This window comes from Neisseria sp. HMSC068C04, from assembly GCF_001810105.1.
GTDB lineage: Bacteria > Pseudomonadota > Gammaproteobacteria > Burkholderiales > Neisseriaceae > Neisseria > Neisseria flavescens_B.
The window spans coordinates 1-41646 of sequence record NZ_KV799967.1; the positions used below are offsets into that span (position 1 = coordinate 1).

Consider the following 41646-nt stretch of genomic DNA (forward strand, 5'->3'; position numbering starts at 1 on the left):
AAGGAATTTTGCAAAGGTCTCAGGCCGTCTGAAACTTTTCAGACGGCCTTTGTTTTGGTGCAAACATTGAATTATCAAGCATTTTTTTGTACAATTCCGCATCTTTCAATCCATTGCAGGGCGTGTTGCACACGCCCTTATTTTAGCCTGTTTTCCAACACCCATATCCTTCAGGCCGTCTGAAAAAGCGGCCTGAACCTTTTTGCAAAGAAAACCATGTCCCAAGAAATCCTCGACCAAGTGCGCCGCCGCCGCACGTTTGCCATCATCTCCCACCCTGACGCGGGTAAAACCACGCTGACCGAAAAACTGCTGCTGTTTTCAGGTGCGATTCAAAGCGCGGGTACGGTAAAAGGCAAGAAAACCGGCAAATTCGCCACTTCCGACTGGATGGAAATCGAGAAGCAGCGCGGCATTTCCGTGGCGTCGTCCGTGATGCAGTTCGACTACAAAGACCATACCGTCAACCTCTTGGACACGCCGGGACACCAAGACTTCTCCGAAGATACCTACCGCGTGTTGACCGCCGTCGACAGCGCCTTGATGGTTATCGACGCGGCAAAAGGCGTGGAAGCGCAAACCATCAAACTCTTGAACGTCTGCCGCCTGCGCAATACGCCGATTGTCACGTTCATGAACAAATACGACCGCGAAGTGCGCGATTCTCTGGAATTGCTGGACGAAGTGGAAAACATCCTGCAAATCCGCTGCGCGCCCGTCACCTGGCCAATCGGCATGGGCAAAAACTTCAAAGGCGTGTACCATATCCTGAACGATGAAATCTATCTCTTTGAAGCGGGCGGCGAACGCCTGCCGCACGAGTTCGACATCATCAAAGGCATCGACAATCCTGAATTGGAACAACGCTTTCCGTTGGAAATCCAACAGTTGCGTGACGAAATCGAATTGGTGCAGGCCGCTTCCAACGAGTTTAATCTCGACGAATTCCTCGCCGGCGAACTCACGCCCGTGTTCTTCGGCTCTGCGATTAACAACTTCGGTATTCAGGAAATCCTCAATTCATTGATTGACTGGGCGCCTTCGCCGAAACCGCGCGACGCAACCGTGCGCATGGTCGAGCCTGACGAGCCAAAATTCTCCGGATTTATCTTCAAAATCCAAGCCAATATGGATCCGAAACACCGCGACCGCATCGCCTTCTTACGCGTCTGCTCCGGTAAATTCGAGCGCGGCATGAAGATGAAACACCTGCGCATCAATCGTGAAATCGCCGCCTCCAGCGTGGTGACCTTCATGTCGCACGATCGTGAGCTGGTGGAAGAAGCCTACGCCGGCGACATCATCGGCATCCCGAACCACGGCAACATCCAAATCGGCGACAGCTTCTCCGAAGGCGAACAACTGGCGTTCACCGGCATCCCCTTCTTCGCACCAGAACTGTTCCGCAGCGTACGCATCAAAAACCCGCTGAAAATCAAACAACTGCAAAAAGGTTTGCAACAACTTGGCGAAGAAGGCGCGGTACAGGTTTTCAAACCGATGAGCGGCGCAGATTTGATTTTGGGTGCGGTCGGCGTGTTGCAGTTTGAAGTCGTTACCTCGCGGCTGGCCAACGAATACGGCGTAGAAGCCGTGTTTGACGGCGCATCCATCTGGTCGGCGCGCTGGGTATCGTGCGAAGACAAGAAAAAGCTGGCGGAATTTGAAAAAGCCAATGCAGGCAATCTTGCCATCGACGCAGGCGGCAACCTCGCCTACCTCGCGCCTAACCGCGTCAACTTAAATCTGACGCAAGAACGCTGGCCGGATATCGTGTTCCATGAAACTCGCGAACATTCGGTTAAGCTGTAAAACGCAAAGGCCGTCTGAAACATTCAGACGGCCTTTTTTTTCATTCGATATCAACCCAATAAATCCCAAGCAAACTTTCCAATGGTCAGACACAGCAGCAACATAAACCCGTAACGCAGCAACTTGGTTCCGCCGCGTATCGCCAAGCGCGCACCAACCACGCCGCCGCATAAATTTGCCACCGCCAACGGTATCGCCCATGCCCACACGACATGGCCTTGCGGGATAAAAAACGCCAGCGCGGCAAGATTGGTGGTCGAATTGATAACCTTTGCCGAGGCGTTCGCCGCTAAAAAATCGTAGCCGTAAAAGCGGACGAACACAAAAGCCAGTAGGCTGCCCGTTCCCGGCCCGAACACGCCGTCGTAAAATCCGATTAACGCGCCGAAAAATAAGCCCCATAAGGTTTCGCGGCGTGTCAGCTTTTCAGTGCGCACTGTCTGCCCCAAGTCTTTTTTCAAAAAAGTGTACAGACACATGGCAATCATGATGACCAGCATCGCCGGTTTCATGTATTGCACGGGGAAATACACCACCGTTTTCGCGCCCAAATATGAAGCGGCAAACGCCAAAGCTGCCGCAGGCAGCAGCATTTTCCACGGCACGGGGATTCGGCGCAGGTATTGCCCCGTCGCGGTCAACGTGCCGCAGCAGGAAGCAAATTTATTGACCCCCATCACCGAGGCCACAGGCGTAGCGTTTGGTAATAGGTTGAACAATCCGGGAATCTGCAACAGCCCGCCGCCGCCAACCGCCGCATCCATTAGCCCGGCAGCAAAACCGACCAACAACAGATAATAAAAAAACGAATCTGCAAACATAATATCCTTCTCTAAAAAGCAAAGCGATTTTGCGCGCGTTTGCCTGTCCTGACAACCTACAAGGCCGCCTGAAAACAAGAAACCATATTCTGTTTTCAGACGGCCTTTCTTTTTCAATTCAACCACTCAAATTGCAGCTTGAAAATTTTTCCATTAAAATGCCGCCCCTTATCTTTCCTACACACAACCATTATATGGAACATCCCACCCCGACCAAACGCACAGCCCACGACTGAATGGGCATCTTCGCGCATTTCATTTTTGCCAGCCGCTGGCTGCAACTGCCGATTTATATAGGCTTAATCATTGCCCAAGTCATTTATGCCTGTAAGTTCCTCAAATCCCTGTGGTACTTGATCTCCAACTTCGGCATTATGGATGACAATACCGTTATGATTGCCGTGTTGAATCTGATCGATATCGTGATGATTGCCAACCTGCTGACCATGGTCATTGTCGGCGGCTACGAGACCTTAGTTTCCCGCCTCCATGTTGACGAACATCCCGACCAACCCGAATGGCTCAGCCACGTCAATGCCTCGGTTTTGAAGGTCAAACTGTCCATGTCCATCATCAGCATCTCTTCCATCTATTTGCTGCAAACCTTCCTCAACGCCGACAATCTATTGGAAAAACAAATCATGTGGCAATGTATTACCCACATCTGCTTCCTGATTTCCGCCCTTGCCATGGCTTTAACAGACAAAATCGTGTACAGCACGACGCATAAAGCACATTGATAAAAGGCAATCAAAAGGCCGTCTGAAATGTTTCAGACGGCCTTTTATTATCTGGCAATATTTACAGCTTATTGCTTACGCTTGTCCCACCAAGCAAACAAGTTGCCCAAAACCGTTCCCGATACAGAGTGCCAAACGCAGGCAACGGCGGCGGCAACGGCAGACTCGGCATTACCGGGGAAGAATTTAGCGCTCAAACCGGTGGCAAGTCCGGCGTTTTGTACGCCGACTTCGATGGCAAGGGTGCGTTTTTTGGCGGTATTCATGCCGGTCAGCGCGCCGCTGTAATAGCCAAGAATATAGCCGCCGATGTTGTGAGCGGCAATGGCAAGTACCATAACGAAAGCGGATTCGGCGAAACGGTGGCCGTGAACGGCTGCGACACCGCCGACGATGCAGGCAAACGCGACAACGGCAACGGCAGGCATAATCGCGCGCACGTCTTCAAACCAATGTTTTTTATGCAACAAGATATTGGCGGCAGAGCCGATAACGACAGGCAACAGGGTAACGAGCAACATAAATTTGAACATGCCCCAGCCGTCCATTTCGACGGTTTGTCCGACCAAATAAGTCATCCACAGCGGCGTCATCACAGGAGCGAGGACGGTGGAAACAGTGGTCATGCCGACCGAAAAGGCAACATCGCCTTTAGCCAAAAAACTCATAATATTGGACGAAACACCACCCGGGCAGGTACCGACCAAAACCAGACCCAGCGTCAATCCGGGCGACAGGTCGAAGGCCTTGGCAATACCGATGGCGAGCAGGGGCATGATGGTGTATTGGGCGATGGCGCCGATGAAAATATCGAGCGGACGTTGCGCCAAAATTTGATAATCCTCTTTGCCCAAAGTCATGCCCATACCGAGCATGATGATGCCGAGTACGACAACTTGCGTATCGCCTTTTACCCACGAAAAAGTGGCAGGTTCGATAAAGGCGATGATGGAGGCAAGGACGATAATCAGGGCAGTGAAGCGGGTCATTTGCTGACTGACTGCGGTCAAAAAGTTCATGATTTTACTCCTTTGTATGTTTTTATCATGACAATAATTGCCATAAGTTAACAGATATTAACTTATTCATATAACTCTGACAATGAAAATAGAAAAACTGTCATTTCATCAAATTAAACATAAAATATAACGACAATCGTAGCTTATAAGTATCAAGTAGTCTTTGCCGCCCGAAAAATAGTGATGTCTTATGTTTTAAATGCCTCCAATTTAATTTTGCAAAAGACCAAAGCGATACAGGGAAGTCAAATTACAACAACTTAAAAAGGAAATAAAAAATGAATTTAAAAGAGCAGGTTGAGTTGTTATTATCTCAGCAGAAACATCCTGAAATAATAAAGAAAAATTTAGATGACCAAAAATTTACCCATGATGTTTTATTATCTTTGGGCGTAAGGCCTGACAGTGAATTTTATGAGCTTTATACCAAATATTTTTTAGGATCACTAATTGGTAGCTATAGTGAACTTGTTGATCCATGTTCACCTGACAGCTTTGATGGAGCAATCATGGCTCATGAGTATTGGGATATCCCAAAAAATTATATTCTCTTTACAACCGGGGAAGGAGAAGGGGGTTATTTTTACAATACTGAAGATAATAGCGTTTGGGATTGTGGCTTGGGTGAGCAACACTTGCTAGGTACAGATCAGCTAAGGCATTGGAGTAGCTTTTACAAATTTATGGTTTGGTATTTGACGCCCGATGAATCATAATGGCACTTTGAAAGACTGATTAAGTCCTGTCCAGCTTTTTTCAAATTCAAAGATATTTGTTAAATTTTCCACTCAATCTACACCTGTTTTAATACAGATTTGGGATTTGCAACAAATTTCAAAAGCAAAACAGTAGCATTAAGGCCGTCTGAAACTTTTCAGACGGCCTTATCCTATCCGTTCATCATCGATTTATTCGATATTTTGAACCTGTTCGCGCATTTGTTCGATTAAGACTTTCAGTTCAACAGAAGCTTGCGTACATTCGGCGGCGATGGCTTTGCTACCCAAGGTATTGGCTTCACGATTCAACTCTTGCATTAAGAAGTCCAAACGTTTACCTGCGCTGCCCTTGCCTTCGGTAACAATGCGGCGCACTTCGGCGATATGGGTGCGCAAACGGCTGAATTCTTCATCCACATCGGATTTTTGAATAAACAAAGCAAATTCCTGTTGCAGACGGTCGTTGTCGATGTTGCCGACGGCTTCTGCCAAACGGGCTTTGACTTTGTCCATATGCGCCTGCAGCAGACTTGGGAACAGTTCGTTCAAAGCGTCCACAATCTCTTCCATAGCGGTCAGACGTTGCAATAAATGTTCGCCCAGTTTTTTGCCTTCGCGTTTGCGGGCGGCTGTAAACTCTTTCAACGCGCTGGTCAATAAATCTTTGACACCTTTCGCCAAAGCCTCGGAGTCTTCGCCCTGGCCTGCTAAAACGCCGGGGAAACGCAAAACGTCGGCCACGCTTAGCTTGCCGAAATTGTGTTCCTTGCGCCATTCTTTGTTCAAATGCGCCAGTTGTGCGACCAAATCCTGATTGACTTCCAAAGTCTGCCCGCCAGAAGCCGCATCTTGCAGCTGAACACGGCACTCCAGTTTACCGCGCGCCACAGCAGCGGCAATCTGTTCGCGCAATGCTCCTTCCAAATAGCGCAACTCTTCCGGCATACGGAATTGGACATCCAAATAACGATGGTTGACCGCGCGGATTTCCAAATTAATCCGCTTGCCGCCGCATTCGCCTGCGGCATTGGCAAAGCCAGTCATGCTGTGGATTTGAATAGTTCGTCTTGTAGCCATGGTTTTACTCCGTTTCCAAATACGAGTGAAAGTATGGACACTATAACACACCCGACCGACGATTTTCAGACGGCCTTTGGTGCCAAATTCCTCTATAATTCAAGGCAACCTGTTTTTTATTCTCCCCAAAGGACCATCATGAGCGACTACACCCGCACCGGCCGCGCCGCCGACAGCCTGCGCGACATCAAAATTACGCCCAATTTCCTCCCCCACGCCGACGGCTCCTGCCTTATCGAGTGCGGCAACACCAAAGTGATTTGCACTGCCTCCATCGACGAAAACGTTCCCCCTTTCCTACGCGGTAAAGAACAAGGCTGGGTAACGGCCGAATACGGCATGTTGCCGGCATCCACCGCCTCCCGTATGCGTCGTGAAGCCGCCGCAGGCAAACAGTCCGGCCGCACTCAAGAAATCCAACGCCTAATCGGTCGCTCGCTGCGCGCCGTCGTCAATATGGAGAAACTCGGCGAACGCCAAATCCTGATTGACTGCGATGTTATCCAAGCCGACGGCGGCACACGTACCGCCTCCATTACCGGCGCCTACGTTGCCCTGCAAATCGCCGTAGACAAACTCCTTTCAGACGGCCTTATCAGCGAAAATCCCATCCGAGAAGCCGTTGCCGCCGTTTCCGCCGGCGTGGTGGGCGGTGTACCGCTTTTGGACTTGGACTATCCCGAAGATTCAGGCTGCGACAGCGACGTTAACATCATCATGACCGCATCCGGCAAAATCATCGAAATCCAAGGCACGGCCGAAGGCGCACCGTTCAGCATCGAAGAATTGGGCAAACTCATTGCCCTCGCGCATAAAGGCATTGCCGAATTGCTCCAACACCAGCAGACCGCCCTTTTGGCCCGATAATCAGCAAGGCCGTCTGCAAACTTTCAGACGGCCTTTTTTAACCCAACCCCTTTATGCGCATTTACTCAAAAAAGCGCGTTCCATCCTTGAATTCCATGTAAAAAATAGTAATAATAACCCTTTTTCCAGCAAACCAAGCTGCCCGACAACCCCCCACAAGAAAGCACGAAACATGGCGTTAATCGTACATAAATACGGCGGCACATCAGTAGGCTCGCCCGAACGCATCAAAAACGTAGCCAAACGTGTCGCCAAAGCCCGCGCCGAAGGACACGACATCGTAGTCGTCGTATCCGCCATGAGCGGCGAAACCAACCGACTGGTCGCACTGGCGCACGAAATGCAAGAGCATCCCGATCCGCGCGAACTCGACGTCGTTCTCGCTACCGGCGAACAAGTGACCATCGGCCTGCTGGCCATGGCCCTGAAAGACATCGGCGTTGACGCCAAGAGCTACACCGGCTGGCAAGTCGCCCTCCAAACCGACACTTCCCACACCAAAGCCCGCATCGAAAACATCGACGACGAGAAAATGCGTACCGATTTGGCCGCCAGAAAAGTCGTTATCGTAGCCGGTTTCCAAGGCATCAGCAGCGAAGGCAATATCTCAACCCTCGGCCGTGGCGGTTCGGACACCTCCGCCGTTGCCATCGCCGCAGCCCTCAAAGCCGACGAATGCCAAATTTACACAGACGTGGACGGCGTTTACACCACCGACCCGCGCGTCGTACCTGAAGCGCGCCGCATGGACACGATCACTTTTGAAGAAATGATCGAACTGGCCAGCCTCGGTTCAAAAGTTTTACAAATCCGCTCCGTAGAATTCGCCGGAAAATACAAAGTGCGCCTACGCGTACTCAGCAGCCTGCAAGATGGCGGCAACGGCACCCTGATTACCTTTGAAGAGGACGACAACATGGAAAGAGCAGCCGTAACCGGTATCGCATTCGACAAAAACCAAGCACGCATCAACGTACGCGGCGTACCTGACAAACCCGGCGTTGCCTACCAAATCCTCGGCGCAGTGGCCGATGCCAACATCGAAGTCGACATGATCATCCAAAATGTCGGCAGCGAAGGCACAACCGACTTCTCCTTCACCGTTCCACGCGGCGACTACAAACAAACCATCGAACTGCTGCAACAACGCCAAGACAGCATCGGCGCCGCCTACATCGACGGCGACGACACCGTATGCAAAGTCTCCGCAGTCGGCTTGGGTATGCGTTCACACGTCGGCGTAGCCGCCAAAATCTTCCGTACCCTCGCAGAAGAAGGCATCAACATCCAAATGATTTCAACTTCCGAAATCAAAGTATCCGTCCTGATTGACGAAAAATACATGGAACTGGCCACCCGCGTTCTGCATAAAGCATTTGACTTGGGCAACTAATTCCAGCCAGTCAAAAAGGCCGTCTGAAACTTTATTGTTTCAGACGGCCTTTTTTTATTTCCATTACATCAACCAAAAACATCTTAATGAAAAAATCTACTTTAGCTTAAAACAGCATAGCTTGCCTTATTATTACCCTTGTTAATTTCATTATATGTTCAATATTTTACAACTACCCATCTTGGCCGTTTAATTCCCAAAACATACCACTTAACCTAATTTAAGAAAAATAAACAAATTTGTAATAAAATAGAACAAAAATATAAATAATTATCTACGCTCATCAATAAAAACAAATTTCCCCCAATTTTCCCCTAACTTAAGAAGGAATCCTAATATGAACGTATTAAACAAATTTGGTATGCTAATCTTGACCGCTTCCCTGCTGACAGCTTGCGGAGACTCCGGCAATAAAGGCAGCAGCGACAAACCGGCAGAACAAGTTGCCCAAAGCGAATCTAGCTCGGCCAACAAATACGAAAAAGCCCTAAGCGAATTCCCGGAAGCAGATCCTAAACTGGCCGAACCTATCGTCATTTCCGATAAAAAATCTCCAGACGGTCTTGCCGAATTGCAAAAATTCATTCACTTCACCACTGGTGAAGAAGCTCAAAAAATCACTCAGCTAGGCCTAGAATTGCAAAACTTGGCTAACCAAAATAAAGAAAAAGAAGCTTTGGAGCAGATGAACAAACTGACTGCCGCACTGGAACAATTCCATCAGAGCGCAGCTGCCCTCGACATCAAAGATCCTGAAATCAAAGCAGTTCTGGATCGTGCATTACAAGTCAGCAGTGCTGCCAACAACATGATGATTTATGCAGGCAAACATGCTTCTGAGCTGACTATCAACGGCAAAGATAAAGATTCGCTCAAATTTGCCAAAGATTTCCAAGAAAAATCTCAAAAACTGCAAGAAACCCTGCGTGCAGCCAATCAAGAAATACAAAAAGCTGCCGAAGCTTTAGGCAAAAAATACTCCCAATAAGCCTATCGTTTCCAATAAATAGCAGAAAGGGACATCATCAAAATGTCCCTTTGTTTATATTCAGACGGCCTTGAATATTTTCAACACTCAATCCTTCCCTTCTCTCGAAAAATGCTCAATCTCAAATCCGCTCTGACGATAAGCTCGGAAACGGTCTCGGGCTTCGGCCAAATCTTCCAAGCTGTTGCCCACAATTTCAAGGATACGGTTTGGAATCACCGGGGCTTGGCTCCAAAAATCGGCAGACAGGTTCAAAACCGTGCAATCTTGCGGAATATTCGGCAATGCGTTTCCAAACGCAAGCAATACCGGAGTTTCAGACGGCATGGGATCGGTAGGCAGCCAGACTTCATGCGGAATAAAGCTTTCGGGAATCTGCTGCCATAAATCAACGTCTAGTTGCTGTACTGCCGCAGCAGAATCAGACCACACCAAAATCTGCCCGCCATCGCGTATGGCGCGCGCAATCAGGCGGCATGCAAAGGCTGCCGGCTGGGCGACGTGTGTATAAAAAGTGGCTTTAGGCATGGCGTATTCTTTCATTTGAGCAATGGATTGGCCGTTTTCAGACGGCCTTTTTGGTTTTCAACAATCTCAAGGCATTGCCCAACACCAGCAGCGAACTGAAACTCATGCCGAGTGCGGCGATCCACGGGGTAACGTAACCAAATACGGCCAGCGGAACGGCAACCAGATTGTATGCGCTTGCCCAAGTCAGGTTTTGGCGGATGATTTGATGGGTACGGCGTGCCTGTTCCATCATCACGGGCAAAACGTTCAAATCATCATTGAGCAAAACCACATCGGCACCGTCTCGTGCCACATCGGCACTCGTGGCTACGGCGGCCGATACGTCGGCTTGGGCAAGGACGGGGGCATCGTTGATACCGTCGCCGATCATCATGACTTTACGCCCTTGTTTTTGCAGATTTTCTACATAAGCCAGCTTGTCTTCAGGCGTGGCTTCGGCGCAATAAGCATCCAAGCCCAGCTCTTGCGCGACTTGGGCTACGGCAGCTTGACGGTCGCCACTTAAAAGGTGCAGACGGATGCCGTGCTGTTTCAGGTTTTGCAACATTTCAGCGGCGCTGTCTTTGATTTGGTCTTCCAATAAAAAGGCCATCTGAAAACCGCTTTGATTGCCCAAGAAAATAATGCCGCCTGTGTGGTCGATATGGGCAAATGCTTCGGGCAGATTACCGGCGATTTCCGAAACAAACGCCGCTTTGCCCAAAGCCCAAACTTGGGTTTCGCCATCAAATTCGATTTGCGCACTGATGCCATGCCCAATACGGTTGACCCGTTGCTGTACTTTCACATCAAGCGCGGATACAGGGCCGTCTGAAAGCGTATGGTTCAAAATGGCACGGGCGATGGGGTGTTCGGATTGCTGTTCCAATGCTTGGGCGATAGCAAGGGCTTGGGCTTCGTTCAGACGGCCTGCATGCAACATACGGCTGACGGAAAGCTGCCCTTTGGTCAGCGTACCGGTTTTATCAAACACGACGTCGTCAATTTGGGCAAGCGTTTCCAGGCTTTGTTTGCCGCTGATGAGAATGCCGTCTTTGGCAAGTGCACCGGTAGAAGCAGCCAGTGCGGTCGGCGTGGCAAGCGACAAGGCACATGGGCAGGTAATGACCAGCAGGGCAACGGTAATCCACAAGGCGGTGTGCGCATCTGCATACCACGCCCAGCCGATAAAAACAGGAACCGCAAGCAAGAGTTCGCCAAATACAAAACTGGACGCGTATTTTTCCGCCAACTCGGCGGCACGCGGTTTTTGCGCCAGCGCACGGTCGAGCAGTTTGACGATATGGGACAGGCGCGTATTGCCGCCGGTATGATCGGTGCGGATGATTAAAGGGCTGCTGGTGTTGAGCGTGCCGGCGGTTACTTTTTCAGACGGCCTTTTGACAATCGGCAAACTTTCGCCGGTCAACATGGCTTCGTTAACTTCACTCTCACCGGATAAAACCATACCGTCCACCGGAATGACTTCGCCGGGCTTCACAACAATCGTATCGCCGATATTGAGGCGGACGACCGCGGCTTCCTCGATGTCATCACTTTCCGGATAAGACGGCAAACGGTGGCAGAATGCCGGAACCAGTTTGACCAACCGCTCCGCCGCATCGCCTGCTTTGCGTCGGGCAATCTGTTCCATAAAACGCCCGCCCAACAGGAAAAACAGCAGCATGGCGATGGATTCAAAATACATGCCCTGCCCCGCGTTGGTGGCCAAGCTGTAAATACCGGCGATAAAGGTCATCACAATGGCAATGGCAATCGGCGTATCCATGCCGACACGGCGGTTTTTCCAGTCGCGCCATGCGCCGCGGTAAAACGGCAACGCGCTGTAAAACACAACGGGCAACACCATCAAAAAACCGCCCCAATGCAGGATTTCCAAATAAAGCGGCTCGATGTCGCCGCCGTAAAAATAAGTCGGCAGGGCAAACATCATCGTCTGCATCATACCCAGACCGGCCACGGCCAATCTGACGATAAACTGTTTGCGTTCCTTCTGCGCCTGCACTTCGATTTTTTGCGCATCATAAGGCGCGGCGGTATAACCAGTTTGGCGGATTTTCAGCAAAATGTCCGACAATTCGATGTGGGCGCTGTCCCACACCACGCGGCAACGGTGGGTACTGTAATTCAAATCCACGCGCACTACGCCCTTCATGCGCAACAACTGTTGCTCAATCAGCCACACACACGCGGCGCAGGTAATGCCGCCCAGCATCAACACCGCCTCGCGCTCATCCCCTGTGCCGACCTCGACAAAATCTGCCTGCACTTCAGGCAAATCGTATAGCTTTAATTGCGACAATACTTCCGGCGGCGGCAATTCGGATTTTTCCGCATCTGCGGTACGCTGTTTGTAATAATTGCCCAAACCTGCATCGATGATACTCTGCGCCACCGCTTGGCAACCGGCGCAGCAGGTTTCGTGTTCTTCGTCTTCAAAATGAACCGTCAGATGCAGATGCTCCGGGACTTCAAGTCCGCAATGGAAGCAGTTTTTTTGGGGATGTGTGGAAGATGTCATAATATGTTCGATTTATTTTTCAGACGGCCTGAAACAATCGTTTCAGGGTGTTACATTTTAGCAAAAAGCGTTTTCCGCCTCATTTCATTTACTTTTGAATTAATAGACTGTCGAATTTTATAAAAAATATGTAAAACAAAGTATTGACCGTTTATCAAATGATGAACGGTAACATATAAATACCGTTTATCTTTAAAAACTTCCAATTATTTTAATGTAAAAATGGAACTTTTTTAAAAAATCCAATACATTTTTTATTGACCTTAATCCATTTAAGCAGCATACTTTAAGCATTCCGCGAAGACGGAAATAAAAAAACACACATTTACTTATAAAACTAACTTATTGGGAAACCTCACCATGATTGATCGCCTTATGCCTATCTTTGCCGTTATCGGCATTTTGTCCAGCACCGTATACCTGAGCCTCGCCGCTTGGATGCTTTACGAAAGCGTGTTCAAAAAGAAAAGCCCTCTGTCGGCATAATCCTCGGATTTAAAATTTTACGGTAAGGCCGTCTGAACATTCAGACGGCCTTGTTTCATCCCATACTATCAAGCACTTGGCTGTACGGCCAATTCAATCATCGCTTCGCGTAAACCGTCCAAACCCAAACTTTCGGCAACGGAAACATTCACGCCGACGGCATGCCCGGAGTTGTCGCGCAAAATGCCTGCTTCACGCACACCCGACGGCAGCAAATCGATTTTGTTGTACACCACCAATTGCGGAATTTCATGCGCGTCGATTTCTTCCAAGACTTCGTTGACATCGTCCATCTGCCGTTCAAAATCGGGATTAGACGCATCAACGACGTGCAGTAACACATCCGCCGTCGCCGTCTCTTCCAAGGTAGCGGAAAACGCCGACACCAGCTTGTGCGGCAAATCACGAACGAAACCGACGGTATCGGTCAAAATCACGCTCGCCTCGTGCGACAGGAAAAGCCGTCGTGCAGTGGTATCCAAAGTGGCGAACAACTGGTCTTTCGCCAATACGTCCGCTTTGGTCAAACGGTTGAACAGGCTGGATTTTCCGGCATTGGTATAGCCGACAATGGCAAAGGTTTTCAGACGGCCGCTCATGCGCGATTTGCGGCGTGTGGCGCGTTGTTTGCGGACATCGGCAAGCTGTTTTTTCAATGCCGTGATTTTTTGTCCGATTAAACGGCGGTCGGTTTCCAACTGGGTTTCGCCCGGCCCTTTCAAGCCGATGCCGCCCTTCTGACTTTGCAAATGTCCATAACCGCGTACCAGCCGTCCGCTCAAATGATTCAGCTGGGCCAGCTCCACCTGCAACTTACCTTCCTGCGACTGGGCGCGTTTGGCAAAAATCGCCAAAATCAAACCCACTCTGTCGAGTACGCGGCATTGAAGCTCTTTTTCCAGATTACGCTCTTGTGTCGGCGTGAGTTCGTGGTTGAACACGACCAGCCCGACATCATGCTGCTTGACCACTGCTGCCAATTCTTCCGCCTTGCCCGTACCAACAAACAAAGCCGGATGCGGTTTGTCGCGGCGTGAAGTTTCGATAGAAACCAAATCGCCGCCGGCCGCGCTCACCAATTCTGCCGCTTCGGTCAAAGCCGTCTGAAAGCCGCGTTCGCGCGTTTCGTTTGCGCCGGAATAGTCCGCCGTCAGCATCACGCCGACCAAGAGGACGCGTTCGGGCTTTTCCAAAGATTTATCGACGGAAAACAGATTGCGCTTGCTCAAAAAATTTCCTTTCAGACGGCCTGACGACTGGGTCAAAGTCCCGATTAACGGTTTTTCAAAATATCAGCGAAATATTCGGTCACTTCTGCCAAACGTCCGCCCTGCGCGGCATAAGGCTGCATTACCGCCACCAACTGCTCCAACACTTCGCGCGTTTCGGTTTGCGCGTGTTCACGGTAGAGCCACATATTTTGCATGGTCACCGTGGTCAATGCCTCGCGTACATTAAGCAAGAGCAAGTGTCGGCAAGACTCATAGCCTTGGCGCAAATCACCGGCCGCATAGGCGGTAACCGACAATTCATAGTCGATGTCCAACTGATAAACATTGCTTTGGACAAAAAGAATATCGTCTTTTGGGAATGGGATACGTTTCGCCATCAGGCCGATCGCATGGGAAATGCGGTATTTTCCTTCCTGACGCAGCATGGTTTGCGCAAGGTAGAGACACTCGGCACGGCGCGGGTTGTAATCGTAGCCTGCCAACCAAGTCGCCAAGGCCTCATCGCGTTTGCCCATTAATTTGTAGCACTCGCCCAGCTGTTGGTAAGAAACCGTTACTTCTTCGACCCAACCGCCCAACTCGATGCGTTTTTTAAACCATTCACTCGCACGCTCGGGCATATCGGAGTCCCAATAAGAACGTGCCGCATAAAAGGCGTAACGCGGTTTCAGGTCTTCATCTTCGGGGCTGTAAAACGCTTTTTCCAAAGAAACGGCATCAAGCAGGTATTTGTTCGCCATGTTGCTGCGCGCGCCGAAACGGCCGCTGAGGACCGTATAGTCGCCATGAAGCGTGGCTTCGCTGGTATCTTGTTTGTCGGTTTCGATAAACTCATGCAACACGCCGCGCCAGTAGAATGTTCCGTCATTGCGCAACAACAGCGGACGGTAATAAACCACGCTGCCCATGGCATTTCGCATGCGGAGGCGGTAACGGTCGGCGGTCAGCTCGGGCAATTCCAATTTGCCTTCAAAGCGGTCGTCCGCATCAAAAATCAAAACGTAATCGGTTTTGCCTTTTGCGTGTTTCAACGCCTGATTGCGGTTATATGCAAAATTTTGCCAACCATCATGATGAATCTCGCCCGCGATGCCCTTTGCATCGAAAAAGCGGCGGATCACGCCGACGGTATCATCTGTCGAGCCGGTGTCGCTGATGACATAGTAGTCAAGTTTGATGTGGTCGGTGATGTTGGCCAGTGTTTCTTCGATGATTGCCGCTTCGTTTTTGACAATCATATTCAAGCAGATGGTTTGGGACATTTTCAATAGCCGCATTGGTTTGGAAAGGTATTATTTTACTTTAGCATTTTGTTTTTTGCACACAAAATACTCAGGCCGTCTGAAGATTGCCTTTCAGACGGCCTAAAGTTTATTTTGCCTTATCTTTTTTCCTGACGACGTATCAGATACACCGCCAACAGTGCAAACAAAACCGTCGGCAATGCGCCCGCCAAAAACGGCGGCACGCCGTACAACTGACTGGTAAAGCCGAAGAGCCGTCCGGCAAAGTGGAACAGCAAACCAAGACAAATACCGCCGAAAAGTTTCAAGCCCATATTGCCGTGGCGCGTGGTTTGCGGAGTAAAGGCAAAGGCAACAAGCGCCATCACCCATGCGGCTACGGGATACACCAGCTTGCGCCACCATGCGATGGCATAGACTTGGGTATTTTGGTTGTTTTTTTCCAGATGGTCGATATAAGTAGTCAATTCGCCGACAGACATTTGGTCGGGCTTGACGAGCAATACATCCATCAGGTTGCGTTTGACGGAAATCGGCCAGTTTTCTTCGGCGGCAGTGGAAACCTCGACTTTATCTTCGCCCAATATGCTGCGGCGGATATTTTTCAACTGCCAGCTGCCGTCTGGATTCAAAACGGCGGACTCGGCTTCTGCCGCTTGGGTCAATTCGTTTTTATCGTTGCGCTCCCAAATTTTGATGCCCAAAAGCGTATGGTCGGGCAACATTTCACGCACGTTGATAATGCTGTTTTTTTCTTTCAACCAAAGGCCGGTATTGCCGGTACTGATTTTGCCGTTGATGGCGGCGGCTTTGATGTTTTCGGCTTTTTGGCTCAGCGTGGGGGCAACCCATTCGCCGAGCGCAACGGTGGCAATGGCGAAAATCAAACCGAACTGCGACAAAATCAACAGCAGCTTTTTGGTGCTCATGCCGCTGGCTTTGATAACGGTCAGCTCGCTGCCGGAAGCCAGTTGGCTGAGGGAAATCAGGCCGCCGATCAAAACGGCAAGCGGCATCAGTTCATATGCGCGCGCAGGCATCTGCATTAAAACATACTGCCCCAATTTTGCGCCGTTATAGCTGCCTTTTCCAAGATCACCGACTTCGTTGATGATTTCAAAAAAACTGTACAAAGCGAGGAAGGCTAGGAGGGCGTAAACCGCCATAACCGCCATTTGACGGATGATGTAACGTGAAATCAGGTTCATTTTCCGCCTTTCAATGTCAGACTTTTGGCAACCGCCTGCCAGAAGGGTTGGCTAGGCATACTGCGCACGCGCAGCAGGACGACGGCAATCACAAACATGATGATGTGCATAGGTAGCAGTCCGAGCCAGAAATGGATTTTGCCGTCTTCCACGGCGTTGCGCAGGAAGGTCAGCCCGTTTTGGTAAACCAAAAACAAACCGATGGCAATCAGGATATTGTAGGTATGGCCGCTGCGCGGATTGAAATAGGAAAGCGGCACGGCAAGCAGGCACAACAGCAAAACGCTGACGGTCAAGGAAATACGCCACATCAATTCCGCCTGGTGTTGGGGATTGCTGCTGCCAATCAGTTGGGCGGTCGGAATGGTACGGCGGTGTGATACAGGGTCGATGAGTTTGGGCGTGGTGCTGATAATCAGGCTGAGGTGTTGGAAAGAAACGCGGTTGTAGTCGGCTTTGCCGGGCGTACCGCTGTAACGGTAGCCGTCGCGTAATTCAAGCGTGCGTTTGTTGTCGGTCAGCGAAAAATTGCCCTCTTTGGCAAAAACGATGTTGTCGTTGCCGTTTTTATCCTGCTCGCGCAGGAACAGGTTTTTCATGATGCCGGATTCGGTATCGAAGGTTTCGACAAAATAAACCCTGCCGTTGCGCTTACCCAAGTTATTGAACTCGCCGGCCTCCACCAAAGACAATTCCTGCTTCTGCTTCAAAATTTCGGCATATTCGCGGCTGCGCAATTCTGCCCACGGCATCACCCAAAGCTGCATGACGGCAATCAAAATGGCAAACGGCACGGCAAACTGCATGACCGGGCGTATCCATTGTTTCAATGCCAATCCGCAGGAAAGCCAGACCGACATTTCGCTGTCGCGCCAGTAGCGGGTCAATACGGTCAACGTACTGATAAATGCGGTCAACACCAGCAAAAGCGGGGTCATGCCGATTACCCAGAAGCCGACCAAGGCCAACACGGCATCGATGGCGACACGCCCGTCGGCTGCACGGCCAAGCAGGTTGATGGCCTGCGTGGACACCAATACCGCCAAGAGGACGACAAAGATGCCGACGGCAGTAAAGGAAAGTTCTTTAATAAAGTTTCTTTGGTAAATCATAAGATTGAGCGTGGTATACGGTTTATGGGAAACCTATATTTATTAATAAGGCTTCAGACGGCATGACACAAATGGAGTACAATGATTTTCATCTGTTCGGACGGCTGGTCAACAGGCCGTCTGAACAACCGACAACCGTTCCAATCAGGAGAATAAACGTGAAATTTAGCACAAAAGCCGAAACTTTGCAGGCTCAACAGGCAGGTGCGCAATTATTTGTCTGCGCCGAAGCATCTCAACTGAGCAACCCGACTGCCCTCGCCCTCTTCGCTTCCCTTGAAGAAGGTCAAAATTTCGCCGACACCAAAATCCCAACGGACAACGGTTTGCAAGCCATTGCCGTCGTCCGCCTCGAAAAAACCGACCGCGCCGCATTGAACAAAGCCGCAGCCGAAGCCGCCAAATGGGCACAAAATCAAGAAACGGTCAATGTGGACGTTCACGCCTTTGAAGAAGCGCAAGCAGCAGCCATTGCCGAAGCGTTTGCGATTGCGTTCGGCAATGCCGCCTACCGTTTCGACCGCTACAAAAAAGAAGCCAAACCGGCTAAATTTGCAGAAGCCGTGTTCCACAGCGCACACGAAGCCGCCGTCAAAGAAGCCCTGCGCATTGCCGAAGCGCAAGTTTACGGACAAAGCCTCTGCCGCGACTTGGGCAATGCCGCACCCAACGAATGCACGCCTGAATTCCTCGCGCGTACCGCCAAAACCGAAGCCGAAAAATTGGGCGCACACGCCAAAATCATTGAAAAAGACTACATTAAAGAAAACATGGGTTCATTTTGGTCTGTCGCCAAAGGCAGCGTTGAGGATCCATATTTGGTCGAACTAAGCTATTTCGGTGCGGCCGACAAAGAAGCCGCGCCTGTGGTATTGGTCGGCAAAGGCATTACCTTCGACACCGGCGGCATTTCCCTCAAACCCGGCCTGAACATGGACGAAATGAAGTTCGACATGTGCGGCGCGGCAACCGTCATCAGCACCTTCTGCGCCGCCGTCAAACTGCAACTGCCGATCAACCTGATTGCCATCGTCGCCACTTGTGAAAACATGCCTTCCGGCGCGGCCAACAAACCGGGCGATGTCGTAAAAAGCATGAAAGGCTTGACCATCGAAGTGTTAAACACCGATGCCGAAGGCCGTCTGATTTTGTGTGACGCGCTCACTTACGCCGAACAATTCAAACCCAAAGCCGTTATCGATGTCGCCACCCTGACCGGCGCGTGCATTATCGCCTTGGGTCATGACGTCAGCGGCGTGATGGGCAACAATCAAGATTTGGTCGACAGTCTGCTGGCCGCTTCCCGCAACGTGGACGACAAAGCATGGCAACTGCCGCTCTTTGAGACCTACAAAGACCAACTCAAATCCAACTTTGCCGACATTCCAAACATCGGCACGCCGGGTGCAGGCACGATTACCGCCGCAACATTCCTGTCTTACTTTACCGAAGACTATCCATGGGCACACCTCGACATCGCAGGTACCGCATGGAAATCCGGCAGTGAAAAAGGCGCGACCGGGCGCCCTGTTCCTTTATTGTTGAACTATCTGCGCAATGTGAAATAAATCTTGGGGGGAAGCCTGCGGGGTTAATCGTTTCAACCCCGCAGGCCGTCTGAAAACGGAATCCGCATTATCTGACTCAATCTGACAAAACGGAGAACCACCATGAAACCACTATTTGCCGCATTATCTGTCGCCCTTCTGCTCGGCACATCCATCAGCGTTCAAGCTGCCGAACAAACCACCCCCACCGACCGCAGCATCCAAGTGTACAAAAAAGCCGACTTAGCAGAATGGAACCGCGAAAACGCAGCCGGAGGCCAAGGCCCCTTGCTCGGCAGCTTTGCCTTCACGCGCCATCAAACCGCCGACCAAGACGCATTCAAAGAAATCGGCTGGCTCACCTTGCCGCCGGGCGCTTCCATCGGCCAACACAAACATACCGGCAATGAAGACGTTTACATCATCGTATCCGGCAAAGGCCTGTTTACCGATAGCGAAGGCAAACAAACCGAAGTCGGCGCCGGCGACATTACCATCGCCCGCCCCGGCCAGTCCCATGCGCTCAAAAATATCGGCAAAAAGCCGTTGGTATTCTTAGATTTGATTGCAGAGACCGCTGGCGCCAAAGCCGCCGAAACCAAGTAATGCTTTCAATGAAAGCAAACCATCTGCCATGACTTTCTGCCTTACCCAAACCAGGCTGCAGAGAGATTGTTCCGTTTTCATTTAAACCTACATACAAGCTAAAGGCCGTCTGAAAACCATGCGTCGTTTTCAGACGGCCTTTTTCTCAAAAACCTTATCATATAAATAATGAAATGTTATATAATAACAGCCTTTCAAAATATGATAAGAAACTAAAATGACACAAACCACACTCAAGCCCATTGTTTTATCTATTCTTTTAATCAGCGCCCCTATTCTCTCCCAAGCGCATGAAACCGAGCAGTCTGTTGACTTGGACGAGGTTACCGTCGTTGGTAAAAGCCGTCCGCGCGCTACGTCGGGGCTGCTGCACGCTTCGACCGCCTCCGACAAAATCATCTCCGGCGATACCTTGCGTCAAAAAGCCGTCAACCTAGGCGATGCTTTAGACGGCGTACCGGGCATTCATGCCTCGCAATACGGCGGCGGCGCATCCGCTCCCGTTATTCGCGGTCAAACAGTCAGACGGATTAAAGTGTTGAACCATCACGGCGAAACGGGCGACATGGCGGACTTCTCGCCCGACCATGCCTTGATGGTGGACAGCGCCTTGTCGCAACAGATCGAAATCCTGCGCGGCCCGGTTACACTCTTGTACAGCTCAGGTAATGTGGCCGGCTTGGTCGATGTTGCCGATGGAAAAATCCCCGAAAAAATGCCTGAAAACGGCGTATCGGGCGAAGCCGGATTGCGTTTGAGCAGCGGCAATTTGGAAAAACTGACATCCGCAGGCATCAATATCGGTTTGGGCAACAACTTCGTGCTGCATACCGAAGGCTTGTACCGCAAATCAGGCGATTACGCCGTACCGCGCTATCAAAAAGAAGAAGGCCGTCTGAAACGACTGCCCGACAGCCATGCCGATTCAAAAACCGGCAGCATCGGCCTGTCTTGGGTTGGGGATAAAGGTTTCCTTGGCGTGGCGTACAGCGACCGTCGCGACCGCTACGGCCTGCCTGCCCACAGCCATCTCTACGACGACTGCCACGCCGACATCATCTGGCAAAAGAGCTTGATTAACAAACGCTATTTGCAGCTTTATCCGCACCTGTTGACCGAAGAAGACGTTGATTACGACAATCCGGGCTTGAGCTGCGGCTTCCACGACGACGATAATGCACACGCCCATGCCCACAACGGCAAACCGTGGATAGACCTGCGCAACAAACGCTACGAACTCCGCGCCGAATGGAAGCAGCCATTCCCCGGTTTTGAAGCCCTGCGCGTACACCTAAACCGCAACGACTACCACCACGACGAAAAATCAGGCGATGCAGTAGAAAACTTCTTCAACAACAAAACACACAACGCCCGTATCGAGTTGCGCCACCAACCCATAGGCCGTCTGAAAGGCAGCTGGGGCGTGCAATATTTGGGACAAAAATCCAGCGCGCTTTCCGCCATTCCCGAAACCGTCCAACAACCGATGTTGATTGACAATAATGTGCGCCATTACAGCTTTTTCGGTGTAGAACAGGCAAACTGGGACAACTTCACGCTTGAAGGCGGCGTACGCGTGGAAAAACAAAAAGCCTCCATCCAGTACGACAAAGCATTGATTGATCGGGAAAACTACTACAACCAACCCCTGCCCGACCTCGGCGCGCACCGCCAAACCGCCCGCTCGTTCGCACTTTCGGGCAACTGGTATTTCACGCCACACCACAAACTCAGCCTGACCGCCTCCCATCAGGAACGCCTGCCGTCAACGCAAGAGCTTTACGCACACGGCAAACACGTTGCCACCAACACCTTTGAAGTCGGCAACAAACACCTCAACAAAGAGCGTTCCAACAACATCGAACTCGCGCTGGGCTACGAAGGCGACCGCTGGCAATACAATCTGGCGCTCTACCGCAACCGCTTCGGCAACTACATTTACGCCCAAACCTTAAACGATGGACGCGGCCCCAAATCCATCGAAGACGACAGCGAAATGAAGCTCGTGCGCTACAACCAATCCGGCGCCGACTTCTACGGCGCGGAAGGCGAAATCTACTTCAAACCGACACCGCGCTACCGCATCGGCGTTTCCGGCGACTATGTACGAGGCCGTCTGAAAAACCTGCCATCCCTTCCCGGCAGGGAAGATGCCTACGGCAACCGTCCTTTCATCGCACAGGACGACCAAAACGCGCCTCGCGTTCCGGCTGCGCGCCTCGGCGTCCACCTGAAAGCCTCGCTGACCGACCGCATCGATGCCAACTTGGACTACTACCGCGTGTTCGCCCAAAACAAACTCGCCCGCTACGAAACGCGCACGCCCGGACACCATATGCTCAACCTCGGCGCAAACTACCGCCGCAATACGCGCTATGGCGAGTGGAATTGGTACGTCAAAGCCGACAACCTGCTCAACCAATCCGTTTACGCCCACAGCAGCTTCCTCTCTGATACGCCGCAAATGGGCCGCAGCTTTACTGGCGGTGTAAACGTGAAGTTTTAAAATCAGACAGCAAACAAAAAAGGTTTTCAGACGGCCGTCTGAAAACCTTTTTCTTGTTTTAACCAATCATTTAAAACTGACTATTAATCTTTCAACACATCTTGCACAGCCGCTTGAATTTTAGCCGCCGCTGCTTCGATTTGCTGCTGTTCGGAAGATTGGTTTGCCACTGTCTCAACCGGAGCCGCTTGAGAAGCTGGCGCAGCTTGAGGGGATGGTGTAGCTTTAGGCTCAGATTCAGTTTGCGGCGCAGTCAGCGGCAAACGCGCCAATACAGTGCTGACGCCGGTAACTTTATCGCCAATCGCCACTTGAGCCTGCGCATCGACAGGCAGATACATATCCACGCGCGAGCCAAAGCGGATAAAGCCATAGCGTTCGCCACGAGACAGTTTCGCACCTGCTTGGGTGTAGCACAAAATACGGCGCGCCACCAAACCGGCCACTTGAACAAAAGTAATTTCACGACCGGAAGCCGTAGTCGCCAAAACCGCATTGCGTTCGTTTTCCGTGCTGGCTTTGTCCAAATCCGCATTCACGAATTTGCCTTTGTTATAGACCACTTTCGTTACCGTACAATCGGCAGGCGATTTTTGAGAATGCACGTTGAACACGTTCATAAAAATACTGATTTTCAAAGCATCGACATCACGATACGGATCGCGTGCACGCTCAACCACCACGATACGGCCGTCAACAGGGCTCAACACCGCTTCAGGATTTAGCGGAATCTCACGCGCAGGGTCGCGGAAAAACTGCAGGGCAAATACGGTAAACACCCAAAACGGCAAAGACCACCAGCCGCAGCACATCGACACCAACAGGCTTAAAGCCAAACCGCCGCCGATAATCGGCCAGCCCTCACGGGCGATTATCGGGTGGGGATATAAACGGTTCATCACTTATCCTTCATTTAATAATTTCAAATTTGCCGCCATTATATCTGAAACTCCAAACATTGAGGCCGTCTGAAATGTTCAGACGGCCGGTGTCTTTTGTAAAAAATACTCAACATAGATAAAGTTTCAGTTTCGGCAACACAATGACGCAGCATCCGCAACAAGCGACTCACACGAGCCAACAACTCGCCGCAAATATCATTTTGACCAAACCTCTGCCCTCGATTATCTCGACAAACCCAATATGACAGCCAATACCAGCCAAATCCAATGCCGACGGCGCGATGTAGAAAACAAAGCACGTTGAGACAGCAAACGCGTTTGGCTCAACTGATACGCCACATCAGCCAACATCACCAAACGATTAGTCTGCCGAGCATTACTTTCTTCCGCTTTACGCAGTTTCAAATTTTCCGCTTCAATCCGCAGCCGCACCAGCTTAGCTTCTAAAAGCAGCAGCTCGCGCTCTTCTTCATACTCCTGTTGCTTCATCGTCCGCATCCTTGTCTATCTCACCGCGCAAATACGCAATATCCGATCGAATATCCTGCAAGGTTTCAGCCACGCGACTGCCCTGCTCCCGATAATCTGCCGATACTGTTTAAAATGATACAGTATAATCAACAGCTTCATAAAAAATACCTAAAAATATCCTCAAAGCCACCAGATTTGACAACGTTATCTCAATTATCTCTTTTCAGGGAAACATAAGGATTAAACAAAAGAAGATGTAACTGCCCTTAAAAGTTTGAGAGTCTTTTTCCAATAATAAATAACAACTCGATATCTACTGCTGTCATAATACTCAAAGGAGGAAACCAGAATGAATAATGCTAAATTAGTGATTCCAAATTGTAATGAGTTTATGTCTATTTATGGGTTTGATTGCGAAATAGACGATGCTATTCAGACCGTTAAGTTTGTTAACGGTGATGAGCGAGTTACTTTGAGCTTTGATCTGACAGTAAATTCTGTCAGATTCTTGTTTTACAGAAAAGATTGTATTGTCGTTGATCTTTATCTAGAAGGTCTGTCGGAACTATATTTGGATGAAAATGGTAATTCTCTATCATTTAAATTTTCTAACGGCCTTCATATACTGATAAAACTCTATCCTCAAATTAATATTACTGGAACTACCCTGCTATAGATAACCAGAACAAATCTTTCTTTACTGATTATTCGAGGACAATCCCTTATCATTAGATAGCAAGTGCCTAATCAAGGTTTCAAGAGTATCTTAAAAGCTACGAGAATATTTTTATGTCTATCTATGACGGTATTTGTAATAAAATTGACCTGTTCTAGTATTCTTAGAAAACTCTATGCACCTGTTGCTTCATCATCCGCATCCTTGTCTATCTCACCGCGCAAATACGCAATATCCGACCGAATATCCTGCAAGGTTTCAGCCACACGGCTGCCCTGTTCCCGATAATCTGCCGATACTTTGCGGAACAATACGGCAATAATCAGCAGGCTCGCGAAGAAAATGCCGAAAAACACCCACAAAGCCGCAACATCCGTCAGCACGCGGTTCAAACCGAACAGCAAACCGACCAAGCCCACCATCAACAGCGCGCCAGACAATACCAGCCAAATCACCAACCGGAACACATTCTCCGCCTGACGCGTCAAATCCAAGCTCAATACCTGCAAACGCAGCAACAGCAAATCCGCGCCCTGATTCAACAAAGCCTTGCCATGTTCAAAACGTTGGCGAATTCCCATCTTAACTATCCTTTTTTTCAGGAAAACATAAGGCAGAGGCCGTCTGCACGGCGCAATGAAATCCATGATTTCATGTGCACGCCTGTTCAGACGGCCTTAACATATTCACATTAACGGCGGTTCAACAACACACCGACAACCAAACCGGCCAATGCGGCAAAACCCATCGCATAGTATGGTTTTTCATGCACCACTTCATCAGCATGTTTGGCACCGCGTTTCAAACGCGCACCTGCATCGGCTTCAAATTCGGCAAAACGCTCTTTGCCTTCTTTCAAACGCTCCTGAGCCACTTCTTCAAACTGCTCGTATTTTTCACGCGCACGCTCGGCATGATGGCGCAAACGCTCGCCGGCTTCTTCTTCAAAACGGCTCAAACGCTCTTTGGCCACAGCCAATTTTTCTTCCAATTTGGCTCGGGCTTTGCTGCCCTCTTCCGAACCGGCTTCAACACCATTGCGGTACAATTCTTCCACATCATCCATCACTTCTCGGATGTCTTTCAGCAAAGCCTCGCGACGTGCTTCAAAATCGTGTTTTTTCATGCTTTTCTCCTTGATACAGATTGATATGGTTACAGACTGTTTATCTGTTAATAAATTATAACCGTTTATTCCAAAATAAACGTTAATTTAAATAAAATTAAGTGCTTATTCTGAAAACAACCCAATGGAATTTAAAAAAGGCCGTCTGAAAACTTCAGACGGCCTTTTCAATTCAGCTTAAAGACTTAAGTCTTATGCCAAACCTTTTGCTTTCAACACTTCCAGCATGGTAGTGCCCAACTCGGCAGGACTGCGGGTGTAAGCGATACCGGCTTTTTCGAAAGCGGCGAATTTTTCTTCGGCAGTACCTTTACCACCAGAGATAATCGCACCGGCGTGGCCCATACGTTTGCCTTTAGGAGCGGTAACACCTGCGATGTAACCTACAACAGGTTTGGTTACGTTGGATTGGATGTATTCGGCTGCTTCTTCTTCCGCAGTACCGCCGATTTCACCGATCATGATGATGGCGTCGGTATCTGGGTCTTCTTGGAAGAGTTTCAGTGCGTCGATTTGGTTCATACCAGGAATCGGGTCGCCGCCGATACCGATACAGGTTGATTGACCCAAGCCCAGTTTGGTGGTTTGTGCCACAGCTTCGTAAGTCAATGTACCGGAACGGGAAATAATACCGATGCGGCCCGGAGTGTGGATGTGGCCCGGCATAATACCGATTTTGCACTCACCCGGAGTAATCACGCCCGGGCAGTTAGGGCCGACCAAGCGGGTACCGTTGCCGTTGGTTTCCAAGTAACGTTTGGCTTTGAGCATGTCCAAAGTAGGCACGCCTTCGGTAATCACAACGACCAAGCCTACGCCTGAATCAACAGCTTCAACGATAGAGTCCAAAACAAACGGAGCTGGAACGTAAATTACAGATGCGTCAGCGCCAGTTTCTTTAACGGCTTCTTTCATGGTGTTGAATACAGGCAGGTTCAGGTGGGTTTGACCGCCTTTACCCGGGGTAACGCCGCCGACAACTTTAGTGCCGTAAGCCAGAGCTTGTTCGGAGTGGAAAGTACCGTTTTTACCGGTGAAACCTTGAACCAATACTTTGGTGTCTTTATTAATCAATACGCTCATTCTTTTCTCCTTAGGCGTTTACGGCTGCAACAATTTTTTCGGCTGCGTCATTCAGGCCGTCTGCAGAAGTCAGTTTCAGACCTGATTCGTTCAGGATTTTCGCGCCGAGTTCGGCGTTGTTACCTTCCAAACGAACAACGACAGGAACGTTGACGTTGATTTCTTTAACGGCTGCCACAATGGCTTCCGCAATCATGTCGCAACGTACGATACCGCCGAAGATGTTGATCAATACGCCTTTAACGGATTTATCTTCCAAAATCAGTTTGAACGCTTCAACCACGCGGTCTTTGGTTGCGCCGCCACCAACGTCCAAGAAGTTGGCAGGTTGGCCGCCTTTCAGTTTGATGATGTCCATAGTAGCCATCGCCAAACCGGCACCGTTCACCATACAGCCGATGTTGCCTTCCAGGGCAACATAGTTCAGGTCGAATTCAGAAGCTTTCAGCTCACGTTCGTTTTCTTGGGATTTGTCGCGCAATTCGGCGATTTTTGGCAGGCGGTAGAGCGCGTTGCTGTCGATGCCGATTTTGCCGTCCACGCAAGCCAGTGCGCCGTTTTCGCGAACTGCCAGTGGGTTTACTTCAAACAGGGCGAAGTCGTTTTCGACAAACGCTTTGTACGCACCAGTCATCAGTTTGACGAACTCGTTGATTTGTTTGTCTTTCAAGCCCAGTTGGAACGCAACTTCGCGAGCTTGGCAAGGTTGCAGGCCGACCAGCGGATCAACGGTTACTTTGAAGATTTTTTCAGGAGTTTCGGCAGCAACTTTTTCGATTTCTACGCCGCCTTCGGTAGAAGCCATGAATGTAATGCGGCGGGTAGAACGGTCAACCACTGCACCCAAGTACAGCTCGGTTTGAACAGGATACATGTCTTCGCAAACCAAAACGCTGTTGACAGGTTGGCCGTTGGCATCGGTTTGGTAAGTTACCAAGTTGGTGCCAATCAGGCTTTCAGCCACTTCTTTAGCTTCTTCGCGGCTTTTAACGACTTTTACGCCGCCCGCTTTACCGCGGCCGCCGGCGTGTACTTGTGCTTTGACAACAGCGAATTTGCCGCCCAATTTGTCGTAAGCTGCAGCGGCTTCTTCGCCGTTGTGTGCCAAAATACCGCCTTGTACGGGCAAACCGTAGCTAGCCAGCAGTTCTTTAGCCTGATACTCGTGTAAATTCATGGATTTCTCCTTAAGGTGAGTGGGTTTTAGGAATCGCCCTGCGGCCAATCCCATATTTTCAGACGGCCCTACTATTTACTGAAGGGCAACCACATCCGCGCCAGCAGATACATGGCTGCACCGCCTCCCCCGAGAATAAAAAAGACGATGCCTTTTTTACGCGAATTCGGGCAGAGCAGATAAACGGCAAGGCTGAAACTGATAAACAACAATGCCACGCGCCAAACCAATTCTTTATCTTTGAAACGGTTGAGCGTATAAGTTTCGGTCATCATCACATACATCTGCCACAATGCGGCCATACACATGCTGATAATGCCCATCGGTATAAAGAAAATACCGACTATTTCTTTGTTCATAATGAATGTAAATGCTGTTTGTTTGTCTAACGGAATTATAAATCAGAAAACGAAGCTCTCGGAACATTCAATTTGTCGAAGGCCTTAAGGCCGTCTGAAAAGTTTCAGACGGCCTTAATGTCTATCAACCGTGCAAAGCGCGTTTGTCGGCCGCCAATGCAGCTTCGTGAACCACTTCGGACAAGGTTGGGTGAGCATGGATAATGCGGGCGATGTCTTCGCTGCTGGCGAAGAATTCGAGCGCAGTCACGCCTTCGGTAACCAATTCGCTGACAACCGGGCCGATCATGTGTACGCCCAAGATGCGGTCGGTTTTGGCATCTGCCAATACTTTAACCGTACCTTTGGCTTTGCCCATTGCCAATGCGCGACCGTTTGCACCGAAACCTGAAGTACCTTTTTTGTACTCCACACCTTCAGCTTTGAGCTGCTCTTCGGTTTTACCCACCCAAGCGATTTCAGGGTCGGTGTAAATCACGAACGGTACGTTGTTGAAGTCGATATGCGGTTTTTGACCGGCAATGCGCTCTGCAACGGCAACGCCTTCATCGCTGGCTTTGTGTGCCAACATCGGGCCGCGAACCACGTCGCCGATTGCCCATACGTTAGGCAGGTTGGTACGGCATTCGCCATCTACCTTGATGAAGCCGCGCTCGTCTTTTTCCAGGCCTACGGCTTCGGCGTTCAGGCCTTTGGTGTTTGGAATACGGCCGATGGCAACGATCAGTTTGTCGAATACTTCGGTTTTGGCTTCGCCGGCAGCAGTTTCGTAAGCAACGGAAACGCCTTTGCCTTCAGATTTGATGTCGCCGATTTTCACGCCCAATTCAATGCTCAAGCCTTGCTCTTTAGTGAAGTATTTGAAGGCTTCTTTGGCGATTTGTTGGTCGGCGGCAGCCAGGAAGGTCGGCGCGGCTTCAAGAATGGTAACTTCTGCGCCCACGCGGTTCCATACGGAACCCATTTCCAGACCAATCACGCCGGAACCGATCACGCCGAGTTTGGCAGGCACTTCGGTCAAGTTCAATGCGCCTTCGTTGTCCAATACGTTCACGTTGTCGATAGCAACTTGTAGCAGCGGACGCGGTACGGAACCAGTCGCTACGATGACGTGTTTGGCTTCGATAACGGTTTTCTCGCCTTTGTTATCGACTTCGATTTGGTAAGCATCGCCATTTTTACCGGCAAAGGAAGCAGTACCGAACAGGCTGGTTACTTTGTTTTTTTGGAACAGGAATTTCACGCCGCCGGTCAGCTTGGTCACGATGGCATCTTTGCGCTCAATCATTTTGGCCGCGTCGAATTTTACGTCGCCGACAGTGATACCGTGTTCGGCAAAATCGTGTTGCGCAGCGTGAAAATGTTCGCTGGATTGCAACAGGGCTTTGGAAGGGATACAACCTACATTCAAGCAAGTACCGCCCAATGCAGGGGCATTGCCTGCTTTGTTAACGCCTGCATCGACGCAAGCGGTTTTGAAACCCAGTTGCGCGGCACGGATGGCGGCAACGTATCCGCCCGGGCCTGCACCAATCACTACTACATCATATTGAGACATCGTGTCATCCTTTGCTTTTGCAGTATCTCAAAATAAAAACGATACTTTTTGTTTCTTTTTTATTTTGAATGACTGCGTTTTGATGGTTTTAAGAAAAGGCCGTCTGAAAGTCCATATCTGCCGATTCATTCGAATCAAATGTTTCAGACGGCCTCAATCGTTTGTTGAGCCTATTGTAGCACGATACTACATTACGCTACATCTAAATAAAAATTCAGACGGCCTTTTCATTAATAAATAAAAGGCCGTCTGAAACGATTACAGATCCAACAACAGGCGTGCTGGGTCTTCCAACGCGTCTTTAATGGCTACCAAGGTCAATACAGCTTCGCGGCCGTCAATGATACGGTGGTCGTAAGACAGAGCCAGATACATCATTGGACGGACAACAACTTGACCGTTTTCAACCACGGCGCGCTCTTTAGTGGCGTGCATACCCAAAATCGCAGATTGAGGCGGGTTGATGATCGGGGTAGACATCATAGAACCGAAAGTACCGCCGTTGGTAATACTGAATGTACCGCCGGTCAGATCTTCGATAGCGATTTTGCCGTCTTTGGCTTTTTTCGCGTAATCAACAATTGCTTGTTCGATGTCGGCAATGCTCATTTGGTCTGCATCACGCAGGATTGGCACAACCAAACCGCGTGGGCTGCCAATCGCGATACCGATGTCGAAGTAGCCGTGGTAAACGATGTCTTTGCCATCAACAGAAGCATTCACAACCGGATATTTTTTCAGGGCGGCAACAGCGGCTTTAACGAAGAAGGACATAAAGCCCAGTTTCACGCCGTGTTCTTTCTCGAATTTATCTTTGTACTTCGCACGCAAGTCCATGATTGGTTTCATGTTGACTTCGTTGAATGTAGTCAAAATAGCGTTTTCTTGTTGAGAAGCCAGGAGGCGTTCTGCAACACGGGCACGCAGGCGGCTCATTGGTACGCGTTCTTCAGGACGTGCGCCTGCAGGAAGTGCAACAGCAGGAGCAGCGGCTGCGGCAGGTTTGGCAGCGGCATTTTGTACGTCTTCTTTCAATACGCGACCGTCACGGCCGGAACCTTGCAATGCGTTCACGTCAACACCGGTCTCAGCAGCCAGTTTGGCGGCGGCAGGCATAGCGGCGTTATTTTGTGCAGCAGCAGGAGCGGCGGCTGGGGCTGCTTCGGCAGGCGCAGCGGCTGGAGCTTCAGCAGCGGCAGTAGCAGCTGTATCGATACGTGCCAAAACTTGGTCGGCAACAACGGTCTCACCGTCTTGCGCTACGATTTCAACCAATACGCCGGCTTGTGGAGAAGGTACTTCCAAAACCACTTTGTCAGTTTCGATATCGATCAGGATTTCGTCACGGGCAACTGCTTCGCCAACTTTTTTCTTCCATTCCAAGAGCGTGCCTTCAGATACGCTTTCAGACAGCATAGGTACTTTTACATCAATAATCATTTTGTGTCTCCAATGGCCCTTTCAGACGGCCTGTTGTGTGTTTTTAATTCTGCATATGGGCATTCCGCCTGAACAGCCTCAGACGGAATGCAACTTGGCTTACAACGCCAAAGCGTCTTCAACCAATTGTTTCAATTGAGCAATGTGTTTGCTTGAGTAGCCCACTGCAGGCGATGCGCTGCTTGGACGACCAGCATAAGACAGTTTTTGCTCTTCGCTGATAACGTCTTCGATGCGGTGGCGGATTTGGTAGAACGCACCTTGGTTTTTCGGCTCTTCTTGCGCCCAAACCACAGATTTTGCGTTCGGATATTTCGCCAGTTCAGCTTTAACCTCGTCGTATGGGAACGGATACAGCTGCTCAACGCGGACGATAGCAACATCATCTTCCAGTTTACGCTCGGCACGGCCAGCTTCCAAGTCATAGTAAACCTGACCGGCACACAATACCACGCGTTTCACGCTGTCGTTGCTTGCGCGTTCAGCAGTATCGCCGATAACCGGACGGAAGGTCGAACCTTCGGTGAAGTTTTCCAGCGGGCTCATTGCACCTTTGAAGCGCAACAGGCGTTTGGACATGAAAATCACCAGCGGTTTGCGGTATGAACCCAAGACTTGACGTTGCAAGATGTGGAACATTTGCGACGCTTCAGACGGCATGATGACTTGCATATTGTTCTCAGAACACAGTTGCAACCAACGTTCTACGCGTGCAGAAGAGTGCTCAGGGCCTTGACCGTCGTAGCCGTGCGGCAGGATGGTGGTCAGACCGCACAAACGACCCCATTTGGTTTCGCCTGAAGACAGGAATTGGTCAATAGTCACTTGCGCGCCGTTGGCGAAGTCACCGAATTGAGCTTCCCAAATGGTCAGCTTGTCAGGTGCGGAGCAGGCAAAGCCGTACTCAAACGCCATCACGGCTTCTTCGTTCAAAATGGAGTCGATAACCAGGAACTCGCCCATGCCTTCGCCCATATGGCGCAGAGGAACATAAGTACCGTCGTCCCATTTTTCACGGTTTTGATCGTGCAATACTGCATGACGGTGTGAGAATGTACCGCGGCCGGAGTCCTCACCGGAGATACGCACGCCATAACCTTTAGTCAGCAGGCTTGCATATGCCAAGGTTTCTGCCATACCCCAGTCGATGGCTTGTTTGCCGGATGCCATGGCTTTACGCGCTTCAATCACACGTTTTGCAGTCGGATGCAGGGCAAAGCCTTCCGGCACGGCGGTAAACTTCTCGGTAAGGCGCTCAATATCCGCGGCAGGCAAACCGGTTTCGATGTGTTCGCGCCAATCTTTGCCTTGGTATTTGCTCCAGTCGATTTGTGTGCGTTGGAAGTTACTCAAAGTTGTTTGTTCAACATGTTCGCCTTTGTCCAAAGCATCACGGTAAGCTTGGATGTAACCGTCAGCCTCAGCTTGAGTTACCACGCCTTCGGCAATCAGTTGCTCGGTGTACAAAGCACGCGCACCTGGGTGTTGCGATACTTTTTTGTACATCATCGGTTGGGTCAAGGTCGGATCATCGCCCTCGTTGTGACCCCATTTACGGTAGCAGACAACGTCAACCACGATGTCTTTATGGAATTTTTTGCGGTAATCCAAGGCAGCTTGGATGGCAAAGCAAACGCGTTCAGGATCATCGCCGTTCACATGGATAACCGGAGCAGAAACCATTTTCGCAATATCGGTACAGTGTACGGTTGAACGGGTATCGCGGGTATCGGAAGTCGTAAAGCCGATTTGGTTGTTGATCACGATGTGAACAGTACCACCGGTGGTATAACCGCGTGTTTTAGACAGGTTGAATGTTGCTTGGTTAACACCCAAACCGATAAATGCGGAGTCACCGTGAATCAATACCGGCAAGACTTTATCGCGACCGTTTTCACCCAAACGTTTTTGTTTGGCGCGCGCAGAACCTTCCACTACTGGGTTAACGATTTCCAAGTGTGACGGGTTGAATGCCAAAGAAACGTGCATCGGGCCGTGTGGCGTAGCGATATCGGAGCTGAAGCCCATGTGGTATTTCACGTCGCCGCTAGGCAATTTGATTTCGGCACGGCCTTCAAACTCAGCGAACAAATCGCTGGGTTTTTTGCCCAAAATATTCACTAAAACATTCAGACGGCCACGGTGTGCCATACCGATGATGACTTCTTCCACGCCGTCTTTACCGGCATTTTGAATCAGGTAGTTCAAACCGGCAATCGCACTTTCGCCGCCTTCTACACCAAAGCGTTTTTGGCCGACATATTTGGTATGCAGGTAGCGTTCCAGAGTTTCGGCAGCAGTCATTTCTTTCAAGATACGGCGTTTCTGTTCAACGTTGTAGCTTGGCGTAGACAGTACGCTTTCAAAATAATTGCGAACCCAACGACGCTCTTCGGTATTTGGAATGTAGATGTACTCTACCGCGATATGGCCACAGTAGGTTTGTTTGAGGTTGCTGATAATTTGGGACAGAGGCAGTTTGCTCTGACCGGAAAAATCGCCCTCGCCCATATTGAACTGAAGCGCCATATCGGCATCTGACAGACCGTGGAATTTAGGATCGAGCGCTTCGATATTTTGAGGAGGAATACGTTTGAGCGGATCAAGTTGGGCTGCACCCACGCCTTGGATACGATAGGCAGAAATCAGTCGCAAAACGCTGACTTGCTTTTTCATCATTGCCTCATCTACACCGCCTGCGACGGCTGCGGCAATTTTCTTTTTAGCCAAAGTGGCAAATGATTCACGAATCGGTGTATGGGCAACATCGACAGCGACTGCGCCCGGCTGCTTACTCAAATCGGTAAAGTACTGTTTCCATTTTTCATCGACAGATTCCGGATTATCCAGAAACTTTTCATACAACTCCTCGATGTATGGCGCATTAGAACCAAACAGATAAGAGAAATTGAGTTTTTCGTCCATCATGGCGTGAGCTCTTTTCTTTAAAATATAAACAAAGGGTAGAATCCCGTGTTCTCCGAACGGAATTCAGGCCGTCTGAAATGACACTTTATTCTACCCTATTTCAAATCAAATTACCTGCTATCAACTTAATTAATTACGACCAACCTCATTGAAAACGGCAATTCGATTTTTTCAAACGACTTTTCAACAATATATTAATGTATTGTCTATTAGCGTTTATCTACCGGAACGTAATCGCGACGCTCTGCACCGGTATACAGTTGACGTGGGCGACCGATTTTCAGTGCCGGATCGCTAATCATTTCATGCCAATGAGAAATCCAACCTACACTGCGCGACAATGCGAAAATAACGGTAAACATTTCAGTTGGAATGCCCAATGCGGACAAGACGATACCGGAGTAGAAATCGACGTTTGGATACAGCTTGCGTTCAACAAAGAACGGATCTTTCAGTGCAATTTGTTCCAATTCCATCGCCAGCTTGAATTTAGGACTGTCTTCCAAACCCAATTCTTTCAAGACTTCATAGCAGGTTTCGCGCATGATGTTGGCTCGTGGGTCCATATTGCGGTATACGCGGTGACCGAAGCCCATCAGACGGTATTTGCGTTGTTTCACACCTTCCATGTATGCGGCAACATTAGATACATCGCCGATTTCGTCCAGCATTTTCAACACAGCTTCGTTTGCACCGCCGTGTGAAGCACCCCACAGACAGGCGATACCGGCAGCGATACAGGCAAATGGATTCGCGCCTGAAGAACCGGCCAAACGTACAGTCGAAGTAGAAGCGTTTTGCTCGTGGTCGGCATGCAAAATAAAGATGCGGTCGAGCGCGCGAGCCAATACTGGATTAGGTTTGTATTCTTCACATGGTGTCGCAAACATCATGTGTAAGAAGTTTTCAGCATAGGAAAGGTTATTTTTTGGATAATTGAACGGCAGACCGTTGGAATAACGGTAACACATTGCCGCAATTGTCGGGATTTTGGAGATCAAGCGGTAAATCGCAATTTTGCGGTGCTCAGGATTGGCAATATCCAAGCTGTCTTGGTAGAAAGCAGACAAAGCGCCAACCACGCCAACCATCATCGCCATCGGGTGCGCATCGCGACGGAAACCGCGGAAGAACCAAGTCAACTGCTCATGCAGCATAGTATGGCGGCTGACTGTGGCATCAAATTCTTTTTTCTGTTCAGGGGTAGGCAGTTCGCCGTAAATCAACAGATAGCAAACTTCCAAGTAATCAGATTTTTCGGCCAGCTGCTCGATAGGATAACCACGGTAATACAACAGACCTTCATCGCCATCAATATAAGTGATTTTGGATTCGCAACTTGCAGTCGACACGAATCCTGGATCGAAGGAAAACAGACCTGTATTTTTTGTCAACGCACGGATATCAACCACATCATGGCCGATACTTGCTTCCAATACTGGCAGTTCCAAGGTCTCTTGATTTGGGGTGGTGAGCTTGACTGATTTAGACATTCTTAAACTCCTTTGTAAGTTGGGGCTTTCGTTGCCGCCTAAGCGGCACGGTCCTTTTTTCAGACGGCCTCAGTATGGAAAGAGCTTGTTCGGATTGGCATCGCAAACAAGCTCTATAACACGTCATGCCTGTCTGATTTTTTCAAGCATGGGAATCAGGTGTTTCTTGTCCGTCGCCGAATGTCCGTTAATCAAGGCAAGCAACTCTTGGTCTTGAAATTCTAGGATTTCGGAAAATTCGGACAACTCCTGATCACTCAGGTGCTCGAATTCTTTTTCCATAAACCTGCCGAAGATTAAGTCTAATTCCAACAATCCCCGGCGGGTTTGAAAACGGATTTTCCGTTTGGCAATATCGTCAAAAACCATCATTTCTTAAACGGCTCGTTTCAACATAATCTCTTTAATCTTACCGATGGCTCGGGTCGGATTCAAGTGTTTAGGACATACGTCTACGCAGTTCATAATGGTGTGGCAACGGAACAAACGGTATGGGTCGTTCAGATTATCCAAACGCTCATTAGTGATGGTATCACGGCTATCCGCAATGAAACGGTAAGCATTCAGCAAACCGGACGGGCCAACGAATTTATCAGGGTTCCACCAGAATGACGGGCAGGCAGTCGAACAGCAGGCGCACAAAATACATTCGTACAAACCGTCCAACTCTTTACGCTCTTCCTGAGTTTGCAGACGCTCTTTGTCCGCATCGATAGGATTATCGTTGACAACGTAAGGTTTGATGGAGTGATATTGTTTGAAGAATTGGGTCATATCCACAATCAGGTCGCGGATAACAGGCAGACCTGGCAGAGGACGGATTTTAACCGGCTGTTTCAGGCCGCGCAGGTCAGTCAGACATGCCAAGCCGTTTTTGCCGTTGATGTTCATACCGTCAGAGCCGCAAATACCTTCGCGGCAAGAACGGCGGAAAGACAATGTATCGTCTTGTGCTTTCAGGCGCACCAAAGCGTCCAAAAGTTTAACGTCGGTTGGCTCCAATTCCAACTCGTAACGTTGCATATAAGGTTTGGCATCAACGTCCGGGTTGTAACGGTAAATTTCAAAACTCATTTTTTCCATGAGAAGTGTTCCTTTTCTCATAAACTGCCCAATGATTTTGTATTATGAATTCAAGCAGTTCAATGTGGGTATGGTTAGGTTTCAGACGGCCTTTAAGGTAAAGGCCGTCTGAAACCTCATCAATAAACGCGTTTAGCCGGTTTGATGTATTCCACGCTCAAAGGCTTGGTATGTACCGGTTTGTAAGACAAAGTATTGGTATCTGAATGATACAGGGTATGTTTCATCCAGTTTTCGTCATCGCGCTCAGGATGATCGTCTGAAGCGTGTGCGCCACGCGATTCTTTACGCGCTTCGGCGGACACCAAAGTCGCTTTCGCTACTTCAATCAGATTATCCAATTCCAAAGCTTCGATACGCGCAGTATTCCACACTTTGCTCTTGTCTTTGATTTCAGTACGTTTCACGCGCTCGGCAATCGCCATGATTTCTCGAACGCCTTTGCTCAGAATCTCATCGGTACGGAACACACCGGCGTGCAGTTGTACGGAGCGTTGCAGCTCGCGACGCAATGCATCAACGTTTTCACCATCGGTTTGGTTGTCCAAACGCTCGATACGTTGGCGGGTCAACTCACCGGCATTAGCAGGCAGAGGTTTCCAGTCGCTTTGCTCTTTGATGAATTTAATCATACTGTCGCCGGCAGCTTTACCAAATACCACCAAGTCCAACAGGGAGTTAGTACCCAAGCGGTTCGCACCGTGTACAGAAGCACAAGCGCACTCACCTGCCGCATATAGACCTTTTACAGGCACTTCGTAATCTTCACCTTGCGGAACGACAACTTCGCCATGGTAGTTGGTCGGAATACCACCCATCATGTAGTGGGTAGTCGGTACAACAGGAATCGGGTCTTTAATCGGGTCGATACCGGCAAACTGAATGGAAATCTCACGGATGCCCGGCAGTTTTTCCATAATTTTTTCTGCGCCGATATGGTCGATTTTCAGCAAAACGTGGTCTTTGTTTTTACCGCAGCCGCGACCTTCGTAAATTTCCATTGCCATCGCACGGGAAACCACGTCACGGGAAGCCAAGTCTTTTACAGTCGGAGCGTAACGTTCCATAAAGCGTTCGCCATCGGCATTCAACAGAATACCGCCCTCACCGCGTACACCCTCGGTAATCAATACACCGGCACCGGCTACACCGGTCGGGTGGAATTGCCAGAATTCCATGTCTTCCAACGGAATACCTGCACGGGCACAAATACCCAAACCGTCACCGGTATTCATATAAGCATTGGTAGAAGAAGCATAAATACGACCACCGCCACCGGTAGCAAACATCACAGCTTTAGCGTGGAAAATATAAACTTCGCCGGTTTCCATTTCCATGGCGGTTACACCGACTACGTCGCCGTTTTCATCACGAATCAAATCTTGCGCCGTCCATTCCACAAAGAATTGTGTATTGGCACGGACGTTTTGTTGGTACAAAGTATGCAACATCGCATGACCGGTACGGTCGGCAACCGCACATGCACGTTCTACCGCGCGTTTACCGTGTTCGGCAGTATGGCCGCCGAAAGGACGTTGGTAGATTTTACCGCTTTCCACACGGTCGAAAGGCATACCCATGTGTTCCAACTCAATTACGGCTTCAGGCGCTGCGCGACACATAAACTCAATCGCATCTTGGTCGCCCAACCAGTCGGAACCTTTCACAGTATCGTACATATGCCAATCCCAACGGTCTTCCTGCACATTACCCAATGAAGCAGAAATACCGCCTTGAGCCGCTACAGTATGAGAACGGGTTGGGAACACTTTAGACAAAACAGCACAATTCAGGCCGGATTTAGACAATTGGAGGGCTGCGCGTAAACCTGCACCACCACCGCCAACAATCACGGCATCAAACTTGCGAACAGGAAAACCCATATTTACCCCCAAATTACTTTAACTGAATACACCAAGCAGCCTACCAACCAAACGATGGTGGCAACTTGTAAAAACAAACGTACGCCGAAAGGCTTAATGTAGTCCATCCACAAATCGCGGATACCTACCCATGCATGCAGGAATACAGCCAAGAAGCTCACTTGGGTAAATATTTTCACCCAGGTCTGATCAAAAAATGCCTGCCATGCCGAATATTCTTTAGGCAACGTAAACAAAACAACCAAAAGAACCACGGTATACACCAGCATGATGACCGCAGTTGCACGTTGCATTGCCCAATCGCGCAAACCGTAATGCGCACCTGTCAATTTACGCTCTACCATAACAAAGCTCCCAAAACGACGGTCAGAATCAAAGCAGAAGCAAATACAACTTTAGCAGTAGCACGTGCAGTATTTAATTCCAAGCCTTTATGCACATCCAAAAACAGAAAGCGGATACCGGCAAAAAAGTGGTGCAGATATGCCCACAACAGACCGATAAGAATCAGCTTCACAAACGGATTGGAGATAGCAGAACGATATGCTTCAAACGACGCTTCGCGATCCAGCGTTCCGGAGAAGAAATACAAGAGAACAGGCAGCATCACAAATAAGCCGACGCCGCTGATACGGTGAAGAATAGATACAATCCCCGGTATGGGCAATCGGATATTCGGAATTTCCAAAAATACCGGGCGTGATTTGGCGGACATGGTCAGTTCCTCTAGATTTATTATCAGCTCAAAACCTATAGCTCAGCACTACAATAAGCTACATAAACCATAATTTACCTGTTTTATCTCATTTTGAACAGTGCAATTTATAAATGCTCTAATGATTTTTACCAAAAAACTAATAAAATCAAACAATCATTCTTAGATTTTTTTTTGTGTGCTTAGCCTTTTTTGTTACTTTCCTGCAATTAAGCCATCTCCCCATCAAAGCACTTACGATAACATCATTATGATTTGAGAATTGTATCTATTGCGAGATAAATTCTCATTCTTGATACCTAATCTTTACAAAGGCATAAGCCATTCCTAACTTATTACCATTGCATTATCATCACTACTCTTACATAGTTATACATTCAAAGACATTTCATTCATTCCTAGATGGACTAAAATACAGTGCAATACCAATAATGTTTCCATACCTTATAAGGAGGCTGTATCATGACACACTCCCCTCATCAAAACACACCCAATCCGGAAGACTACATCCCCTCCTTCCGTCGCCGAAACTTGGATACATCCGGCTTTATGAAAAAACTCGGACGCTTTGCCGGCCGCCTGGGCAAACCTGTCGTCCGACAGCTTTATACACTTTATTACCTTTGGGAATCTGAACACACGCCCAAACGGGCTAAAATGATTATTGTCGGTGCACTGGTTTATTTCCTCAGCCCTATCGACAGCATTCCCGACCTTCTGATTCCATTTGGTTTCAGCGATGACATTGCCGTCATTGCGTTGGTTTATTCTCAAATGAAAAACTATCTGACCGAAGATATTCAAGAGAAAGCCCGTCAAGCGGCTGACAAGCTGTTTGATTCTTAATTGGATAAAGTTCAACTACAAGTCGGACACACCTTTTCTTCAAATATACCTAAATCGCCTATGAAAAATCACTCTGCACTTTCCACCTACCTTAACGACAGCCAGAGTGAATCCCTGACCTTAGTTCACGCAGTGTAAGAATTTCACTTCGAAAAACCTTATAGGCTTATTACTGGCGATATCGTGCACCACTAGAACAGACAGACTTGTGTTGCATCGGCACAGTACAGCAAAATAAAAGGCCGTCTGAAACCTAAAATCTAGGTTTCAGACGGCCTTTTCTCCATCATATATCAACTTATGATGACTTCCTATTTTTTTGAACCTTCTTAGAATACAAATAGTCAATAATAATCCCACATGAAACAACGAAATATACACCTGAAATAAACATATACAGTATAGTAATCAAACCCTGCCCCATATCTCCGCAACAGGGAGGCGTAGAAGACATCCAATACAAATACAGATATACTCCATTAATAATCGATGTAATCGCAAGAGAAGTAAAAATATATCTCTTGCAACAAAAATAGGGTAGGCATAAAAAAAACTGCAATAACAGACTCAATCCTGCAATCTCTACAGCCTCTCTTGACTCATTCGCTCCTAAATCAAAATATTTCGACCATGCATAAGACCATATAACCATAACGACCGAAATAAAAACAGCTACGGCTAATAAATAGAAAAAACGCTGTTGTTTGTTTTGAAATTTTAAAAACATAATATTAAATAGAATTCAACGACACACATACATATAAAAAGAAGGCTGCCTGAATATTCAGACGGCCTTCTCGGTTTATGACTTTTTTATTTCAAAGGTTGCATACCCATAACTTCCATCAGGAAGTTGGTAAACGCAGGATTGCTTGGCTTGGTATCCATGTTTTTCCAACGTTGCTGCCAACCGCGCAAAGCGCCTTGGATGTATTGTTTGGATTGCTCGGTAGTAATTTCACCACGTTGGCTGTCAACGGCAGAACGCAGATAAACTTCGTACATACTGTCATCGACAGAGTTGCGTCCCACTTGTTGGATACGGAAACGGTTCAAATATTGGGCAGCCTGAACTTTGGTCAGACTACCTTGGCTCACTTGTGTACTCAAGCGACGTGCTTCATCATGAATCTTGGAAACATCTGCCCAATGCGAAGGAGCCAAATGATAACCGGTAGCTGAAACTTGTGAATCAGCCTTAGGTTTCTTGACGTTGGTTGGTCGAACTGGCACTTCTTTCAATGTTGGAACATAAATCGATTCACAACCGGCAAGTGCCGCCACAGCAAGGATAGGAAGAATGTATTTTTTCATAATGCGCATTATAAGCATGATTCGTTGAAGAAACCAACTTTTGAATAACGGTATTCAAAGCTCATTAACTGAATTACAACAGATTTCATACGATATCTCAAGCTCATACGCAAAAAAGGCCGTCTGAAAACGGCCTGAGACCTTTGCAAAATTCCCCAAAATC

At 49.1% G+C, this 41646-nt stretch carries 38 protein-coding genes; 12 read left to right on the forward strand and 26 right to left on the reverse strand.

Annotated features, from left to right (window positions below):
• Positions 1 to 216: 216 nt before the first annotated feature.
• The gene (locus HMPREF2700_RS07540) at positions 217 to 1812 is read left to right on the forward strand and encodes a peptide chain release factor 3 (RefSeq protein WP_070591318.1); all 1596 of its coding nucleotides are present in this window, start codon (positions 217 to 219) and stop codon (positions 1810 to 1812) included.
• Positions 1813 to 1862: 50 nt separating this feature from the next.
• Here HMPREF2700_RS07540 and HMPREF2700_RS07545 read toward each other — a convergent pair whose 3' ends face one another.
• Entirely contained in the window at positions 1863 to 2633 is a 771-nt protein-coding gene (locus HMPREF2700_RS07545; RefSeq protein ID WP_070591319.1) for a sulfite exporter TauE/SafE family protein, read from the reverse strand.
• A 236-nt stretch (positions 2634 to 2869) separates the two neighbouring features.
• Here HMPREF2700_RS07545 and HMPREF2700_RS07555 point away from each other — a divergent pair, with 236 nt between their 5' ends.
• Positions 2870 to 3373 carry a TIGR00645 family protein gene (locus tag HMPREF2700_RS07555; RefSeq protein WP_070591322.1) on the forward strand — a complete coding sequence of 168 codons (504 nt, stop codon included), beginning with the start codon at positions 2870 to 2872 and terminating at the stop codon, positions 3371 to 3373.
• A gap of 68 nt (positions 3374 to 3441) precedes the next feature.
• Here the strand turns inward: HMPREF2700_RS07555 and HMPREF2700_RS07560 are convergent, their stop codons facing one another.
• Positions 3442 to 4392, reverse strand: a complete 951-nt coding sequence (locus HMPREF2700_RS07560) for a bile acid:sodium symporter family protein (protein WP_070591323.1) — start codon at positions 4390 to 4392, stop codon at positions 3442 to 3444.
• Positions 4393 to 4670: 278 nt separating this feature from the next.
• Between HMPREF2700_RS07560 and HMPREF2700_RS07565 the strand changes: the two genes are divergently transcribed.
• Complete coding sequence (locus HMPREF2700_RS07565) at positions 4671 to 5108, forward strand: hypothetical protein (RefSeq protein ID WP_070591324.1); 438 nt, start codon at positions 4671 to 4673, stop codon at positions 5106 to 5108.
• A 192-nt stretch (positions 5109 to 5300) separates the two neighbouring features.
• On the opposite strand, the gene HMPREF2700_RS07570 is transcribed toward HMPREF2700_RS07565, so the two are convergent.
• Positions 5301 to 6188 (reverse strand): YicC/YloC family endoribonuclease, encoded by an 888-nt coding sequence (locus HMPREF2700_RS07570; RefSeq protein WP_283129694.1) that lies wholly within the window; start codon positions 6186 to 6188, stop codon positions 5301 to 5303.
• A gap of 138 nt (positions 6189 to 6326) precedes the next feature.
• On the opposite strand from HMPREF2700_RS07570, the gene rph reads away from it, so the two are divergent.
• The 3 genes from rph (at position 6327) to HMPREF2700_RS07585 (ending at position 9436) form a co-directional block, all read left to right on the forward strand.
• Positions 6327 to 7055, forward strand: coding sequence for a ribonuclease PH (gene rph / locus HMPREF2700_RS07575; RefSeq protein WP_070591326.1), 729 nt, complete (start codon positions 6327 to 6329; stop codon positions 7053 to 7055).
• A gap of 172 nt (positions 7056 to 7227) precedes the next feature.
• Positions 7228 to 8448: an aspartate kinase gene (locus HMPREF2700_RS07580; protein WP_070591327.1), complete on the forward strand. Its 1221-nt coding sequence runs from the start codon at positions 7228 to 7230 to the stop codon at positions 8446 to 8448.
• A gap of 337 nt (positions 8449 to 8785) precedes the next feature.
• Entirely contained in the window at positions 8786 to 9436 is a 651-nt protein-coding gene (locus HMPREF2700_RS07585) for a hypothetical protein (RefSeq protein WP_070591328.1), read from the forward strand.
• A gap of 87 nt (positions 9437 to 9523) precedes the next feature.
• Here the strand turns inward: HMPREF2700_RS07585 and HMPREF2700_RS07590 are convergent, their stop codons facing one another.
• Together HMPREF2700_RS07590 and HMPREF2700_RS07595 are read right to left on the reverse strand one after the other, a co-directional pair.
• Entirely contained in the window at positions 9524 to 9964 is a 441-nt protein-coding gene (locus HMPREF2700_RS07590) for a DNA polymerase III subunit chi (RefSeq protein WP_070591360.1), read from the reverse strand.
• Between the two features lie 37 nt (positions 9965 to 10001).
• Entirely contained in the window at positions 10002 to 12488 is a 2487-nt protein-coding gene (locus HMPREF2700_RS07595; protein ID WP_070591330.1) for a heavy metal translocating P-type ATPase, read from the reverse strand.
• A gap of 360 nt (positions 12489 to 12848) precedes the next feature.
• Between HMPREF2700_RS07595 and HMPREF2700_RS12025 the strand changes: the two genes are divergently transcribed.
• Positions 12849 to 12974, forward strand: coding sequence for a hypothetical protein (locus tag HMPREF2700_RS12025; protein WP_003678791.1), 126 nt, complete (start codon positions 12849 to 12851; stop codon positions 12972 to 12974).
• Positions 12975 to 13042: 68 nt separating this feature from the next.
• Here the strand turns inward: HMPREF2700_RS12025 and hflX are convergent, their stop codons facing one another.
• From hflX to lptF, 4 genes are all read right to left on the reverse strand, one after another.
• Positions 13043 to 14203 carry a GTPase HflX gene (gene hflX, locus HMPREF2700_RS07600; protein WP_070591332.1) on the reverse strand — a complete coding sequence of 387 codons (1161 nt, stop codon included), beginning with the start codon at positions 14201 to 14203 and terminating at the stop codon, positions 13043 to 13045.
• 44 nt (positions 14204 to 14247) lie between these two features.
• Positions 14248 to 15468 carry a glycosyltransferase gene (locus tag HMPREF2700_RS07605; RefSeq protein ID WP_283129695.1) on the reverse strand — a complete coding sequence of 407 codons (1221 nt, stop codon included), beginning with the start codon at positions 15466 to 15468 and terminating at the stop codon, positions 14248 to 14250.
• Between the two features lie 119 nt (positions 15469 to 15587).
• The gene (lptG, locus tag HMPREF2700_RS07610) at positions 15588 to 16658 is read right to left on the reverse strand and encodes an LPS export ABC transporter permease LptG (protein ID WP_070591333.1); all 1071 of its coding nucleotides are present in this window, start codon (positions 16656 to 16658) and stop codon (positions 15588 to 15590) included.
• Entirely contained in the window at positions 16655 to 17770 is a 1116-nt protein-coding gene (lptF, locus tag HMPREF2700_RS07615) for an LPS export ABC transporter permease LptF (protein WP_003686055.1), read from the reverse strand. Before lptF ends, lptG begins: the two co-directional genes overlap by 4 nt.
• A 158-nt stretch (positions 17771 to 17928) precedes the next feature.
• Here lptF and HMPREF2700_RS07620 point away from each other — a divergent pair, with 158 nt between their 5' ends.
• From HMPREF2700_RS07620 to znuD, 3 genes are all read left to right on the forward strand, one after another.
• A complete protein-coding gene (locus HMPREF2700_RS07620) occupies positions 17929 to 19338 on the forward strand; it encodes a leucyl aminopeptidase (RefSeq protein ID WP_070591335.1) in 1410 nt (469 codons plus the stop codon).
• 102 nt (positions 19339 to 19440) lie between these two features.
• Entirely contained in the window at positions 19441 to 19923 is a 483-nt protein-coding gene (locus HMPREF2700_RS07625; protein WP_070591337.1) for a cupin domain-containing protein, read from the forward strand.
• Between the two features lie 217 nt (positions 19924 to 20140).
• Positions 20141 to 22429: a TonB-dependent zinc receptor ZnuD gene (znuD, locus tag HMPREF2700_RS07630; RefSeq protein WP_070591338.1), complete on the forward strand. Its 2289-nt coding sequence runs from the start codon at positions 20141 to 20143 to the stop codon at positions 22427 to 22429.
• 83 nt (positions 22430 to 22512) lie between these two features.
• On the opposite strand, the gene HMPREF2700_RS07635 is transcribed toward znuD, so the two are convergent.
• Both HMPREF2700_RS07635 and HMPREF2700_RS07640 read right to left on the reverse strand, forming a co-directional pair.
• A complete protein-coding gene (locus HMPREF2700_RS07635) occupies positions 22513 to 23328 on the reverse strand; it encodes a phosphatidylserine decarboxylase (protein WP_070591341.1) in 816 nt (271 codons plus the stop codon).
• Positions 23329 to 23553: 225 nt separating this feature from the next.
• Positions 23554 to 23820, reverse strand: coding sequence for a hypothetical protein (locus HMPREF2700_RS07640; protein ID WP_070591343.1), 267 nt, complete (start codon positions 23818 to 23820; stop codon positions 23554 to 23556).
• A 331-nt stretch (positions 23821 to 24151) separates the two neighbouring features.
• Between HMPREF2700_RS07640 and HMPREF2700_RS07645 the strand changes: the two genes are divergently transcribed.
• A complete protein-coding gene (locus HMPREF2700_RS07645) occupies positions 24152 to 24478 on the forward strand; it encodes a hypothetical protein (RefSeq protein WP_083303971.1) in 327 nt (108 codons plus the stop codon).
• Between the two features lie 173 nt (positions 24479 to 24651).
• On the opposite strand, the gene HMPREF2700_RS07650 is transcribed toward HMPREF2700_RS07645, so the two are convergent.
• The 14 genes from HMPREF2700_RS07650 to sdhC form a co-directional block, all read right to left on the reverse strand.
• The gene (locus HMPREF2700_RS07650) at positions 24652 to 25059 is read right to left on the reverse strand and encodes a phage holin family protein (RefSeq protein ID WP_070591345.1); all 408 of its coding nucleotides are present in this window, start codon (positions 25057 to 25059) and stop codon (positions 24652 to 24654) included.
• A gap of 110 nt (positions 25060 to 25169) precedes the next feature.
• Positions 25170 to 25604 carry an ElaB/YgaM/YqjD family protein gene (locus tag HMPREF2700_RS07655; protein ID WP_070591347.1) on the reverse strand — a complete coding sequence of 145 codons (435 nt, stop codon included), beginning with the start codon at positions 25602 to 25604 and terminating at the stop codon, positions 25170 to 25172.
• Positions 25605 to 25796: 192 nt separating this feature from the next.
• Positions 25797 to 26687, reverse strand: coding sequence for a succinate--CoA ligase subunit alpha (sucD, locus tag HMPREF2700_RS07660; RefSeq protein ID WP_002221113.1), 891 nt, complete (start codon positions 26685 to 26687; stop codon positions 25797 to 25799).
• A 10-nt stretch (positions 26688 to 26697) separates the two neighbouring features.
• Positions 26698 to 27918 carry an ADP-forming succinate--CoA ligase subunit beta gene (sucC, locus tag HMPREF2700_RS07665; protein ID WP_349267193.1) on the reverse strand — a complete coding sequence of 407 codons (1221 nt, stop codon included), beginning with the start codon at positions 27916 to 27918 and terminating at the stop codon, positions 26698 to 26700.
• A 17-nt stretch (positions 27919 to 27935) separates the two neighbouring features.
• Complete coding sequence (locus tag HMPREF2700_RS07670) at positions 27936 to 28223, reverse strand: hypothetical protein (protein ID WP_002213751.1); 288 nt, start codon at positions 28221 to 28223, stop codon at positions 27936 to 27938.
• A gap of 124 nt (positions 28224 to 28347) precedes the next feature.
• Positions 28348 to 29781 carry a dihydrolipoyl dehydrogenase gene (lpdA, locus tag HMPREF2700_RS07675; RefSeq protein ID WP_070591352.1) on the reverse strand — a complete coding sequence of 478 codons (1434 nt, stop codon included), beginning with the start codon at positions 29779 to 29781 and terminating at the stop codon, positions 28348 to 28350.
• A gap of 258 nt (positions 29782 to 30039) precedes the next feature.
• A complete protein-coding gene (gene odhB / locus HMPREF2700_RS07680) occupies positions 30040 to 31221 on the reverse strand; it encodes a 2-oxoglutarate dehydrogenase complex dihydrolipoyllysine-residue succinyltransferase (RefSeq protein WP_063075931.1) in 1182 nt (393 codons plus the stop codon).
• Positions 31222 to 31320: 99 nt separating this feature from the next.
• On the reverse strand, positions 31321 to 34149 hold the full coding sequence (locus HMPREF2700_RS07685) for a 2-oxoglutarate dehydrogenase E1 component (RefSeq protein ID WP_070591353.1): 2829 nt from the start codon (positions 34147 to 34149) through the stop codon (positions 31321 to 31323).
• Between the two features lie 209 nt (positions 34150 to 34358).
• Positions 34359 to 35642, reverse strand: coding sequence for a citrate synthase (gene gltA / locus HMPREF2700_RS07690; protein WP_070591354.1), 1284 nt, complete (start codon positions 35640 to 35642; stop codon positions 34359 to 34361).
• Between the two features lie 123 nt (positions 35643 to 35765).
• Complete coding sequence (locus HMPREF2700_RS07695) at positions 35766 to 36014, reverse strand: FAD assembly factor SdhE (protein ID WP_003678830.1); 249 nt, start codon at positions 36012 to 36014, stop codon at positions 35766 to 35768.
• Between the two features lie 3 nt (positions 36015 to 36017).
• Complete coding sequence (locus HMPREF2700_RS07700) at positions 36018 to 36725, reverse strand: succinate dehydrogenase iron-sulfur subunit (protein ID WP_002241462.1); 708 nt, start codon at positions 36723 to 36725, stop codon at positions 36018 to 36020.
• 119 nt (positions 36726 to 36844) lie between these two features.
• Positions 36845 to 38608 (reverse strand): succinate dehydrogenase flavoprotein subunit, encoded by a 1764-nt coding sequence (gene sdhA, locus HMPREF2700_RS07705; RefSeq protein WP_003686011.1) that lies wholly within the window; start codon positions 38606 to 38608, stop codon positions 36845 to 36847.
• A gap of 2 nt (positions 38609 to 38610) precedes the next feature.
• Positions 38611 to 38952: a succinate dehydrogenase, hydrophobic membrane anchor protein gene (gene sdhD / locus HMPREF2700_RS07710; protein ID WP_070591356.1), complete on the reverse strand. Its 342-nt coding sequence runs from the start codon at positions 38950 to 38952 to the stop codon at positions 38611 to 38613.
• Positions 38946 to 39323: a succinate dehydrogenase, cytochrome b556 subunit gene (gene sdhC / locus HMPREF2700_RS07715; RefSeq protein ID WP_003686156.1), complete on the reverse strand. Its 378-nt coding sequence runs from the start codon at positions 39321 to 39323 to the stop codon at positions 38946 to 38948. Before sdhC ends, sdhD begins: the two co-directional genes overlap by 7 nt.
• Positions 39324 to 39785: 462 nt before the next feature.
• Here sdhC and HMPREF2700_RS07720 point away from each other — a divergent pair, with 462 nt between their 5' ends.
• On the forward strand, positions 39786 to 40169 hold the full coding sequence (locus HMPREF2700_RS07720; protein WP_070591357.1) for a YkvA family protein: 384 nt from the start codon (positions 39786 to 39788) through the stop codon (positions 40167 to 40169).
• Between the two features lie 813 nt (positions 40170 to 40982).
• On the opposite strand, the gene HMPREF2700_RS07725 is transcribed toward HMPREF2700_RS07720, so the two are convergent.
• The gene (locus tag HMPREF2700_RS07725; RefSeq protein WP_049344413.1) at positions 40983 to 41492 is read right to left on the reverse strand and encodes a membrane lipoprotein lipid attachment site-containing protein; all 510 of its coding nucleotides are present in this window, start codon (positions 41490 to 41492) and stop codon (positions 40983 to 40985) included.
• Positions 41493 to 41646: the final 154 nt, after the last annotated feature.

What these genes read in the sequence shown, in the direction of transcription:
- HMPREF2700_RS07540 (WP_070591318.1), top strand. Translation starts at nt 217, where the DNA reads ATGTCCCAAGAAATCCTCGACCAAGTGCGCCGCCGCCGCACGTTTGCC.
- HMPREF2700_RS07545 (WP_070591319.1), bottom strand. Translation starts at nt 2,633, where the DNA reads ATGTTTGCAGATTCGTTTTTTTATTATCTGTTGTTGGTCGGTTTTGCT.
- HMPREF2700_RS07555 (WP_070591322.1), top strand. Translation starts at nt 2,870, where the DNA reads ATGGGCATCTTCGCGCATTTCATTTTTGCCAGCCGCTGGCTGCAACTG.
- HMPREF2700_RS07560 (WP_070591323.1), bottom strand. Translation starts at nt 4,392, where the DNA reads ATGAACTTTTTGACCGCAGTCAGTCAGCAAATGACCCGCTTCACTGCC.
- HMPREF2700_RS07565 (WP_070591324.1), top strand. Translation starts at nt 4,671, where the DNA reads ATGAATTTAAAAGAGCAGGTTGAGTTGTTATTATCTCAGCAGAAACAT.
- HMPREF2700_RS07570 (WP_283129694.1), bottom strand. Translation starts at nt 6,188, where the DNA reads ATGGCTACAAGACGAACTATTCAAATCCACAGCATGACTGGCTTTGCC.
- rph (WP_070591326.1), top strand. Translation starts at nt 6,327, where the DNA reads ATGAGCGACTACACCCGCACCGGCCGCGCCGCCGACAGCCTGCGCGAC.
- HMPREF2700_RS07580 (WP_070591327.1), top strand. Translation starts at nt 7,228, where the DNA reads ATGGCGTTAATCGTACATAAATACGGCGGCACATCAGTAGGCTCGCCC.
- HMPREF2700_RS07585 (WP_070591328.1), top strand. Translation starts at nt 8,786, where the DNA reads ATGAACGTATTAAACAAATTTGGTATGCTAATCTTGACCGCTTCCCTG.
- HMPREF2700_RS07590 (WP_070591360.1), bottom strand. Translation starts at nt 9,964, where the DNA reads ATGCCTAAAGCCACTTTTTATACACACGTCGCCCAGCCGGCAGCCTTT.
- HMPREF2700_RS07595 (WP_070591330.1), bottom strand. Translation starts at nt 12,488, where the DNA reads ATGACATCTTCCACACATCCCCAAAAAAACTGCTTCCATTGCGGACTT.
- HMPREF2700_RS12025 (WP_003678791.1), top strand. Translation starts at nt 12,849, where the DNA reads ATGATTGATCGCCTTATGCCTATCTTTGCCGTTATCGGCATTTTGTCC.
- HMPREF2700_RS07605 (WP_283129695.1), bottom strand. Translation starts at nt 15,468, where the DNA reads ATGTCCCAAACCATCTGCTTGAATATGATTGTCAAAAACGAAGCGGCA.
- lptG (WP_070591333.1), bottom strand. Translation starts at nt 16,658, where the DNA reads ATGAACCTGATTTCACGTTACATCATCCGTCAAATGGCGGTTATGGCG.
- lptF (WP_003686055.1), bottom strand. Translation starts at nt 17,770, where the DNA reads ATGATTTACCAAAGAAACTTTATTAAAGAACTTTCCTTTACTGCCGTC.
- HMPREF2700_RS07625 (WP_070591337.1), top strand. Translation starts at nt 19,441, where the DNA reads ATGAAACCACTATTTGCCGCATTATCTGTCGCCCTTCTGCTCGGCACA.
- znuD (WP_070591338.1), top strand. Translation starts at nt 20,141, where the DNA reads ATGACACAAACCACACTCAAGCCCATTGTTTTATCTATTCTTTTAATC.
- HMPREF2700_RS07635 (WP_070591341.1), bottom strand. Translation starts at nt 23,328, where the DNA reads ATGAACCGTTTATATCCCCACCCGATAATCGCCCGTGAGGGCTGGCCG.
- HMPREF2700_RS07640 (WP_070591343.1), bottom strand. Translation starts at nt 23,820, where the DNA reads ATGAAGCAACAGGAGTATGAAGAAGAGCGCGAGCTGCTGCTTTTAGAA.
- HMPREF2700_RS07645 (WP_083303971.1), top strand. Translation starts at nt 24,152, where the DNA reads ATGAATAATGCTAAATTAGTGATTCCAAATTGTAATGAGTTTATGTCT.
- HMPREF2700_RS07650 (WP_070591345.1), bottom strand. Translation starts at nt 25,059, where the DNA reads ATGGGAATTCGCCAACGTTTTGAACATGGCAAGGCTTTGTTGAATCAG.
- HMPREF2700_RS07655 (WP_070591347.1), bottom strand. Translation starts at nt 25,604, where the DNA reads ATGAAAAAACACGATTTTGAAGCACGTCGCGAGGCTTTGCTGAAAGAC.
- sucD (WP_002221113.1), bottom strand. Translation starts at nt 26,687, where the DNA reads ATGAGCGTATTGATTAATAAAGACACCAAAGTATTGGTTCAAGGTTTC.
- sucC (WP_349267193.1), bottom strand. Translation starts at nt 27,918, where the DNA reads ATGGGATTGGCCGCAGGGCGATTCCTAAAACCCACTCACCTTAAGGAG.
- HMPREF2700_RS07670 (WP_002213751.1), bottom strand. Translation starts at nt 28,223, where the DNA reads ATGAACAAAGAAATAGTCGGTATTTTCTTTATACCGATGGGCATTATC.
- lpdA (WP_070591352.1), bottom strand. Translation starts at nt 29,781, where the DNA reads ATGTCTCAATATGATGTAGTAGTGATTGGTGCAGGCCCGGGCGGATAC.
- odhB (WP_063075931.1), bottom strand. Translation starts at nt 31,221, where the DNA reads ATGATTATTGATGTAAAAGTACCTATGCTGTCTGAAAGCGTATCTGAA.
- HMPREF2700_RS07685 (WP_070591353.1), bottom strand. Translation starts at nt 34,149, where the DNA reads ATGATGGACGAAAAACTCAATTTCTCTTATCTGTTTGGTTCTAATGCG.
- gltA (WP_070591354.1), bottom strand. Translation starts at nt 35,642, where the DNA reads ATGTCTAAATCAGTCAAGCTCACCACCCCAAATCAAGAGACCTTGGAA.
- HMPREF2700_RS07695 (WP_003678830.1), bottom strand. Translation starts at nt 36,014, where the DNA reads ATGATGGTTTTTGACGATATTGCCAAACGGAAAATCCGTTTTCAAACC.
- HMPREF2700_RS07700 (WP_002241462.1), bottom strand. Translation starts at nt 36,725, where the DNA reads ATGGAAAAAATGAGTTTTGAAATTTACCGTTACAACCCGGACGTTGAT.
- sdhA (WP_003686011.1), bottom strand. Translation starts at nt 38,608, where the DNA reads ATGGGTTTTCCTGTTCGCAAGTTTGATGCCGTGATTGTTGGCGGTGGT.
- sdhD (WP_070591356.1), bottom strand. Translation starts at nt 38,952, where the DNA reads ATGGTAGAGCGTAAATTGACAGGTGCGCATTACGGTTTGCGCGATTGG.
- sdhC (WP_003686156.1), bottom strand. Translation starts at nt 39,323, where the DNA reads ATGTCCGCCAAATCACGCCCGGTATTTTTGGAAATTCCGAATATCCGA.
- HMPREF2700_RS07720 (WP_070591357.1), top strand. Translation starts at nt 39,786, where the DNA reads ATGACACACTCCCCTCATCAAAACACACCCAATCCGGAAGACTACATC.
- HMPREF2700_RS07725 (WP_049344413.1), bottom strand. Translation starts at nt 41,492, where the DNA reads ATGCGCATTATGAAAAAATACATTCTTCCTATCCTTGCTGTGGCGGCA.